Below are 57671 nucleotides of genomic sequence, written 5' to 3'. Positions count from 1 at the left end.
GTTTGAACTCCCACTGAATTAAAGGTATATTTGGCATTCGCCCCACCTATTGAAGTGGACGAATTCTGCTGAAGCAAGTTAAAATATATCAACGTTTGTTGGTAGTGCGTTTGTGCATTAGTTGAAGCACGTGCGCGGTTTTATTATTACTAAAAAAGAAACCGATTGCATAAAAAGATAGAGTGCAACGGAAGTTTTCGAGTATTTACTAAGGAGTGGGAATTATGTCAAACGAAAAACAGTACCCTATGACAAACGAGGGGAAACAAAAACTAGAAGCAGAATTAGAAAGCTTAAAAACAGTAAAACGTCCTGAAGTAGTAGAGCGCATTAAAGTAGCTCGTAGCTTTGGGGACTTATCGGAAAACTCAGAGTATGATTCAGCGAAAGAAGAGCAAGGATTTGTTGAAGGTCGTATTTCTGCAATCGAGCATATGTTACGCAACGCTGTTATCATTACCGAAGATGGGACGAGCAATGCGGTTTCATTAGGAAAAACGGTTACTTTTGATGAGTTAATTAAAGGTAAGCGTGCAAACTTTGAGGAAAGCTATATCATCGTTGGTTCAGCGGAAGCAGATCCAATCGAAGGTAAGATTTCAAATGACTCACCGATTGCGAAAGCATTAATGGGTCACAAAGTGGACGATGTAGTAAAACTAGTAACACCAGGTGGCGAAATGGAAGTAGTTATTTTAGAAATTAAATAATTATTAGGCAGTTAGCAATCTTGGCTAACTGCCTTTAATTTGCTTCAGCAGAAGTCCTCCTTTTCTATAAGTGGGGTAAATGCCAAGAATGCCCTTCATTTAGTTAGGGTTTAACCCAAGCTGAATCAAATTAAGCCCCCGGCGGATGTCACAGATTTTTTATAGGAGTTTTTCGAGCATGCTCGAAAAAAATCTGGACGCAATTCCACCAAGGTGAAATTGATTTATGATAAAATAATGAAACAAATATTGGAGGTGATTGGGTGGAACGAAAAAGACGGTTTCAAACACGAGCACAATATACCGAAGAAAAATCAAAAACATCCAAATTTTACAAAATGGATAAAATGTTAAATTATTTAATCGTAGTCGTAGCGGTTTTAATTGTTGTGACGCTAGGTTGGATTATTTCACGAGATGGAGAGCCCAATGACCAAGCAGGAGAGCAACAACAGGCAGACAAGCCATTAATAGATGAAGAAGGTCAAGGTGGGGATGGTAAGGAGCAGCCAACGAAACCAACTGACGGACAATCTGAAGAGGATGAAGAGCAAGTAGCAGATCACGAGCAAGATGATGAACTTTCGAATTCGATAGTGACATCTTCCGCAGATCCAAATGTAAAGGAAGTACACACGAATGCAAGTTGGCAAGCCTATCCGACTGCGCAAACTGGTGATCATGTTTCAATTTTTGAAAAAGGGCATATTGATTACGAAGAAAAATTAAAGGCCATTTTTAGTATCCTTGATATCGAACAAGAAAATAGTTTTGTATGGAGTGTTCGAAATAACGGCAATGCGCAATCGGCTATTGCAGTCGTCTATTCGAAAGATAAAGAGAAAATATACCGTGTTAGTATTGAATGGATGGACAATGAAGGCTGGAAACCAATACAGTATGAAGTGTTAAATACGTTAGAAGGATTATAGTAATATAATTGAGCAGGAGTTAGATTTTTATCTGATATTAACGCGAAGTTTCAATAGACAAGTCTAAATAAAAATCCGCCGCCTCCCACTGGTAGCGGCGCACCACATTCATAAAGCGGTAGAATTACACACTTTAATAGAGGAACTCAGGTTAAAGTCGCCACGTCCTGTGGCAAGGTCTAACTTAGCCACACCGCATAAGAATTCTTGTTAGGATTGCTAAATGAGCGGAAGTTTTTTATGGAAATTACTTAAAGAGGAAACACTCTGTAAAAAGATAGTTTCATAGCTTTACCTTGACGAAGTATCGAGAGTTTATTATTTTAAGAATACTGCTAGAAAAACTGGAGGAATGAAATTTATGAAAATTGCTGTAATCGGTGCTATGGAACAAGAAGTAGAATTATTACGTGGTGCATTGCAAAATACCGAAACGATCTCAATTGCAAATAGTGAGTATACAACGGGTACTTATGAAGGCAAGGACGTTGTATTATTAAAAAGCGGGATTGGTAAAGTAAATGCCGCCATGTCTACAACGATTTTATTACAACAATTCAAACCAGATGTCGTGATCAACACAGGTTCTGCTGGTGGTTTTGATACTGCATTAGAAGTCGGTGCCATCGTTATTTCAGATGAAGTTCGCCATCATGATGTGGACGTTACAGTGTTCGGCTATGAAATTGGACAAATGGCGGGGATGCCAGCTGCTTATAAATCAGATGCCAAGCTAATGGAAATCGCTAAGCAAGCCGTTACAGAGCTAAGTGAACATCAATACGGGGTGGGCTTAATTTGCTCTGGCGACGTATTTATGAGCAATCCAGATCGTGTCGAGGCTGCCCGCAAAGATTTCCCAACAATGAAGGCTGTAGAAATGGAAGCAGCTGCGGTTGCACAAGTATGCCATCAGTTTAATACACCTTTCGTTGTCATTCGTGCGTTATCGGATATTGCGGGTAAAGAATCAAACATTAGCTTTGATGAATTTTTACCTGTAGCCGCAAAACATTCGACTGAAATTGTATTAAATGCCATCACAAAGCTATAACTTGTTTCAGCAAAACCCGGCTGAATCAAGTTAAGCCCCGGCGGATGTCACAGATTTTTTGGGGGAGTTTTTCGTGCGAGCTCGAAAAAATCTGGACGCAATTACGCCGAGGCGTAATTGATTTCAAGATATTTTCATTAATTGGATGGATAACTGTTAAAAAATTCACAGTAAGTTTTTTTATAAAATGTTAGGGTACAATGAGAGTACATACTTTCGTTTTTAAGGAGGCAAATCAGATGGTTTTTTTAATGTCAATCGCGGTAGGTATTACAACAATTGCAGGTTTAATTATGTTTGCTGAAACAAGTGAAGAAACAGATTAGTCTGTAGTTATTCATTCTAACTCATAATAATCCAATAGCTTTAACGAAAAAGGTTGCCATTCAAGAGGCAACCTTTTTTGTTGGCGTGTTATGTTTTTCTAATGCTCCATCCGCTCATTATGCTTAAACTGTTGATACAGTTTGATGAGCGCCCTTTTTTCAATGCGCGAAACATAGCTTCTTGAAATATTCAAATGTTTTGCGATTTCCTTTTGCGTAAGCGGATCAAAATTTTGTAACCCGTAACGATATGATATAATCTCTAATTCGCGCGGTTCCAATGTATTTAAATATTGGTAAAGCTGTGCAAAATGTTCTTTTTGTTCAATATGATCAATGGCAGAAGGTTCTTCAAGCTGAAGTAAATCACGAATTTGGAGTGATTGCCCATCTTTATCGGTGCCAATTGGTTCAAATAGAGAAACGTCTTTTTGCACTTTTTTTTGCGCGCGCAAATGCATTAATATTTCGTTTTCAATACAGCGTGCTGCATACGTAGCAAGGCGTGTTTTTTTATCCGGTGTATAGCTACTTACCGCTTTCATTAAACCTATTGTACCAATTGAAATATAGTCATCAAGGAGCTCGTGGGATGGATGGAATTTTTTCACGACATGGGCAACTAATCGCATGTTACGTTCGATTAATTCAATTCGTGCTTGGTCATCGCCTTCAATAAAGCGGGCAATTGTTGTGGCCTCTTCTTCACGTGAGAGTGGCTTATAAAATGCCTGCCCTTTTAAATAGCCAAGCAGTGCAGGGATCTCAAGCCAAAGCTGAAGGAAAGAAGTAACTAGAGCGCTCAAGCGATACATCCTTTCGTCTTTTCGACAGTATATGACGAAATTCGAGGAGAAATGAAAAAAAGTGTAAGAAGCAATTTGCTCTTACACTTTTTTTAACGTAAATGTGCTGACCATAAATACGGCTAGAACAGGGAATAAAATCAGATAAAACATTGCTGAAAATATATCTGTAAAAAAATAAGAAAATGTCAACAATGTACCTGCTGCTGTAATTGGTAGTCCTACAAAGTACCCTGTTGAATCCATGACATTAAAGCGTGCTAAGCGCAATGCTCCTGCCGCGATATACATAACAGCCATCATCATACCTGTAACACCATAATCTGTTAATGCCATCTCATACATTAATAATGCGGGTGCCACACCAAATGAAATAATATCCGCCATAGAATCAAGCTGTTTGCCAAGCTCGGATTCTTGATTGAATTTGCGTGCGACCTTGCCATCATAACGATCTAAAAATGCAGCGATAAAAATTAATAGTACACTATAACTATAGGATTCATTTAGTGTAGCCATAATCGCAGCGCCACCAAATGACATATTTGTAATCGTAATAATATTGGCAGCATTTGCCTTCATCTTTTTAACTGTTGAATCGACTTTTTGAAGTAGAAACATCGGAACACTCCTTTGCTCAGTAACTATTTTTCTATTATACTTGGAAATCTCGAAAAAGGTAAGAGTCTAAATATATAGACACTTTCCAATAACGTCTATACATTATATAATTTAACTTTATACCGCTTATCTTCGTGCAGAGAGCGTTTAAACACTCTCTGCACGAAGATAATGCCTCTGGCGGATGTCACAGATTTTGATGAGAGTTAATTTTAGGATGTTAGCCTAAGTTCGTCGCATCCATGCGACAACGGCTAACTCACCTGCATCACGCAGGCCTAGGCACAATTCAAAATCTGGACGCAATTACGCCGAGGCGTAATTGATAATACAACATTGGAGGTCTATGGATGAAAGAAAAATTATATCAAAGTTTAATAGAACTTTCTAATGGTAAAACATCTTCGAAAATTTTACAATTAGCAGTTCAGTCTGTTGCGAGTAAAAAATTAATTCGAAGTTATAGTAATCTATACGAGATTAATCTAGAAGAAGTTTCAAAATCTAGCGAACAATTTTTAAGTTTGCATGATTTTTTTACGCGCCACCTAAAAGAAGATGCGCGACCGCTTGATCAACAGTCGAACATTTTTACTAGTCCGGTCGATGCAAAAATTGAAGCATTCGGTAAAATCGTGGATGGAATGACGTTTACCGTTAAAAATAAACCGTATTCACTAATGGACTTGTTAGGAAATGAAACACAGGCAAAGCGTTACGAAAACGGTCAATATATTGTATTTTATTTAAGTCCAGCTGATTATCATCGTATACATAGCCCGATTGATGGGCATGTAAAGCGACAATACGTACTCGGACGAAAATCGTATCCAGTCAATCAAATGGGTTTAACATTCGGAAAGAAACCTCTTAGTCATAATTATCGTATGATAAGCGAAATCGAATATAACGGCGAGCAGACGACCGCTTTTATAAAAGTAGGGGCAACATTTGTTAATTCAATTGAATTAACGAATGTGACAACGACTTGGAAAAAAGGGGAAGAAGTAGGTTATTTTACATTTGGTTCAACAGTTGTCATGCTATTTGAAGAAAATGCCGTGCAATTCAATGAACGCGTTGTACAAGGGACAATGATTAAAATGGGAGAAGCCTTTGCAACTATGCTATAATCAATTACGCATATACGTAATTGCGTCCAGATTTTGAATTTTATTTTGTCTTGTTTTATGCAAGGCTAAGTAAAATGAATTTGCTTCAAAATCTGTGACATCCGCCAGGGGCTAGCTTTTGCTTCGTTCAGTGTATATTTGCATTCACTGAACGAAGGGAATGCAATAAATTTTAGTAAGGAGTCACGACTTTGTATAATTTTTTATTACCAGATGAATATGTAAATAGTGTATTAGATATTACGCCAGAAAAATTACTGCAACAAGGTATTCGTGGGATTATTACGGATTTAGATAATACGTTAGTGGAATGGGACCGTGCCGATGCAACGGATGAATTAGTAAATTGGTTTGAATCAATGCGTGAGGCAGGTATTAGCATTATTATTGCATCGAATAATAACGAAGAGCGCGTAAGACATTTTGCAGAGCCACATGGGATTCCATTTATCCACCGTGCAAAAAAACCACTAGGCGGGGCATATTATGCGGCGCTTGTCCAGTTACGTCTTCGTCGACATGAAGTCGTAATGATTGGAGACCAGCTCTTAACGGATGTAATGGGTGCAAAACGCCAAAAGTTATATACTTTTTTAGTGCGCCCAGTAGCACAATCAGATGGTCTCGTTACGAAATTTAATCGTTTTGTAGAACGACGCGTCTTCAATGATTTAAAACGAAAAGGAATGAAAACTTGGTAAATCCATAAGGAAAAGCCAAGGTTTGCATAGTCTCTTATATTTGGAGCAATGCATGATTTTAAGGAGGAACAAGTTAATGAATGAAATGCCACAATGTATTGGCTGTGGAACAGTTATTCAAACAGAGGACACAAATGCGCTAGGTTATGCGCCACCCTCTTCATTAGAAAAAGAAATGGTAATTTGTCAGCGCTGTTTCCGTCTAAAGAATTACAATGAAATCCAACCGGTGAGTTTAACAGACGATGATTTTTTACGAATTTTAAATGGTCTTGGACAACAGCAAGGTCTAATTGTAAAAATCGTTGACATTTTTGACTTTAATGGCAGCTGGTTACCTGGATTACACCGTTTCGTAGGGAACAATCCGGTATTATTAGTAGCAAATAAGGCAGACTTATTGCCGAAATCCGTAAAGGAAAAGAAAGTAATCAATTGGTTAAAGCGTGAAGCAAAAGCATTAGGTTTACAACCGATTGATGTGAAACTCGTATCTGCTCACAAAGGGCAAGGAATGGCAGAAGTTGTTGAAGCGATTGAAGAATATCGTTGCGGTAAAGATGTGTATGTCGTGGGTTGTACGAACGTTGGGAAATCGACGTTTATTAATCGTATCATTAAGCAAGCAACGGGTGAGGGAGAAATTATTACAACATCCCATTTCCCAGGTACGACGCTTGATATGATTGGAATTCCTTTAGACGATGGTGCGTCACTTTATGATACACCAGGAATTATTAATCATCACCAAATGGCCCATCATATCGACTCAAGTGAATTAAAATACATTATGCCGAAAAAAGAAATTAAGCCAAAAGTGTATCAGCAAAATGCTGGACAAACATTATTTATAGGTGCATTAGCACGCTTTGATTTTATTCAAGGCGAGCGCGCGGCATTCACAGTGCATGTAGCAAATGATTTACCAATTCACCGAACGAAGCTTGACCGTGCAGATTCATTATACGCTGAACATAAAGGTGAACTACTGGCACCACCAACTGCTGCACATATTGACAAGTTACCGGAGCTTGTACGTCACGAGTTTTCGATTAAAGAAGCGAAAACAGATGTCGTGATCTCTGGCTTAGGCTGGATTACTGTGCAGCATGCGAATGTTGTTATAGCTGCCTATGCACCTAGAGGGGTAGAAGTATTTATTCGTCCTTCATTAATCTAAGTTCTATATTGTTATGTTATGTGAAAAGGATGCGTTGTTATGAAAAAATGGTTTGCAGTTATAGGGGATCCGATTGCTCAATCCAAATCTCCAGAAATGCATAACGCATGGTATGAAGAAGCGAATGTGGATGCCACGTATATTCCTGTACACGTCAAGCCTGAAAGTTTAGCACAAGCCGTAGCGTCGCTCAAATTATTAGGTGCGAGTGGCTGGAATGTGACAATTCCACATAAGCAAACAATTATTCCGTTTTTAGATGAATTAGATGAGCTTGCTCAAAAAATGGGTGCGGTCAATACCGTTGTCAGAACACCCGAAGGCAAGCTCAAAGGCTATAATACTGACGGTCCTGGTTTCGTTCGATCATTGGAAGAAGTAATTGGTGAACAGCAGAGGAAAGAGCCCATTTTGTTAATTGGTGCAGGAGGTGCAGCACGCGGCATCGCCTTTGCCTTACAAATGGCTGGCTACCGTCATATTTCTATTGCAAATCGCACAGTTGAAAAAGCACAGCTCATTATTGACGAACTTGGAACTGGTCAAGCGTTGGCGATGAAAGAAGCAGAAGCGCAACTTGATTCGTTTAAAATATTTATTCAAACGACTCCAGCGGGTATGTCAACGGGTGATTTTGATTTGCCTTTTTCACTAGAAAAATTCCCAAAAGGCGCAATTGCAGCAGATATTGTGTATAATCCATTAATGACGCCATTTTTGCACGCGGCAAAAGCAAAAGAGGCGACGATTGTGAACGGTTTAGGAATGTTCGTTCATCAAGGTGCGATTGCTTATCAACATTGGTTGCAATCCTACCCAAATACAAATGTAATGATTGCTCGTTTAACGAAGCAATTAGGAGGAAATTAAATTTTATGTTAACTGGTAAACAAAAACGTTTTTTACGTGCTGAGGCACATCATTTATCCCCGATTTTCCAAGTAGGGAAAGGTGGCGTAAATGATGCGATGATTAAGCAATTACGCGAAGTTTTAGAGGCACGTGAATTAATTAAAGTACGAATTTTAGATAATTGTGAAGAGGACAAAAATGATGTAGCAACGGCACTTGCAGCAGGTACTCGTGCAGAATTAGTACAACTAATTGGCTTAACGATCGTTTTATATAAAGAATCTCGTAATAACAAAAAAATCGTATTACCAAAAGTTGTAACGAAGTAAGGTGAATGGGATGAAGAAAGTCGGTATTTTTGGTGGCACATTTAATCCGCCACATATCGGTCATTTAATCATGGCAAATGAGGTTTATGCGGCACTTGAGCTCGATGAAATCCGTTTTATGCCCAATGCACAAGCCCCACATAAAGAAGTTTCTAGTTCAGCGTCCAATGCGCAGCGACTTAAAATGGTGGAGCTTGCAATTCAAGGAATTCCGTATTTTAATGTAGAACACTTTGAAATGGTGCGAGGTGGTGTTTCGTACACGTATGAAACGATGAAAGCGATTAGCAAACGTGAGCCGGATACTGAATTTTACTTTATTATTGGTGGCGATATGATTGATTCTTTACACAGCTGGTACCATATTGATGATTTAATGGAACTTGTACACTTTGTCGGTGTAAAGCGTCCAGGATCGAGTGCGAAAACCGACTACAAGGTCATTATGGTAGAAGTGCCAGAAATCAATCTTTCTTCAACATTTATACGAAATCGATTACAGCACAAAGGTCCTTTGCATTTTTTATTGCAACCTGATGTGGAAGCTTTTATTCGAAAGGAAGGTCTTTATGGAGCGACAACAATTGTTAGCGGCCATTAAAGGGCGCATGACGGAAAAGCGATATATTCATACGATTGGTGTAATGGAAACGGCTATTCAACTGGCACAGCAATATGGCGAGAATCCAAAAATGGCAGAAACAGCAGCGATTTTACATGATATTGCGAAATTTGCTGATGTTGCTTGGATGAAGGACGTTGTAAAGAATCAAAAACTGGATGAGCGTTTGCTTGATTGGGATGCTGAAATATTACATGGTCCAGTTGGGGCTTGGATAGCGCATACAGAGTTTGGTATTCAACACGAAGAAATATTAAATGCCATTCGTTATCACACGACGGGGCGTGTCCATATGACCCCATTTGAGAAAATAATTTATGTAGCAGATATGATTGAACCGAATCGCAAATTTGATGGCGTCGACCGTTTGCGCCACCTTGCGAAATTGGATTTACAGGAAGCATTTATTGCATGTGTAACGCATACTTTAAACTTTTTAGTGGAGTCGAGACAGGCAATCTATCCGTTATCAATCGAATGCTACAATAGCATAGTGAGAGAGGAACAACAAAAATGAATGAAACATTATTAAGTATCACGTACAAGGCAATTGATGATAAACGCGGGGAGGATATCGTCGCTTTAAATTTGCAAGGAATTTCTTTATTAGCGGATTATTTTGTCATTGCAGAAGGTAGCTCAGAGCGCCAAGTGCAAGCAATTGCTCGTGAGATAAAAGATAAGGCTGAAGAACAAGGCTTCATCGTTAAAAAAATGGAAGGCTTCGACAGCGGACGTTGGATTTTAGTAGATATTGGCGATGTTGTAGCACATATTTTCCATAAGGATGAGCGTGCTTACTACAACTTAGAGCGTTTATGGGGAGATGCACCTCAACTGGATGCACCGAATCTAGAAAATGACTAATCATTATGGACGTTTTGCACATGTATACGATGAATTAATGACAGATATTCAGTATAGTGAATATGTGAAATGGATTTTACAGTATGCTCCTGTGGAAAAATTTCAACGAGTTTTAGATATCGGTTGCGGAACAGGTGCGATGGCATTATTGCTAAAGGATGCTGGCTATGAAGTGTCAGGAATTGACCTGTCAGAAGAAATGCTAGCAATTGCAGCTGCCCGTATTGAAATGGCTAGCTCTTCCATCCCACTTTTTGCGATGTCGATGGACGAGCTTGAAGGATTTGAAAATTTAGACGTTGCCATCATTCCGATTGATTCGATTAATTATGTGACGGACGAAGAAAAAGTTGTCGAAACACTTAAACGCGTTTTTGAGAGCCTGCGAGAAGGTGGACAATTATTTTTTGATGTCCATTCTTTGTTTAAAATGGATGAAATCTTTTTAGACGGACCGTTCACATATGATGATGGGGATATTACTTATGTTTGGCACACTGAACCTGGACAATTTGTGCATTCTGTTTACCATCAAATGACGTTTTTTGTACGGTCTGAAAACGACTGTTTCGAGCGTTTTGATGAAGAGCATTTTCAGCGTACCTTTGCAGTAGAAACGTATAAAAATTGGCTCGAGGAAATTGGTTTTTCGCAAATCGAAATAACTGCCGATTGGAACGCGGAAGCACCGACAGAACAATCGGAAAGAATTTTCATCCGTGCCGTAAAATAAAAAAGAAATCCCTTCGCATAAATTTACGAGGGGATTTCTTTATATATAAATTGAACTAAATAATCCCTCTTTTAAAAATTCATCAATAAAGAAGGGAGTTGATTTCTATTTCGGTCCGGACGCTTTCCTTGGGCACGGCTCCAACTAACTTGTTTCGAGATGCATCACGAAACAATTGGATTCTCGGGTCATCCCGGCGTTGGCCCGGACTTGCACAAGGCACAAAGATGAGTCGGACAGATTTGTGCTAACCGAAAACTTACATAACAAGGATAGAACTTTTTGTTTAATTTATATAGCCAAAAAAGAACTTTGAGCGTGTTTGGATAATTTATCTTTTCAATGGGAGCAGGTCTTTGTATAGTGGAAGTAAGTTCTATATAAAAACCTGTTAGAAAGGGTGTTTTCTCGATGCAGCCATTTCTAGAAAAGTATGCTAAACAATGGCTCATTCCGTGCGTACTCCTCGTCGGATGTGTTCTTTATTTTTTATTTTTCCAACCATCTCAATCTGCTTCCATTGAGCAAATTTCTCCATTTACAAGCGAGCCACAGCAATCCCCATTAACACAACCTGAAGTAAGTACTCCCGAAAATAATGTTTCCACCCCTATCATCCAGTCTTTCATCATTGATGTGAAAGGCGCAGTTACCTATCCTGGTGTTTACACCTTATCAGAGGGTGAGCGCATTATCGACGCAATTGAAGCAGCGGGTGGCTATACGGAGCATGCGAACCCAGCACTCATTAACCACGCGCAAAAGCTGCAAGATGAAATGGTTATTTATATCCCAAAATTGGGCGAGGAAATAAATGAATCCATTGGACAGCTTATACAAACGCATCAGCCGAGTTCTAATGGCGCAACGGCCTCGATAAAAAGTCCGGGAAAGGTAAATCTTAATCAGGCAACTGAAAGCGAACTGACGACTTTGCCGGGGATAGGACCGTCCAAAGCAACGGCCATTATTCAACACCGCACAGAAATCGGATACTTTCAAACGATAGAGGATTTAAAAAATGTATCTGGAATCGGCGCAAAAACGTACGAACAGTTAAAAGACTTAATTGATATTAATTAATCCAAAACATCTAACATTGCGTCGAGACGGTTCAACGTTTAAACTTATGGAGAAGTGAAAATTTTGGAGGTTTTTATATGGAGCGTATTACATGGGATCAATTTTTTATGGCGCAAAGTCATTTACTCGCTATGAGAAGTACTTGTACAAGATTAGCTGTCGGGGCGACGATTGTACGAGAAAAACGTATCATTGCAGGGGGCTATAATGGGTCGATTTCAGGGGACGAGCACTGTACTGAAAATGGGTGTTATGTTGTGGACAGCCACTGTGTGCGTACAGTACATGCCGAAACTAATGCATTATTACAATGCGCGAAGTACGGAACACCTGCAAACGGAGCGGACCTTTATGTAACGCATTTTCCATGTTTACCTTGTACGAAAACGATTATACAAGCAGGGATAAAAAATGTGTATTATGCGAAGGATTACAAAAATAACCCTTATGCAATGGAGCTTTTCCAAAAAGCAAATGTACAGGTTGCTCATATTCCATTTGATGAAGCAAAAATTGATTTTCTTCAAGATGAGAAATATGCCTTAACATTTGAACTGTTTAAAAAGCTACGTGAACTCGGTGCTAGTCAAGAGGAATTGATCCCTCTTGAGGAGAAGATGCATGAATTATTTGGGAAGCTTGTTCAGTCATAATTTGATTTTTTACGCCTTATCGATTTGTATTAGTGCGCTTGCTGCATTTGATTCGGTAAGGCTTTTATTATTATTGGTGGTTTTAGTTGCATTTGCAAGTTATAAAAAACTGCAAAAAATGCATCTCCTATTGCTCGTAGGCGTAGGATTTGTATCTTATAGTTATTTTAGTTTTGAAACGCAAAAATTAGAAAACCCCGTTACATTGCCGGCTGTCATGACATGGACGGATGAATACAAAATCAATGGGATGATGCTCCGCGGGTTTATGAAGAACGAGCAGCGTGAGAAAGTTTATGTCACCTATAAAATTAAGAGTTCGCCTGAAAAAGATAGATTAGCTGAGCAATCACTAGCCGGTATGCAATTTTTAGTCGTAGGAGAGCAAGTGGAGCCTTCGTTACCAGCGCATAAATACGGTTTTTCAATGAATCGTTATTTGCAAAGTAAAAATGCACGAGGCATTGTTGAAATTTCCTCATTCAAGTATGTCGGAGAGACCCGCCATTTCCTTCAGCCGATATACGAGCAACGCTTCCGAGTAAAGGAGCATATAAGTCTTCATTTTCCGGAATCCCTTGTAGCAGAAGCGCAGGCCTTAATAATTGGCTTACAAGAAAATGTAGATGAGGAGTTAACGCGTGCCTATCAAAAGTTAGGGATTACTCATTTATTTGCTATTTCTGGCTTGCATGTGGGACTCGTTTCTTGGCTGTTTTTTCAAATGCTGCTGCGCTTTCGTATACGTAGAGAAATGGCAAGCATTATTTTACTCCTCATCCTCCCGCTCTATGCGATGATGGCAGGGGGGGCACCTTCTGTATGGCGAGCGGTCAACGTTGTGGAACTTGTCATGCTTGCTCATTTTTTACGCGTGAGAATTCCAATTGATGATGCGCTATCCATGAGTATGATCGCGTTTTTATGTATCGAACCAGGAGCCATTTTCCAAGTTGGTTTCCAGTTATCTTATTTAGCAACGTATAGCCTCATTTACTCCAGTCGAATTTTATCGCGTTATTCGAGCTGGTTGATGCAATCCTTTTTAATTACGTTTGTTTGCCAATTACTCGTATACCCCCTCTTATTATTACAATTTTTTGAAATTAGTTTATCCTCCTTTTTTGTCAATATTATTTTTGTCCCGCTATTTTCATTTGTCATCTTACCTGCCAATTTGTTGTTACTCGTGTTAACTTTCCTACCTCTTCCCATTTCAACAGTTGTTTTTTCACTTTATGAACCGTTGCGAATTGGATTGACTGAACTGATTTTTATTTTTCAGCAGCCGATTATGCAAATGTGGAATCCTGGAAAACCGTCGCTATTTTGGTTCATTTTATTGTATTGTAGTGTCCTTTCTGCCTTCTATTTGCTCGATTGCCGCGCGAAATTTATAAAAATCGCAGGCGTAATTCTCATTCCAGCAATTCTTTTTCATTCCCAACTCTATCTTCATCCGGATTTGAAAATTGCCTTTGTAAATGTTGGGCAAGGGGATTGCATCGTCATTGAGTTACCGTATCGAAAACAGGTAATTGTCATTGATTCGGGAGGGGTACTGCGCTTTGATCAAGAGGCGTGGCAAATGCGTCAGCAACCTTTTGAGGTGGGGCGCCAAGTGGTCGTACCTTATTTAAAGGGGCGTGGGATTCAAAAAATAGATACGTTTATATTAACGCATGCCGATGCAGATCATGTCGAAGGGGCGGAGGAAATATTGAGCGAAATTATTATGAAGGAAGTTCATGTGACACCCAATTCGATTGCAAAACCGGTAATGAATGATTTTATTGAAGAATTGATGCCAAAAAATATGGTTTTAAAAGAACAAATAGCCGGGTACTTTTGGGAAGAAGCAGGCGTTCATTTTCGCTATTTATGGCCACAGGAAACGGAGTATGAAGGCAATAATGATTCACTTGTATTACTTGTGCAAAAAGGGGATTTTCGTGCGTTATTCACAGGGGATTTAGAAAAAGAGGGAGAGCAAGCATTAGTGAAGCACTATCCACAAATACTTCAAAATATTACGTTGTTAAAGGCAGGGCATCACGGTAGTAAAACGTCGAGTATAGAAGAATTTGTCCAGCTAACAAACCCACAGCTTACCATTTTTATGGCTGGGGAAAATAACCGATACCGCCATCCGCATCCAGAAGTGGTTGAACGTTTTGAAGCACAAGGAATACCGTTTTTCACTACAGGTTATGATGGTACAGTAGAAATCGTCGTTAAACAGGCTGAAATCACCGTAGAAACGTCAAACGCATTGTTTAGGTAAGTTAGCGCACTAAAAAACGGAACGACTCCTGTCCACTTTACTGGTGGTTTTAGGAATGGCTCCGTTTTTTGTGGAAATGCACGAAATCCACAAAAGGTTGACAGCACTTCGTACAAAGAAGCACGACATATGTCACGTTAGAAAATTATCGAATAAAGAATTCGACAAGCATCGCAATAACGAATATTGTGATGAAGAAACCGCCGCCGATTGCGAAACCATAACCAGCATCTGGGAAGTCGTTACCTTGCATTGCGCGGCCACGCCCCTCAAATGGGTTTTCAGTTACGTAATTTGGATCTTGATGTCCTGCCATAAGTAATCCCTCCTAATCACCCATAATTATAAGACAATCCCTTTTAAAAAGCTATATGAAATCCTAATAATTCCATTCTTGTCATTCAACTGAAAGACTTAAAATATTCACATTCGCACTGTACGAAAAAATGTGTATACTAGAGTTTACAAAAAAGTAAAAGGAGGATTCCAAATGTTTACAAAGATTTGGCAAGGTTTTGAAAAAGGGAATTTTGCTCCTGTCTATTTACTTGTTGGGGAAGAATCCTATTTCGTTGACGAAACGATTAAACGATTAAAAGCAGCGCTCAGTAAAGAAGAGGAAACAGAAGTGATGACATTCGATTTAAATGAGCAGCCGATTGATTATGTCATTGATGAAGCAGATACGATTCCGTTTTTCACTGAACGTAAGCTTATTATTGCCAAAAATACATCCTTTTTAAAAGCGACAGAAAAAGGGAAAGAAAAAATAGAGCATGATTTAAAGCGTCTTGAAAATTGGCTAGCGAATCCGTCCGATACAACGGTAACAATTTTTATTGCCCCATATGAAAAACTGGATGAGCGTAAAAAGGTAACGAAGCTCATGAAAGAAAAAAGTGTGCTGTTACTAGCAGAAACGCCGCAAAATAATGATTTAAATGCTTGGATTCGTAGTGAAGTTGCAAAAAACGGGAAGGCGATTACCGAAGCGGCGATTCAAAAATTAATCGAAATGGTCGGTCCAAATATGTTACAGCATCAAATGGAAATCGAAAAGATGGCCTTATATTTAGGAGGAGAGCCTGAGATTTCGGTGGAACTTGTCGAGGATTTAGTTGCAAAAACATTAGAGCAAGATGCGTTTAAAATGTTGAATGCGTACTTAAATAATAAGCAAGAGGAAGCATTAATCATCTATCATGATTTACTGCGTCAAAAAGAAGAGCCAATTAAATTAGTCGGATTGCTTGCAAACAATATTCGAACAATGATTCATGTGTATTATTTGCAGAAAAAAGGCTATCACCAACAACAAATTGCGAAACAATTAAAAGTGCATCCATACCGTGTTCAAATGGTTATAAATCAGCGAAATCGCCCAACGGATCAACGGTTATTACAAGCACTGTACACACTCGCAAATGTCGATTTACAATTAAAGACAACCGGTGGCAATCGTGAACGTCATTTAGAATTATTTTTAATGAAGCAGCTATAAAATGACTGAAGCATGGAAACCCTTTTAAGGTAAAGAGGTTTTCATGTTTTTTTGTAGTGTAAAAAATGGCTCAACACCAAAATTTGATTTTGTAATATTTTTGATCATGTCAAATATGCCGCTTAAATGTATCGAATACGCGAGGTATCATTTGCCCACTTTTGCAGCATGTTCAAAACACGCTGATTAAAAAATGGGCATGTTGCTTAATATTTTTGAATGAAAATCTAACTGACGAAACCGCCGCCGGTAGCGCCGCAATAAATGCTAAAGCTTAGAAGTCGAAACTTTCAAAAGGTTTGCCTTGCACAAAGCACAATGATGAGTCGTACAGTTTTGTGACAACAAAGCTGTGTTGCTCATGTGCTTAGCCAGCCCGCGAGCCCACACTTTAATAGAATCCAAAATGGAAAACTTACATCAACAGAAGATTATTTCACTTTATGTAGTCAAGCGCGTATCTAAAAACAACGAAAAAAGCCAACCGTTCTATACAGAACAGTTGACCTTAATTAATAAAAATTAAGCTTTTTTCGCTAGACGAGACTTCTTACGAGAAGCAGCGTTTTTGTGAATAAGACCTTTAGTAGCAGCTTTATCTAATGCTTTAGAAGCAGCTAAAACTAATTCTTGTGCGTTATCAGCACCAGTAGCTAATGCTACCTCAGCTTTTTTCACTGTAGAGCGCATTACTGATTTAGCGTGCGTGTTTGCAAGGTTTGCTTTTTCGTTAACTTTTACACGTTTAATAGCAGACTTAATGTTTGGCATATCTTTCACCTCCTAAATTGTAGGTATAAGATTGAGTATCTTCTCACTTTTTATGTGTCAATACAACAAAAATCATTCTACCAAAGGATTGAAGGAATTGCAATACATAAATGCAAAGAATATTTACTTGACAGTTTGAACACACTTCAATATGGAGGTGCTTTAATGAAAAATATCGAATGGAATCGAACGGATTTAATTGATGAGTCAGAAGAAGTCGTTTTACATCAAACCGCACAACAAAAAGAAACACTTGAGCAAAGTCGCGGAATTGAAATTGAAGAATGGCAAGAAAAGCGCGTTAAAATCACGAAAGTCAATGTCAACGCACTAGGAGAAGAACAAATTGGGAAAAAGAAAGGAACGTACATTACCCTTTCAATCCCAACATTATCGACGGAGGATAAAGATGGTTTTTCACAAATGAAGGAAACATTGCTTCACTCGTTAGAGGAGTTGCATAAAAAAATTCCGCTAACCGAGGATTCGAAAGTTTTAGTAATCGGACTTGGAAATAAGACCATTACACCAGACGCGATTGGACCGTATACGATTGATTCCATGCATGAAAAACAATCGGAATTGCAAAATCCAGCATTTATTTTGTATGCACCAGGAGTAACGGGACAAACGGGATTTGAGACAAGTGATTATGTAAAGGCATTGACGGAACAAATTAAGCCATCATTAGTAATTGTCATTGATGCTCTAGCGACGAGCGGAAGTGCAAGGTTATGCAGAACGATTCAACTTACAAATACAGGGATCCATCCAGGGGCAGGCGTCGGCAATCAACGTAAGGAAATTTCAGAGGAAGAATTAGGAGTTCCTGTAACGGCAATTGGAATTCCAACGGTTGTAGAGGCACCAATATTAATAGCAGACGCAATAGATGTGGTATTTCGTTCGATTGCTGCAAAAATCTCTGAAAAGGGAAAACCGTCTAGTAAATTATCTGTAACAAACTGGACACCATCGAATGAAGAAGTAGATTTAAAAGTGATTGAGCCTATTTTTGGCGAGTGGGCATCTTGGACAACAGAAGACCGCCGACAGCTTTTCGAGGAAGTGTTTATGACGCATCCTGAACGGTTAGTTGTTACACCAAAAGAGGTCGATTATTGGTTAATTCAATACGCCAATTTATTATGTGAAAGCTTGTTTGAATGGATTTCCAAGGTGCAAGGCGGACAAAACTAGCTTGTATTACATTCCTTTCATAGCGACTAAAAAATAATAGAGAAATGTTCTAATTTTCACCCTATCTCCATATCGTATTGGAGAAAGGGTGTTGTACATGGAAAAAATGAAACGCTTAAGCTTTTTATTATTATTTTTATTTGTACTGCCAATTGCAATCGGGCAGCTACCTTTTCCAAATAACAAAGTTGCAACAGCACCAGAGGAACAGAAATATATGGTTTATGCAGCGACACCAAACATTTCGGAAGAGGAACTTGTCAATGAAAATCCAGAGACAGACCCAGAATCAGAACCAAAACCAAAACCAAAACCAGACCTAGAAAAGACGCCAATACAACAGCTACAACCTAGTACTCCATTCAATGTACTTCTGTTGTATACGCACTCCCATGAGTCTTATAAGCCGATCGTAGAGCAAACAAAAGGCTTACAGGCAACGTACGATCACTACGACGACCAAACAAATATTTTTTCAATGCAAGAAATGATGAAACAATACTTACAATTAAATGGCATTACACCAAGTGTACTGGATTTTGATGCGATGGGTAATGGTGCAAAGTTAAATCAAACTTATAAAATTGTGCGACCTGTTTTAGCTGAACAATTGACGAAACAAAAGTACGATTTAGTTCTAGATTTGCATCGTGATTCTGTGCCTGCCGAGGCGACAACTTTAGTGCGAGATGGGGAAAGTTATGCGAAAGTTGCTTTTGTTGTTGGCGCAGAGCATAGCGGTTATAAAGCGAATTTAGCTTATGCAACAGCGCTAAGTGAGCAATTAAATCTAATGGTACCTGGCATATCCCGCGGCATTCTTAAACAACAAGGGAAAGATGTTAATGGGATATATAATCAAGATTTATCGCCCGTTATGCTGTTAATTGAGTTCGGCGGCATCGAAAATAATGAAGAAGAATTAGAGCGAACGATGGCGGTACTTGCACAGGCCATTGCGAAAGCTTTCGTTGAAACGGAGATTTAAGCATTTTTAGGGATATAAAAGCACGTTGATATGCTACTTCAGAAAATTTGATTTTGTTGGATTGTTGTTGACTGTTGTAGTTTCACGTCGGTTCATAGTATAATTTAAATGACAAATAGCCTCTAGCGTTCAATTGTACAGTTGTGCATAGAGCTAGAGGCTGTATTTTAGTGGAAAAGGTAAGTAGTTATTCATCTACATACGTAATGACACCGTCTCGAATGTAAATGGAGAATAGGTGTTTTTTCTAATTAGGAGAGGACAAATACATGAACCGAGAAGAACGTTTAAAACGCCAAGAGAATATTCGAAATTTCTCGATTATCGCACATATTGACCATGGGAAGTCTACATTAGCAGACCGCCTTTTAGAGTCAACGAAATCCGTAACGCAACGTGAAATGAAGTCTCAATTACTAGACTCAATGGACTTAGAGCGTGAACGCGGGATTACGATTAAATTAAATGCCGTACAGTTGAAATATAATGCGAAAGATGGAGAAACGTATACATTTCACTTAATCGATACACCAGGACACGTCGATTTTACGTATGAAGTGTCACGTTCATTAGCTGCATGTGAAGGGGCTATTCTAGTTGTAGATGCTGCGCAAGGTATCGAAGCCCAAACATTAGCAAACGTTTATTTAGCATTAGACAATGACCTTGAAATTTTACCGGTTATTAATAAAATCGACTTGCCAGCCGCAGATCCAGAGCGTGTCCGTCAAGAAGTAGAAGATGTTATCGGGTTAGATGCATCGGAAGCAGTACTGGCATCAGCTAAAGCAGGTATTGGGATTGAAGATATTTTAGAGCAAATTGTTGAAAAAGTACCGGCTCCAACTGGCGATCCAGATGCACCATTACAAGCGCTTATTTTTGATTCAGTTTATGATGCTTACCGTGGCGTAATCATTTCGATTCGTATCGTTAATGGTACAGTTAAAGCGGGCGATAAGATTAAAATGATGGCGACTGGTGCTGAATTTGAAGTAATAGAAGTAGGTATCCACACACCAAAAGCAGTGCCACAACAAGAGTTAACAGTTGGAGATGTAGGTTATTTAACGGCCTCTATCAAAAACGTACAAGATACGCGAGTAGGGGATACTGTAACATTTGCTGGTAGTCGTGCAGCTGCTACGCCGTTAGCGGGATACCGAAAATTAAACCCAATGGTATATTGCGGTCTTTACCCAATCGATACAGCTAAATATAACGATTTACGTGATGCATTAGAGAAGCTAGAGTTAAATGACTCTGCCTTACAATATGAAGCAGAAACATCTCAAGCGTTAGGTTTTGGTTTCCGTTGTGGTTTCTTAGGTTTATTACACATGGAAATTATTCAAGAGCGTATCGAGCGAGAATTTAATATTGATTTAATTACAACAGCGCCGTCTGTAATTTATGAGGTACATTTAACAGATGGTTCGACGTTAAAAGTAGATAACCCATCAATGATGCCGGATCCGCAAAAAACGGATCGTATTGAAGAGCCGTACGTGAAGGCAACGATAATGGTGCCAAATGATTACGTAGGTGCTGTTATGGAACTTTGCCAATTAAAACGTGGTAACTTCATTGGTATGGATTATATTGATACGACACGTGTTTCGATTCAATATGAAATGCCATTAGCAGAAATTGTATACGACTTCTTTGATTATTTGAAATCAAATACGAAGGGCTATGCATCATTTGACTATGAATTAATCGGCTATAAACCATCGAAATTAAGTAAAATGGATATTTTATTAAACGGTGAACAAGTCGATGCATTAAGCTTTATCGTTCACAAAGACTTTGCTTATGAGCGCGGAAAAGTCATCGTAGAAAAATTAAAAGAATTAATTCCTCGTCAACAATTTGAGGTGCCAGTTCAAGCGGCCATTGGTCAAAAAATTATCGCGCGTTCAACGATTAAATCAATGGGTAAAAACGTACTTGCAAAATGTTACGGTGGTGATATTTCACGTAAACGTAAATTACTTGATAAGCAAAAAGCAGGTAAAAAACGTATGAAGCAAGTAGGTTCAGTAGAAGTTCCTCAGGAAGCGTTCATGGCAGTTCTGAAAATGGATGATACGAAATAATTTAAAAATCCAGTAATGCCAATCGTTTGGCGGTTTATGGTGTGGAATGTTTTATCATTCCACACCATATTTAAATCGTATTAGTAAGCTTTCCCCGCGTTTACATATGCCAATTTCGTATTATTGAGTACTTTTTTACATAAAAATATGAAGTGAATGAACAAAACTTTCCTTGTAATTAACATTTGGTATTAAAAACAACAATTAGTTAATTCTTCTTTAATCAGTTCATAAAATGCATTCAATTTTTTAACCTCGCTTTCTTCTATGAGTAAAGTACAATTCCCATTTAGCAACATAATGTAGGCGGAGGTAAAAATATGAAAAAGCAAAATTTAATTAGGACGGTTACTATTTTTTATACAGTTCTAACCTTATATTTTATGTTTTTAGGCTTTAATCGACTAGAACATAGAGATGACTATATGGAAGCTGGCTATGAATTTTTGCTCATTCCATCAAGTGTCCCTTTGAAATTCCCTAGTTTAAGCTTTTCTTGGCTGTACGATTTTGGAAATATAGCGGCATTTATCCCATTTGGCATCCTATTTCCTTTATTAACACAAGTACATTTTAAGAAATTTATAGGGTGGTTTATTTTCGTCATTCTTGGTTTGGAGACGATTCAACCTTTATTGTATCTTGGAACTTTTGATGTAGATGATGTTATATCAAATACGCTAGGTGCGACGATAGGATATATTGTATATAAAGTGGGCTTCACTTCAACATGGACTTTGAGAAAATTCATTGCTTCTTCCTTGACGGCCCTTTTATTGTTCGTTTGTGTGATGATTGTTTCGGAAGCTATGGAGAAACGGATAAGCTCTGAGCACCCTTTATATGCTATCAAAGAAATTGCAGGAGCAAAGCCAATAACAAATAATTTCCCGTACTTCACTATAGATGGTAATAAAATAGAACCCCAATTCAACCTATATAGTAGTGAGGGAAATGATAGCAAAACCTATACATATATCATAGAGGGCAAAGAGGATTTAATCCTGTATTTAAACCTTGGTATCCCTGATAATGAAGAGTTCAAAGGAGAGGTGACCATCCTTGCGGATGGAAATGTAAGGTTCCAAACGAATGGAGAGAATTTGATGGAATCCGAATTAATCGAAATACCCTTGGAAATTCCGCTCTATTATACATACAAAAAAATGACCATTACGATCACAGGTAATATAAAGCTTTGGGATGTAAGCTACACAGAACTTAAGCACTGGTGGGAATAGAAAGAAAATATTACCTAGTTATAGGATGTTTATTTTTGGGAGTGGCATGGTGTGGATTGATATAAAATAAACTATTCCACACCAAATTACCACAAAAATCAGAATGTCCACTTTAACATACATATTAGTTTTCGGACATACTCGAAAAAATCTAGACAAAAGTAAAACAAAATGTAATTAGGTTTTACATATCCCACACTAAAAATGAGGGATGCGTATCATTTTTATCTGTAAGAATTTTAATAATCTCTCCAACCTCTAATTTATAAATCTCACCAGGACCCATCGACCAATTCCAATCTGGGTCTACAATCCCAACTAAAATATCAGCTAAAGCAGATTTTCTGTCATTAATTTTAAACGTAATTCCCCTCTTTTTCATTCATACTCTCTCCTTTATTTATGCTATAGTTCCTCAATTTATATAATTTCAAGATTCCCGTATACTACACCCTATAATAATCCTTATTAGCAAAACTAAATAAGAGCAATCTGTTTTTAGATGGAAATTAATATAACCGAACTTGTCCATTAAAAATAATAATAAACTAAAAATAATGCTCATCGCCAAATTCCGGGGATAACAAATCACTTTGGAAATGCAAGTTGATTGGAATGAAGGAAGGCGAGTGTAGCTGACGGCTAACGCCTTTCGCTACAGAGTAAAGCTTCTTGCGGGAATAGTAGCAAATGAACACAGGCTAAAAGCGTCATGACCTGTGGCAATGCCTTTGTGACCAATATCGTGTTGGCCTGATAATCCACTTGTTTTAAGATACATCTAGAAACAAATTAGTTAGACCGTGCCCGCGGAAAGTGCCCGTACCGGAATGGAAATCAAGCCCTAGTTAATGGGAAGAACTAAAATAAGTAAATCTCATTAAGAGTATGTATGGCGCAAGGAATGATAATTAAACGTTATGCCTAATTTATTACTAATGGTTTGCTTTTGAGCCCTCAACGCTACCTTTAATATGCATGGCTTGTACGTTTTGATTTCCCTAAAGCACCTGGAGCTGACTTATCCAAAGGACAAATATTTTTAGCTAAAAGTAAGGTTAAAGGATGGTTTGTTTGGTTTCGCTACCATTAAACTGCTATTCCTTATTGAACTAGGGCTTTAGTTGAAGAAGGATTAATCTAATCATAGTAAAACATATATATTTATTAGAGAATTAGTAAGTGGGGAGCTCAAAGGAGAAACGATGTTTACACAATGTTACTTTCAAGCATGGGGCATTGACTTTTCAATTTGGGGTGAGCCATTACTATCAAAATTACTATATTTAAATGATTAGGTTTACAGTAATTATAAGTTAATAAATTTTAATACCCTTCCAAATGAATGGAAGGGTATTTTTTCATGATGAGCTATACAAACTATCTGTCTACTTGAAAGAGATAAGTTCAAGAGAAATACTTAAGGGTTTAATTTAGATCCTACCTTCTGCAATCCAAGGCATGAAACCGTCTAAAAATCTTTCAGTAGCTGGCATGAAATAAGCTCCAAAATGATAATCTGGATCTAATGTAGTAACGATTAATGTCCCCTTCGTGCTGACTTTATCTACATACATAACTGCGCCACCATCTTCGGTTGTTATTAACTTTTCAGCGCCCTTTGGTGGCCAGAAAACACCGTGCTGATGCCAAGTAGCATCAGTTAATGTCAGATAATTAAACAAGTCATAGTGAGGAGCAGCTAAGACAAGACCACTTTTTGCTCCTTTTTCAAGCCACCACCAGAAGTTTGTTTCACGGTCTTCCCATTTTTGGTTTGGAAGCCATTTCCAAGGCTGTGGACCAAATGCTATTACAATTCCACCGTTATCAGCAAAGGTACGAACTTTGTCTGCTGCACGTATTAATAATTTTTCGTTTAGCTGAGAAGGGAATAAGAGTACGTCAAATCCGTCTAATACTGTTTGCTCGAAATCTGGGAAATAGATGTGTTGGGTTATATATTTTTTAAATTTAGGTTCATTAAAAGTTCGGTTATGAGGGGCATTACCGCTCATGATCACTGCTATTTTTCTCATATGTTTTTACTCCCTTGGTGTAAATCCTGAATTTCTGAATGAATCCATTGTAATAATTGTTCGCTAATGCGATCTGTTGTTTTGTTTTGCTTGTAATACCATATGAGGTCATTACCTGCATGTGCTAAAATAGTGCCTTTTGTTGTATTGCGGTCAATATATGTGACAGGTTCATTGTTTGGCAACGTAACTAGTACTTCGGCATTCGCTGGTACCGGATGATATCCACGGGCAAAGAAGCCAGAAACTCCTTTGTTATATGTCATATCATCAGGGTTAACTCCTGCAAATATCCCTTGATCCTTTATGATAGTAAGAGCGTAGTCAGTATGGTGATTAATAATTTTCGGGATAAAAAGACTAGCCCCAGGTAACCAATCAATATATATGTGTCCACAAAAAACAATTAATTTTTGATCATTTAAAAATTGCTCGATTAATTCTTTGTGTAAAGCCAGGTACCGTTGGTCAACGAATTCAGGAATAATCAGTGCTTGAATAAAAGATAAATCTGTATTAACTAATTCATATTGATCAATTAATGTCATATTGTCATTGATAAATGGGTTAGTTCTGCGTTCAAGTCCAAATGCATTGCCTGGATCTAAAATTAAAATTTCTTTTTTAGTAGTCATAATAATCCTCCAAAAAGCTTGTGATGGTAATTCTGTCTATAATTAATGTAATCTTATCACTATTGATAATCATTATCAAATAGAATTTTGGTAATGATTTGATATAAAAAGGAATATTTAAGAAAAAAAGAATAAACATTGACAAAATCTATGTGTTGTAATTTGTCGGAAAATTTTGCGTTTAGGGAGTTGGAAATTTCCATTATCAGTATTAGCCATTTCTGCAATGTTAGTAGGTTGTAGTCAGAAGGAAAATGCAAGTAAATCACTATCAAAAGAAATATCAGAAACGAAAGAGGAAAAGATCATAAAGGACGAATTAAATAGAGAAGTAAAAATCCCAACAAATCCTGGTCGCGTTGTGGTAGGTGGTATTCTACCTTATTTTTCTACTTGGTATGCATCCAAACTCAATTAATGCAGCTTCTCATTCAATCTTAAAAGATATTTCACCGGACATCTTAAAAGCAGATACAAATTTTATTAAAAATGGTGAAGTAAATATTGAGGAATTAATAAAAGTTAACCCTGAAGTTTATTGTGAAATTGCAACAGATGAAAAATCTATAAATAAATTAGAAGAAGCAGGTATTCCTACTGTTGCATTACAAGCAACTGCGAATTCTGATGACCCATTAGAAATATTAAATCGATGGTTAACATTAACAGGTAAAGTCACAGGAACAACAGAACGACCAGAAAATCGAAGAAGGTAAAAAGAATCAAAAAGAAATAAATGATTAGCTTGCAAATATCCAAAAAGAAAACAAGCCAAAGGTAATGATTCTTCAATATCATAGCGATAAAGAAATATCAGTAGCAGGTTCTAATATGCACATGGAAATGGGCGCTATTATGGCTATTGCCGATAATATTTGGTTTCTTGTCACTTAGAATCGGGCGCTATCAAGTAGATTTACTAGTTCAGTTTAAGATTTTATTATCTCATGTGTTTGAAGTTGAGCAAACGTGGTCCCAGATGGAAGAAACAGTTGTAATGAATATTCGTTTGCCACGTATTCTACTTGCAATGCTAATTGGTTGCTATATTACTTAGAAAAACAGGCGGTGGTTGGCAATGAACATAGCCGTAAAAGATGGGAATTTTTATTATAGTAGAGGGAAACAGCATGACAAAACAACTTTTTTGTATCATAATCCAATCAATTTTGAGTTAAGCCAGGAGAGATTTTATCGATTTTGGGTCCTAATGGTTCAGGGAAAACAACAATGTTGAAATGCATTATCAGATTACAGCCTTGGAAACAAGGGGCATACAGTTGAATAAGGCTCATTGAAATAATCAAACTTTTATATAAGAAACGCATCATACTGAAAATAAAATGATTATTAATATTTATAATTTATTAACAGTAAGCCCGACATAAAAAATATTCCCATCTTATCAGTACATGCTTTATTAATTTTAACAATACAAGTTATCCCCATCAATTCCCCACCATTCAGCTAATTATAAGTAGATATTTTACGATACGTAGTAATACCAATCGCTAAGAAGCGTTCATGGCGGTTCTGAAGATGGATGATTCGAAATAACGGATCGATTGGTACTTGAAGCGTCTAGCATAAATACCAAAAGTGATATATCCTACTAAAAACTTGCCTATCAGCAGTAATTGATCAGCAAGTTTTTTCTTTTTCATTCACAACTTTAGTTGCTTGTTTACTTAGAAAGATGATTATCATTCACCCTAATATTTCCATTTTCTTATCAATAGATAAAAGTAATATAAGGCTATTCGTAATGGGACGGTCTTATTTTGCATTGATGCAATTAAAGGGGGACACTCCATAAAAGTTACGTAAAAATGAGTAAATCTAATTAAAATTAAACATAAATTCAATATTTCTAATAAAAATTAGGTGTAATAATCAAAAAAATACCGTAACAGTTATTCCACGATAAAAATTATGGCCATTTTGTGACGTTCGGAGTCAGATAATTCAGAAATTTAAAGTGTACGATTTCACTATATGAAATATAATCCATTATATACAAATGTAATATTGCTATTATGCTAATAACTTAATTGAAAGAGAGGATTGTTTTGATGGATATAAAACTTCTTCGTCAAACGTTTGGCAAATTTGCAACGGGTGTGACGGTCGTTACTTGGTTTGATGGTGATGATATTAATGGAATTACTGTGAATTCCTTTACATCGGTGTCATTAGAACCAGCACTCGTACTCGTTTCGATTGATAAGAAAGCAAACTCTTTAACTCAAATGCAAAATAAAGCGTTTACAATTAATATTTTGGCGGATGATCAAGAAAAAATCGCTTGGCAGTTTGCAGGTCGAGAACAGCAAGGATTAAAAATTGAATGGGAAAAAGGTGGCATCGCTCCAATACTTTCAAATGCGGCAGCCTTTATCGAATGTAAACCATGGAAGCAAGTGGATGCAGGAGATCATGTCCTATTTATTGGGGAAATTGAAAACTTTGGGCGTACGGAAAAACATGCGTTAACTTTTTATGAAGGAAAAATGGGATCGACTGAAAAAATTTGTCAAATAGAAACTTCATACTAAGGGGGACTGAAAAAAATGGGAATTCGAACAGGTCAACAATATATTGATGCACTGAAATCAAGAAAACCAGAAGTATGGTTAAACGGAAAAATCGTAGAAAGTATTTATGATGAGCCGTATTTCCAGCAGCCAATTCAAGAAATCGCCAAATTATATGATTTACAATCAGACCCAAATTATCAAGATGAATTAACACATATTTGCGAAGAAACTGGTGAACGTGTTGCCAATTCGTTTTTATTCGCAAAATCTTATGAAGATATTATGAAGCGAAGCGGTGCGTTCGAAATTGTGGCAAGACAAACATTTGGCTTGATGGGCAGAACGCCAGATTTCTTAAATACGGTGGTTACATCACTTGCGCAAAACTCATGGTTCTTAGCTAAATACAATCAAGATTGGGCAAAAAACATTGAAAATTATTACCGCCATTTACGCGATAATGATCTGTTCTTAACGCATGCCATTGTGAACCCTCAAAATGATCGTAGTAAAACATCACATGAACAGGCGGATCAGTTTACTCACTTAGGTGTTGTCGAAGAAACGACTCAAGGGATAATTGTGCGTGGGGCAAAAATGCTTGCGACATTAGCAGCAGTGACAGATGAAGTAATTATTTATTCGTTCCCAGGCTTTGCACCAGGAGATGAGCGTTATGCATTAGCATTTGCTGTCCCTGTTGATGTGGAAGGATTAAAAATCATATGTCGTGAACCACTTCAAGACGGTACTCGTTCAACGTTTGATCATCCTTTAGCATCCCGTTATGAAGAAATGGACGCGTTACTTATTTTTGAAGATGTCCTTGTACCTTGGGATAAAGTATTCCTTTATAACAATGTAGAAGCAGCAAATTTACTGTATCCAATGACAGGAATTGCCGAGCAACCAGCGCATCAATCCGGTGTACGTGGCTATGTAAAGCTTGCCTTTGCTGTTGAAGTTGCGTGTAAAGTGGCCGACTCAATCGGTGTCGATCAATATTTAAATGTACAACGTGATTTAGGTGAACTTGTTCAATCAGTTGAAGTTATCCGCGCATTATTACGTACTGCAGAGCATGAATTTACGATTACACCACAGGGTGAGGCTCGTTTAAATCCAGAGGCACTCGAAACAATTCGTGGCATGATGCCGGAAATGTATCCACGTGCAATTGAAGTGATGCAAACGATTGGCGCAGGTGGATTATTAATGATGCCAACAGAAGCTGATTTTGAAAATCCTGAATTACGTCCAAGTATTGATAGTCATTATGGTGGGCGTGCTGGAGTAGATGCAGAGGAACGCATTAAGATCTTCAAACTTGCATGGGATTTATGCGGTGAAGCGTTTGGCATGCGTGCACTTCAATATGAGCGATATTACACAGGTGACCCAATCCGTAAAAGAGCAATTTACTATAACAAGTTCAAAAAACAACATAAGTTTGAATTAGTAGGGTCCATTTTATCGAAAGAAAATAACAAAGCAGTTAAACAATCCACATAATTTATTTTAGCAGTAGTCTCCCATCTATCTTGGTATTGGGATGAATGCGGATTTTAAGCTACTATTCAAAGGATGTTCAATCAAATGCTGAAATAGTGGAACTCTGGCTATGAACGCCGAATCCAGACGCAATCATAATTGATAATATTATAGGGGTGGTGAAGCGATTGATAGAGTCTGTTGCAAAGTTAGCGACGATTATTGAGTTGTTTACAGATGGAGAGCCTTCATTGAGCAACAAGGAAATTGCAGATAAATTAAATTCACCACCGAGCTCCACACATCATTTTTTAAAAGCGATGTGCCAACAAAGAATTCTTATTCAAGGGAGTGATCGGCGTTACCGCTTGGGGTGGAAAATTTTGGAGTGGAGCAACAAAGTTATGTATTTTCAAGACATTAATGCAGAAGCGGGTCCCATTATTAGTCAATTGTTAACCCGTTTTAAAGGAACTTCTCATATTGGTATGTTTGATGATGGTAAAGTCCGTTTTGTGTTTAAAGCGATGTCACCTCATGTGGATGTTGTGCCAACCTTCATTGGAAGAACCCGATTTCCTGCGCATGCAACGAGCATAGGCAAAGTTCTGCTGGCATACAATAAATCGTTTATGGAGCCAATGATGGCAGGGGGTATGCTAAAAACCACACCAAACACGATTAGTTGTATTAAAACATTGGAGGATGAATTAGCGCTTATCCGTGAACGAGGTTATGCGATTAGTGACGCTGAAAATGAAACAAAGACTTATGGTATTGCAGCACCGATTAAGTCGTATAACGGACAAGTGGTTGCTGCCTTAAACTTAGTCGGTGAAAAAGCCTATATGGAAAAGGAAAAGAGTCTCATTACGCATGAGGTCGTGCGTGCGGCTAGCTTAATTTCAAGGCAAATAGGCTATATGACAATCAATTACTAACAATTATAAGGGGGATTTTTTTATGTCTAAGGAAACAGTGAGCAAATTACAGGCGAGATCATTAAATTTATGGAAAATTATTGAGGAGAATAAAGATTTACTAAAACCTCCTGTAAATAATAAGGCGCTATGGGAAGATTCGGAATTTCTAATTATGTTAATTGGTGGCCCAAATGCACGCCGTGAGTTCCATGTAGATCCTTCTGATGAAATCTTTTACCAAATTAAAGGCTCATGCTATATAGAAGTAATTAATGATGAAAACAAGCGTGAAGTAATAGAAGTGAAAGAAGGGGAAATGTTTACGCTTCCTGCAAATGTTCCGCATTCACCACATCGAGTTGCAGACACTTACGGAATTGTTGTAGAACGTAAGCGCAAAGAGGGAGAGTTAGAGGATTTAGTTTGGCTATGCAGCGAATGTGATCATCAGCTATATAATGCGCGCATACAAATGGCGGATATCGGTCGTCAAATTGCAGAGGGTATTTCATTCTTTAATGCGTCAGAAGAGCTGCGTACATGTACGAACTGTGGCCATGTAATGCCTGAAACAGTGAGTGAATGGCAATGCGAATAGATTTTCATACGCATATTTATCCAGAAGATTTACCAGATTTAGCGAAAAAATACGGCAACGATCGCTGGCCGGTACTAGAAAATAAATGTTCTTGTGGGGCAGATATTATGGTGTCGGGAAAGGTTTTCCGCGCAGTAGATGCACAAGTTTGGGACGCGAAAAAACGCATTGAAGACATGGATAGAGAGCGTGTGGATATGCAAGTTTTATCACCTGTTCCCGTGACATTTTCTTACTGGGCACCTGCCCTACAAGCACTGGAGTTAGCCGTTTATCAAAATGATTTTATCGCACAGACAGTAAAGCAATATCCAGATCGTTTTATCGGGTTAGGAACAGTGCCGTTGCAAGATTCGGAAATTTCTGTTAAAGAATTAATCCGTTGTAAGGAAATCGGTCTGGCTGGTATTGAAATTGGTACAAATGTAAATGGTCAAAATTTAGATAGCGAGTATTTACTTCCATTTTTCAAGGCTGCTGAAGAGTACGACATGCCGTTGTTCGTACACCCATGGGAAACGATGGCAAAGGATCGCACACCACAACATAATTTCATGTACACAGTAGGTATGCCAAGTGAAACGGCATTAGCCGCAGCGAGCTTACTGTGGAGCGGTGTGATGGAAAAATGCCCAAATCTAAAAGTCTGTTTTGCACATGGTGGTGGGTCTTTCCCTTATATTTTACCGCGCCTTGATCAAGGGTGGAAAGTATGGCCAGACATACGTAAGACAGAGCATCCGCCAAGTTATTACACAAAAAACTTTTACTTTGATTCATTAGTATATGAACCACAAAATCTCCAATATTTAATTGACCGGTACGGAGTGGACAAAGTCATTATGGGATCAGATTACCCGTTCTTACTTAGAGAAATTGACCCAGGAAAAGTTGTGGATGAATATGGCGCGTTGTCAGATGAGGACCGTGCTGCCATCCTTGGCGGAAATGTCCTATCCTTTTTAAACATTGAAAGGAGCAAAATCTATGGTAAATCAGTTGAAAACGCCTGAAGACCGCTTGCAAGAATTGGGGATTGAGTTAGGACTACCCCGCTCAGCAGTTGGAAACTACGTAAGCTGTGTACGCACAGGAAATTTAATCTTTACATCCGGGCAAGGTGTCGATCAATTTCACGGCAAATTAGGTGTTGAGCTTTCAGTTGAAGATGGGTACGAAGCATGTAGGCAATCGATGATCAATCTAATTACTGTTTTAAAGAACGAGTTAGGTGAGCTGTCGAAAGTGAAACGTATTGTCAAAATATTAGGCATGGTAAATTCGGCACCTGATTTTACACAGCAACCGAAAGTAATGAACGGTGCATCCGATTTACTCGTGCAAGTTTTTGGAGAAAAAGGGAAGCATGCGCGTTCAGCAGTAGGAATGGCACAGCTTCCAAATAATACAGCAATTGAAATTGAAATGATTGTAGAAATAGAAGAGTAGTGCAGGGACGGCTTTAAGGAAATCGTACACGAGACGGTATTTTCTTAAAGTCGTTCTCACTATCACGGAAGGAGTGACCTGTAAAATGCAACCGATGAAAATTGGAACGAAAAGTATCAATTGCCGAAATTATATTAATGGTCAATTTATTGATGTCCAGGATGAAATGAAATTTGAAAATATTAATCCAGCGACAGAAGAAGTGGTCGGATGGATTGCCGAGGCAACGAAAGACCAGGTAGACGATGCTGTTGCTGCTGCAAAGGCGGCATTAAAAGGACCGTGGAAAGAGTTCACAACAAAAGAGCGTTCTCAAATCCTTCGCCGTATAGGGGATTTAATTTTGGAAAACGTAGAAGAGCTCGCGGTATTAGAGGCGACGGATACTGGTAAGCCCTATTTATTAGCATTAGAAATGGATATTAAGCGTTCTGCTCATAATTTCCATTTCTTTGCGGATTATTTAACATCTTTAGGCAATGAGTCGTATAACCAAGATAATATCGCCCTGCATTATTCAGTTACACGTCCAGTAGGGGTTGTTGCCATGATCAATCCATGGAATTTACCTCTATTGCTATTGACTTGGAAATTAGCACCGTGCTTAGCTGCGGGTAGTACAGCAGTTATGAAGCCGGCAGAGTTAACGCCAATGACAGCAACGCGCTTAGTTGAACTATGTAAAGAGGCGGGTGTGCCAGACGGGGTAGTCAATCTTGTGCACGGTTTTGGTGGAAATTCAACAGGTGCCTTTTTATCGGAGCATCCAGATGTTGACGCCATTACATTTACAGGTGAAACACGAACAGGTACGACGATTATGAAAGCAGCTGCACCAACGCTAAAAAAGGTTTCGTTTGAGCTTGGTGGAAAAAATCCTAACATCATATTCGCAGATTCTGATTTAGATGAAGTCATTGAAACAACATTAAAATCAAGCTTTATGAACCAGGGACAAGTGTGTTTATGTGGTTCGCGTATTTATGTTGAACGTCCGATTTTTGATGCCTTTATCGAAAGGTTTGTCGCGAGAACAAACGAGCTTAAAATAGGTGATCCATTTGAAGATAGTACAAATATCGGTTCGGTTGTCGGTAAAGAGCATTACGAAAAAGTGATGGGTTATATCGATATTGCACGTGAAGAAGGCGGCCAAATCTTAACGGGTGGTGGACGTCCAGCTGGTATAGAGAAAGGTTATTTTATCGAACCAACTATTATTGTCGGTCTGACACAAAATTCGCGTTGTGTAAAAGAGGAAATCTTCGGTCCGGTAGTTGCGGTTTTACCATTTGACACAGAAGAGGAAGTACTAGACTACGCAAATGATACGAATTACGGCTTAGGGGCGACAATTTGGACAAATGATCTGCGTCGTGCACATCGTGTTGCCGGTCAGATTGAATCAGGTATTGTCTGGGTGAATACATGGTATTTACGCGATTTACGAACGCCATTTGGTGGCATGAAGCATAGTGGTATTGGACGAGAAGGCGGAGCACATAGCTTCGAATTTTATTGTGAAGTATCCAATATTACAATCAAATTGTAAAGGGAGTGGAATGATGGTTGTTAATTTAATCGAGTGGTCACATAAATTGTTAACGGCAGAACAAAATCAAAATGGAATTCAGCCACTTACGCAATCACTAGAAAATTTAACAGTGAAAGATGCGTATTTAATTCAATTAGAAACAATAAACGAAAAAGTAGCACAAGGGCATCGTATAACGGGCAAAAAAATCGGCCTTACTTCTAAAGCGATGCAAGAATTATTGAACGTAGATGAGCCGGATTATGGGCATTTACTTTCGAATATGGAAATTAAAGATAGTACGACTTTACGTAGTGATTATTTAAAACCACGCGTAGAGGCAGAAGTTGCCTTTTTTTTAAAAGCGCCCTTAAAAGGACCTAATGTAACTGTAGCGCAAGTAATTGAAGCGACGGATTACATAGTTGGCAGTCTTGAAATTGTGGATAGTCGTATTGAAAATTGGAAGATTAAGCTATTAGATACGATTGCAGATAATGCATCTTCGGCGAAATATGTTTTAGGGGATGTAAAGCGCGATGCTGCACAAGTAGATTTACCAGAGATTGAAATGGACTTTTATAAAAATGGTACGAAGGTGAATACAGGGAAAGGCGAGGATGTATTAGGAAATCCCGCAGCCTGTGTTGCTTGGCTGGTAAATCGCCTTGCTGACTTTAATATCGGTATGGAAGCAGGGGAAGTGATTTTATCAGGCGCATTATCAGCGGCACTCGATGCAGAAGTTGGCGATGTTTTTGTAGCTGATTTTGGAGAATTATTAGGCAAGGTAGAAGTTGAATTTAAATAAAGGGTGGTACCAAAATGGAAAAAATTAAAGTGGGCATTATCGGTTCAGGGAACATTGGAACAGATTTAATGATGAAAATCCAACGATCACCGTATTTAGAAATGTCAGTTTTAATTGGAATTGACCCGCAATCTGAAGGGTTGAAACTTGCAAAGGATGCAGGAGTTGTAACCATTTCAAATGGAATTGAAGGTTTTCTTGAGAAGCCAGAACTCGCAAAAATTTTGTTTGATGCAACATCAGCAAAAGCGCATCAACACCATGTAGACGCTGTTAAAGGATTGAATATCCGTATTGTGGATCTAACCCCAGCGGCAATAGGTCCATTCGTTGCGCCGACGGTTAATTTAACGGAACATCTCGAAAAAGATGTCGTAAATATGATTACTTGTGGTGGACAAGCAACTATTCCAATCGTCCATGCGATTCATTCGGTTCAGCCAGTAAATTATGCAGAAATCATTGCCACAATTGCATCCAAAAGTGCTGGCCCTGGGACGCGCGCCAATATTGATGAATTTACACAAACAACAGCGCGTGCGATTGAGCAAGTAGGTGGTGCAAAAAAAGGGAAGGCGATTATTATTTTGAATCCAGCCGAGCCGCAACTACTGATGCGCGATACAGTGATGTGTTTATTAAATGAGGATGGGGATGCAGAAGCCATTTCAGCCGCTGTCATAGACATGGTGAGCAAGGTGAATGACTTTGTACCAGGCTACCGTTTGAAAATTGACCCGCTCATTGAAGGCAAAAAAGTAACGGTTTTCCTTGAAGTAGAAGGGCTTGGCGATTATTTACCAATTTACGCAGGAAATTTAGACATCATGACCGCCTCTGCATTAAAAGTAGCTGAAGAGATTGCGAAGTCGATGTTGGAAAGGGCTGAAGTTCAATGAAACCAATTTACATTACAGAAGTAGCAATGCGTGATGGAAGTCATGTTGTTGGGCATCAATTTACTTTCGAACAAGTGCGCAAACTAACACAAGGGCTTAGCGAGGCAAAAGTACCCTACATCGAAGTAACGCATGGCGATGGCTTAGGCGGATCGTCGTTACAATACGGCTTTTCAAAGGAGTACGACATTGAATTAATCAAAGCGGCAGTGGAAGTAGCTGGGGATTCGATTGTTACGGTGCTATTAATTCCTGGCATTGGGACGATTGAAGATTTAAAACTTGCTTTTGATGCGGGTGCACGCGCAGTTCGAGTAGCTACACATGTCACAGAGGCAGATGTCTCAAAACAGCATATCGAAACAGCGAAAAGATTAGGGATGGAAGTGTTTGGATTTCTTATGATGGCCCATTCAGCACCCCCTGAAATTGTATTACAACAAGCATTATTAATGGAATCTTACGGTGCAGATGGTGTGTACGTAACAGATTCTGCAGGTGCGATGTTGCCATCAGATGTACGTGATCGTATTCGTTTATTAAGCGAAAATTTACAAGTTGAAATTGGTTTCCATGCCCATAATAACTTGAGTTTAGCGGTTGCGAATACGCTCGTGGCCATTGAGGAAGGTGCGACGCGTATTGACGGTAGTATTTGCTGCTTAGGTGCAGGTGCTGGCAATACGCAAACAGAGGTACTGGTCGCTGTGTTGCAACGAATGGGGATTGAAACGGGAATTGAATTATATCAAATGCTCGATTTAGCCGATTATGTACGCAACGAAATTTTACCGCAACCACAAGATATTACGTCGGGCAGCTTAGTTATGGGCTATGCCGGTGTGTATTCGAGCTTTTTACGTCACGCAAATCTCGCGGCGGAAAAAGTAGGAATTGATGCACGTGATATTTTAGTAGAGCTTGGAAAATTAAACGTTGTTGGTGGTCAGGAAGATACGATCATTGAAGTAGCACAAAAACTAGTGAGAGACAAGGTTGGTGGCAAGCGATGACTTTATTTAACTACGCTTCACAAGTTGCGACAGCGCAAGCGACGAAGCAGGCAATTGAAAAAATTACCGTTTCGAAGCCCGATTTAACGGTCGAGCAAGCATACGAAATTCAAAAGATTAGTATCGAACAAACATTAACGGCAGCCAACCGTTTTATTGGGTGGAAAATGGGCTTAACAAGTGTAGCAAAGCAGCAACAAGTCGGTGTAGACTCACCTATTTATGGCCGCTTAACATCTTCTATGAATTTAATAACGAATGAACTAACGGCTGCCGAATATATTCATCCACGCGTAGAGGCAGAGGTCGCATTTGTCTTCAAAAAGGCGTTATTTGGTGCGAACTTAACACCGCTTGATGTATGGGATGCAGTAGAAAGTGTGTATTTAGCACTTGAAGTAATCGATAGCCGTTATCAAAACTTCTCATTTACTTTGCCAGATGTCATTGCGGATAATGCTTCATCGACGAAAATCTTATTAAGTGCACAAGCATTTTCACCGTATGCATTGGATTGGTCCGCGGTTGAAGTTACGTTAAAGCTGAATGGTGAAGATAAGTTATTCGGACAAGGTGCAGCCGTACTTGGTCATCCAATCTATTCGGTCATTGAATTATTAACGATGTTAGAGCGAGAAGGACGTGGTATTACACCTGGTCAACTCGTTCTAACGGGTGGGATTACTGATGCGATTGCCGTGGAAGCGGGCGACGTCATTGAGGCGGATTACGGCGCGTTAGGCAAGCTGACGCTAAATGTGAAATAGAGGTAGGTGTAAATATACGATGCCTATTGTACAAATTCAACTACTTGAAGGGCGTACAGATGAACAAAAGGAAAACATCATTGCACAAGTAACCGAAGCTCTTGTAGAAGCCGCGGAAGTGTCAGCAGAACAAGTCCGAGTCATCATTACAGAATTTCCAGCAAAGCATTGGGGTATTGCAGGGAAGTCTAAACATAATGTAAAAAAATGAAATAAGAGGAGATTGCATTTATGAATAAAATATCGAAGTTTCTTCAATTCGGATTATTCTTTTTAATGGTATTGGCATTAGCTGCATGTAACTCAGATGAGTCAGATTCAACAACGGCAAAACCGGATGCAGACGCAGGAAAGAAGGTCGAAACGTCGGTAGCAGGTGATGCAAGTGCGGAATTGGATTTACCAACGAAGACATTTAAGCTTGCACATATTACAGCGACAGATCATATGTGGCATTTAGCAGCAGAAAAATTCAATGAAGAATTAAAAGCTCGCTCAGGCGGTAAAATGCAAGTGGAAATTTATCCGGCAAGTCAGTTAGGAACGGAAGCGGATATGGTACAGCAAGTAGAAGCAGGGTCGATTGACTTTGCGTTAATTACAGCTGCGTACTTAAGTGCTCGTACACCAGACTTAGCGGCATGGTTTACACCTTATGCATTTGATTCATTACAAGATGCGTATGAAATGAGCCAAGGAGAACTTGGTAAAGAAATGTTAAAGCAAATTGAAGGTACGGGATTAAAACCATTAGATTATTTATTTGCAGGACAGCGTGTCATGATTACGAAAGACAAAGAAGTTAAAAAACCGAGCGATTTAAAAGGCTTAAAAATGCGCGTAACACCGTCTCCACCGCTGACATTCTTCTATCAATCAACAGGTGCAGCACCTGAGGCATTACCGCTACCAGAAGTATACTCAGCATTACAAACTGGTGTAATTGACGGAATGGATATGGACTTAGATGCGACGATTACAAATAAATATTCTGAGGTAGCAAAATACGCGACGGTAACGAACCATATGGTATGGCCATCAATCATTTTGACGAACGATAAAGCCTTTAATGATTTGTCTGCTGATGCGCAAAAAATCATTACAGAGTCATTAGTTGTCGCTTCAAAATATGCAGTAGATACACGTTCGGCACAAGAGGAAGATTTTAAAGCGAAATTGGCAGACCAGGGCATGACAGTTACTGAATTAGGTGCTGAAGTATACGCAGAAGAAATCAAATTATTCGATAATGAATATAGTGCAAAATCAGATCTAATGAAACGCTTTATCGAAGCTGCACGTAACTAGTCTCTAGGGGGGATTTTGAGTGGTACAATTATTGACTAAATTCAGTGATTTCCTAACAAAGCTGGAAGAATTGATTATGGCGGTTTTGATGGGTGCGTTAGCAATATTGATGATTGCTGCAGTTTGTTATCGTTACTTCCTAAAAGATCCAATCCCTTGGGCTGGTGAAGTCTCCATTTTCTTATTGATTTGGACATCCTTTATTGGTGGAAGCTGGGGCCTGAAATATGGCACCCAAGCTTCTGTTACATTTCTGTATGATGCGATTTCAGACAGCAAGAAAAGGTGGCTACGCAGTGCACAGGATTTAACGATGATTGTATTTTTAGGAGTCTTAATTTTTTATTCGATGAAGTGGATTATGCTGCCATCGATGCTTATTCAAAAATCAAGTGCGCTACAAATTCCGATGTGGATTCCATATAGTGCTGTTCCAATAGGACTGGTGTTTGCTTTTATTCATATTTTGACTCGTTTTTTGAATAATATTGTGAACGGTGAACCTGAAGTAGTAGAAAATGTAGAAGGGGGCGTGAGTTAGTATGACATTTTTAACGATCGCCATTTTCTTTTTGTTATTAATAATGGGCATTCCTATTGCAATGGTTTTAGGTATTATTACGATTATTTATTTCCTTTTAAATGGACAAATCATGTTACTTGATTCTACTCCACTACGTATGTATTCGAGTCTCGAAAATTTTGGATTACTCGCAATTCCGCTATTCATGTTAATGGGCGAAATTATGAATGAAGGTGGGATTACGGCGCGTCTCGTACAATTTGCCCGAGTACTGATTGGTCACTATAAAGGTGGACTTGCCTATGTAACGGTAGTGGCGAATATGTTCCTGGCGTCTATTTTAGGTTCTGCCAATGCACAAGCTGCGATGATGAGCAAAGTGATGGTGCCGCAAATGGAAAAAGAGGGGTATAAACGCGAATTTGCAGCGTCTATTACATTAGCTTCTTCCATTATTGCTCCGATTATTCCACCAAGTATGATTTTTATCATCTATGGAACGCTTTCGAGTACGTCCATTGGGGCACTGTTTATGGCGGGAATTGTGCCTGGTATTATTTATGGTCTTGTATTTATCGGGGTTATTTCATTTATGGGGTATAAGCAAAACTTTCCAAAAAGTGAGCGAGCGTCATTAAAGCTAATTTTGAAAAGTACAATTCAAGTACTTCCAGCATTATTAATTCCTATAACGGTTGTTGTCGGGATTTTAATGGGGATTTTTACAGCGACAGAGTCAGCGGCCGTTGCCTGTTTAATTGCCATTATTGTAGGACTATTTTTCTATCGCGAATTAGATTTGAAGAAAATACCGAAGATGTTAATTAGTACAGTAACAAATACTGCAACCGTTACGTATTTAATTATTATGGCAAATATTTTTGGTTGGATGATTGCATTTGAAAGAATCCCGCAATTATTAGTGGATAGCATGTTAAGTATTACAGAAAGTCCTTGGGTATTTTTATTACTTGTAAATCTTGCATTACTTGTCGTCGGCATGTTACTCGACGGAATTGCGGCACTGATTATTTTAGTACCTGTTTTGATGCCGCTTGTGGTGGCATTAAACATTGATCCCGTGCATTTTGGGGTAATTATTTGTATTAATTTAACACTTGGATTATTAACGCCACCAGTTGGGACAGGGTTATTTATCGTGTCTTCAATGGCAGATGTGAAGTTTGAGACACTTGTAAAAAGTGTATTCCCGTTCATCGTCATCTCGTTCATTGTTTTATTATTCCTTACATATATACCAGACCTAGTGCTTTTTGTTCCGAAAATGTTAGGAATGTAGAAAGAGGTGTTTCTATGAAAAAGTTGCTGCAACAGGGCCAAATTATGGTTCTACTCATACTGGTAGGTCAGTTTTTTACCGCGTTTGTTGGCAGAAGCTTAAGCCCTTTCATGGTATATATTGGAGATGACTTAGCGTTAACAAAAATGCAGTTGGGCTTGTTTCCAACTGCACTTTTTATTGGGCAATTTTTGGCGACGATGCCGATTGGCTATTATTCGGATCGTGTGAATACAAGAAAGTTGATACTTGTGTTAATGAGCGTAGTTGCAGGAAGCTTTTTAGTTTTTGCGTGGATGGATAATTTTTACCTAGCCTTTTTTTGTATTTTAGTTGCTGGGCTCGGTTATGGTGGGATGCATCCTGTAACAAATAAACTACTTGTATATGAATTTCCGGTATCCAAATTAACATTGCCGATGGGCGTGAAACAAATGTCGATTACGCTTGCTTCTGCAGCCATCAGTATTTTACTTCTACCGTTAGCGATGTTTATTGGGTGGAGATGGACGGTCACATTGGCGGTGCTTGTACTCGTTATTGTCTGTTTCATTAGTAGTTATTTTTTTAGCCGCTTACCGTGGATAGAGAAGCCAGTCCAATCTAAAGAACCGCTTTGGTCACAGGTAAAATTATTAAATCGATCCAAAATGCTGTTTTTTACAAATAGTTCGGCCTTTATTTTAATGGGTGTTCAAATGACATTTAATACTTTTTTAATATTGTTTTTAGTCGAAACGAAAGACTGGACAATTTATGTAGCGGGTCTTTGTCTCGCATTATCAGAATTATGTGGAGCTGCTGGTAGGGTATTATGGGGAGTCATTAGTGATCGTCTATTTGCGGGCAATCGATGGCTTGTCCTGCTAGGTATTACAATCATTAGCTCAGTAAGTTTGATGGGCCTTTATTTAACTCAATCGGTTGTATTAATTGTCATATTCATCGCATTCATTGGATTTGCGTTGTCAGGTTTTAATGGTATTTGGATGATGCTCGCAGTGGAAAGTGTTGACCGCTCATTAAGTGGTTTCGCGAGCGGCTATAGTGTAACTGTTGCCTCGATTGGTGTCTTTTTAATTCCCCCACTTTTTGGTTATTTCATCGAGCAAGGTGGCTACGGATTAGCAGGTCTCTTTATGACGAGCTTATTTTTCCTTTGTGCACTTCTAATGATTTACGCGATGCGGCACTTTAAGGGAGTATAGGAGAGGACGAGGGAGTTTTTCAATGTATTCCAGCGCAAACTTTGTTACAGTAGTCAGTGTACAAGTCATAGCAAAATGGGGAAATGCAATGTCTAATATTATTAATTTTCTTCAATATAAAAATGAACAGCTTGAAATACAGCTAGAAGAATTATTCCAACGTAGGAATTCACCACATGATAAACTGGATTCATTATTACAAAACAAGAACTTACAGTTAGAGGATCATAAGTTATTTTTGGCGTTTCTTGCTTATTTAGAAGAACAGCAACTGGATGCGCAACTTGTTTTTAAAGATGTATTAAAACTACCAAAACATCAATTTGAGGCGAAATACGCAATGAATTGGTCACAAGTAATAAAGTTAAGTGTCACATTTCTTACAATTTTGCGTACAAATGACCCACAAAGCTATAAACAATTAGTTGACTAAGCTTGTCGGAACATAGGGACATTCGCTATAATGATGAAATGAGTGAACAAGAAAGAAAGGGGCTAATTGTCGATGAACGAAGAACAACGACTAGCCAGTCAACAAGTAAAGCAACCACAACAAGAAAAAGACTATAGTAAATATTTTGAGAAAGTGTTTACTGCTCCTTCATTAAAAGATGCGAAAAAACGTGGGAAAGAAGAAGTGAAGTACCACAAAGATTTTGATATTGAAGAGAAGTTTTTACATATGGGGGAAGGGCGTAAATTTTACATCCGAACATATGGCTGTCAAATGAATGAACATGATACAGAAGTAATGGCGGGTATTTTCATGCAGCTTGGCTACACATCTACTGAGCAGATCGAGGAAGCGGATGTTGTGCTATTAAACACATGTGCGATTCGTGAAGGTGCGGAAAATAAAGTATTTGGTGAGCTCGGCTTCTTGCTTAAATATAAACGACAAAATCCAGAAATGTTAATCGGTGTTTGTGGATGTATGTCACAAGAAGAATCTGTTGTCAATCGTATTTTAAAACAGTACCAACATGTCGACATGGTTTTCGGTACGCATAATATTCACCGTTTACCACATATTTTAAACGAAGCGTACATGTCTAAAGAAATAGTCGTAGAAGTTTGGTCAAAAGAAGGCGATGTGATTGAAAACCTTCCGAAAAAACGTCTCGGTTCGATTAAAGCTTGGGTGAACATCATGTACGGCTGTGATAAATTTTGTACATACTGCATTGTACCGTATACGCGTGGAAAGGAACGTTCTCGTCGACCAGAAGAGATTATTCAAGAAGTGCGAGAACTCGCAGCGCAAGGTTACAAAGAAATTATGCTACTTGGACAAAACGTCAATGCATACGGAAAAGATTTTGAAGATGTAGAATACCGTTTAGGCGATTTGATGGAAGCGATACGAAAAATTGATATTCCACGTATTCGTTTTACGACGAGTCATCCGCGCGACTTTGATGATCATTTAATCGAAGTGCTAGCAAAAGGCGGCAATTTGGTTGAACATATCCATTTACCAGTTCAATCGGGCTCTAATGAAATTTTAAAAATTATGGCGCGCAAATATACGCGTGAGCATTTCCTACAATTAGTAGAGAAAATTAAAACAGCAATACCGAATGTAACATTGACGACAGATATTATCGTTGGTTACCCAAATGAAACAGAAGAGCAATTCCAAGAAACGCTCGATTTGTATCGTGAAGTAGGTTTTGAAATGGCGTTTACGTATATTTATTCGCCTCGTGAAGGAACACCCGCTGCTAAAATGACGGATAATGTGCCGGATGAAGTGAAAAAGGAGCGATTACACCGTCTAAATAATGTCGTCGCTGAATTTTCTGCAAAGGCATTAAAAGAATTAGAAGGACAAATTGTTGAAGTGCTTGTAGAAGGTAGCAGTAAAAGACGTGATGATGTGCTTGCAGGATATACGCGCAAAAATCGACTTGTTAACTTCAAGGCAGATCCGAAATATATCGGACAACGCGTGCTTGTGAAAGTAACAGAAGCAAAAAGTCATTCATTATTAGGTGAATTTGTGGAAGAAGTAAAAGAAGAGGTGGGATTAGCAAAATGACAAAATTATATTCTAAAGATGAAATCGTAGAAAAAGCCAGAGAAATCGCCCATATGATTGCCAACACAGAAGAAGTAGAATTTTTCAAAAAGGCTGAGGAGCAAATTAACGAAAACCAATTTGTTCGTGAAAAAATCGCTTCATTAAAAACGCTTCAAAAACAAGCAGTTAACTTCCAGCACTTAGGGAAGGAAAAAGCATTAAAAATGATTGAAGGAAAAATTACAGGAATTGAAGAGGAAATTGATTCACTTCCGGTTGTCCAACAATTTAAACAATCACAAACAGATGTGAATGAATTATTGCAACTTGTTTCGAATGCCATTGCAAACAACGTAACTACTGAAGTCATTGAAAATACAGGTGGCGACGTTTTAAAAGGCGAAACAGGCTCAAAAGTAAGAAACAGCGTACCAGGATCTTGTTCATAATAAACTGTTATATAAAAGCAGCTCTCAATGGAGGGCTGTTTTTATTTTTTCTTTCACCGAAAAGACGTCGAGTAGCAGAATTTTAGCTGAAAATGCCGCGCCTTTAACCAATTATACCGAGGTATAATTGATTTGAAGTATGTTTTTTATTTGTTAAATTATAAAGTAAATTTGACTAGAAATTTGAAAAAAATGTTATAAAACAGTGAAAAATGTATATTGTTCTATCGTAATTAATAGATAATTTTGCTATAATTCATAAAAAATGGATTCTACTAGGAAGGACTAATGGAAATGTACAAATATTACAATCAAAACTTCGACAAGGATGACATGTATTTTTGGTTGTGTCAGATGGCTAGGCAATTTGATTCGGCTGTTGTAGTAATCAATCCAGCAAAAGACAATGTTATAGATTTTGTGAATCATGTCTTCACGCGCATGACTGAATACAGTGATTTAGAATTAATTGGTAGAAAATTAAATATTTTACATGGTCCATTAACAGATGTCCTAAATGAAGAAGCCATTCAAGAATGTATAGAAAATGGTCTATCGTTTAAAACATCTTCGTTCCATTACCGGAAAAATGGTTCTGTATTTTGGAATGAAGTGACGATTTTACCTCTAAAGGATCTAAATGGCGTACTTCAATATTGTCTTTTAATGATGAATGACGTGACCGATACTATGAATGTGGAAACACTAGTAGAGCTAGAAAAAGCAGTTTTTTTCAGTTTAGAAAAAGGGGATTCCATCGACTATGTTTTAGGTGAGATTTGCAACCATGTAAAAGAGACATTTAGAAAACAATGTTACTGTACCATCCTTTTGTTAAATGAAAATAGAAAAGTAAAAAATATTCATGGTGATTTATCAAAAATATTAAAAGAATCCGATTATCAAGCTTTCTTTATTGGCAGCGAGAATCGGGATTATGCGTCAAGTTTTGATAAACATGCCACTTTTATTAAAAATATAAAAACAACGAAATATTATGAGGAATTTAAGAGTTTAATTGATGAAAAAAATATTGTGTCATATTGGAGTCAACCGATTTTTAATAAAGAAGAGGAAATTATCGGTTTATTTATGATTTATTCGGATCAAGAAATGGACCCTCAAGCGACTGATTATAAATTGATAAATAATATTGCTCCCATTATTACGTTAGCGGTCAATTATTATAAGCAAAAAAACGCGATTCATTCGCTTGCCTTTTTTGATTCTGCAACGGGTCTGAGCAATTTTGAAGGCTTTAAAACGAAGATGATGAATCAATGGGACGCGAACCGTGACGACGGTTATGTGTATATTGTTGAGCCTGGAGAATATCAAAAAATTGTTGATTTATATGGCCGAAAAGGTGGCGACGAAATATTAAAAAAGATAGCCACCCGATTACAAAGTGTTCTTTCATCGCATGAAATACACGTAGCGCGTTATACAAACTCGGCGATTATAATTGCTTCTAAACTTAAAATTAGAGAATTGCAATTTAAACAATCCGAATTGGATCAGCTAATATTTGAGCCCTACTGCATTGATAAAAAAGAGGTGTTCGTCACATTGAAAGTGGGTACCTCTAAGTTTTGCCAAGAGACATCGATTCATCAGGCAATTCGCCAAGCTGATACGGCCCTGTCAAACGCGTTAAAAAGTGTCGGCACGGTCATTAAGAAGTTTGAAGTGGAACAAGTGGAAACCGTAGCGAAGGAAATGAATGTACTAGCAAATATTGCAATGGGTTTAAGGAAAAATGAGTTTGTGCCAATGCTTCAGCCAAAAGTGGATATACAAACAGGTGAAATTGATAGCTTTGAAGCTTTGGCTCGCTGGATTTCTCCTAAACTTGGTTTTGTATCTCCTGCATTATTTATCCCAGTGGCAGAAAATACAGGGAATATTACTAAAATAGACCGTGCTATTTTTAAAAAAGTTTTAGAATGGCAAAAACGCAGAAAAGATGCCGACTTAACTATGTACCAAGTATCGGTGAATATTTCACCAAGTCATTTCTATCACCCGACATTTGTGGAAAATTCTATTGAGATAATTGAAAAGTATGGGATTGATCCGAAGTATATTAAATTTGAAATTACCGAAAGTATTGAATTGGATAATGTGAGGCGTGCGAAGAAGATCATTAATGATCTGAAGGAGTATGGCATCGCAACGTCTATTGATGACTTCGGTGTCGGGTATTCATCATTGAGCTACTTGCGGGAACTCCCATTTGAAGAAATTAAAATCGATAAAAGCTTTGTCGATAATTTAGCCGACCCGCGTATGAATGCGGTTATTAGAACGATTATTCATCTTTCCAGAAACTTAAATATGCGTTGTGTTGCAGAAGGCATTGAAACCGAGGAGCAGCATAAAGAGCTCCAGCAACTCGGCTGTAACAGCGGGCAAGGCTATTATTATTACAAGCCAATGCCGCTTCAAGAAGTCGACGAATTATTACAAAGAAATCCAGCTGTCCATTAAAGGGTGGGTTTTTTTCGCCAAAAAGGGAGTTCCCTCTATATAGAAGTCAACTGCGAGAAGGCGGTTGTTTATGATTTTGCTATTCCATTAGGATTATTTCACCCTTTAGGCAACAGCCGCATACACTATTTCGAGTAGTTAAAGAAAGGGGAGATTTTCGGTGAAGCGTTTACGTCAAATTGTGACGAGAGCCGTGATTGCCAAAGGAAAAAAGCGTACGGAATGTTGCGAAACGCTCTGTCCACCGAATGCGCCGACGAGTATTCTCGGCTGTTGGGTAATTAATCATCACTATCAAGCAAAACGAATTGGGAAGTATGTTGAGGTTTCAGGGAAGTTTGATGTCAATGTATGGTATGCGTATCATAATCATTCTAAAACGGCGGTATTTACTGAAACAGTTTCATATAAAGACCGTATTAAGCTAACATTCCGAGACGATGATTGTAAAGATTCAGATGATGTGAAAGTTTGTGTATTGCAACAACCAAACTGTATTGAAGCGGTTATTACAAAGCATGGGGATAAAATTAACGTCAAAATTGAACGAGAATTTTTAGTGGAGATTATTGGGGAAACGACGGTTGTTGTGAGCGTGCACCCAATCGATTGCGAAGATGACTGGAAGTTTGACGAAAGTTCGACACAATCATGTTCTTCAAGCTCATCATCGTCCTCATGTTCATCTAGTTCGCCGGATTATCCATGCGAATCCTCATCGTCCTGTTAAAAGGATTTGGCAAAATTTAATTAGCGCGAACACCTTGCTCAAAGCTTATTATCAGCTTGAGCTTTTTTTATCTTTATTCAGTGTGCGTTAAACGCCCACTGAATAAAGATAAAGCCCCTGACGCAATTACGCCGAGGCGTAATTGATTGCGCAAGGAAGGAAAATTATTTCACAAGTGGTATAATAGCAGATACAAGTTTATCTTCATTCAGAGCATATTCTTATTAAGAATGCGCGCATTGTCACAACATCTGAATGATCAACATCCTAATGGCCCAAGCCTTTAGCAGATGTCACAGATTTTGAAGTGAGGGAAATTAAGAATGACAACATATACACCAATGATGCTCCAATATTTAGATGTAAAAAAAGATTATCAAGATGCCTTCGTATTTTACCGATTAGGCGATTTTTATGAATTATTTTTTGAAGATGCGGTAAAAGCATCGCAGCTTTTAGAAATTACATTAACTGCACGCGCTGGTAATACCGACAACCCGATTCCCATGTGCGGCGTGCCGCATCATGCTGCGCAAGGTTATATTGAAACGCTTGTAGCAAAAGGATTTAAAGTAGCGATTTGCGAGCAGACGGAAGATCCTAAACAGGCAAAAGGTGTTGTGAAACGAGAAGTTGTACAGCTTGTGACGCCAGGTACAATTATGGAAGGAAAAGCACTTGATGGAAAAACGAATCACTTTATCGCAGCCGCTGAAAGTTTATCCGAAAATGAGATGGCATTTGCTTATTTAGATATTTCAACGGGTGAAGCGAATGTGTCATTAATTGAAGGGCATGTGAAAGAATTAATTCAGCAACTTCAAGCCTATGCAATAAAAGAAGTCATTGTCACAGAGCAATTGCAGCTAGAAATTGCGGATTATGCCATGAATGCTGGTATTGTTGTATCGCTGGAAGAGATGGAAATGGATGAGGAACGTGCTGTACAATATGTTCAAAATATCCCAAACTCGTTACAAGCGGTTGCAAAGCGATTACTCCAATATGCGGAAAGAACTCAAATGCGTTCTTTGTACCATATTCAAGCATTTACTTATTTAGAAGAAAAAACGACATTAAAAATTGATACGAATTCAAAACGCAATTTAGAGCTCATTCAATCGATTCGTGGTGGCGATTCAAAAGGGACACTTTTATGGCTATTAGATGAAACGGTAACAGCAATGGGCGGACGTAAATTAAAGCAATGGTTGCACCAGCCGCTTGCCAAAAAAGCAGCTATTGAAGCAAGACAGGAAGTTGTGACGGAATTACTGGAAGAGTTTTTTGTTCGTGAAGAGTTACAGCAACTTCTAAAAAATGTGTATGATTTAGAACGTTTAGCTGGGCGAGTTGCATTTGGTTCGGTAGGCGGTCGTGATTTGGCGCAGCTGAGAGAATCGTTACGCCAAGTGCCAGCGATTCAAGAAAAACTCGTGCAAAGTGGTCGATCGCAATTAGTTCAATTGGGCGAAAATTTCGATTTATGTCAGGATGTAGAAAAATTGCTGACGGATGCGATTACAGACCATCCGCCGATTTCGATTAAAGAAGGGGATGTTATGCGAGATGGCTTTAATGAACAGCTCGATCAATACCGTGACGCCTCTCGAAACGGCAAAGACTGGATTGCTCAATTAGAGCAAAAAGAGCGTGAATTAACTGGCATTAAAAATTTAAAAATCGGCTATAACCGTGTTTTTGGCTACTATATTGAAATTACGAAATCGCATTTAAGCAATACCGATTTATCACGCTTTGAACGAAAACAAACTTTAGCTAATGCTGAGCGATTTATTACAGAAGAGTTAAAAGAAAAAGAGGCGCTTATTTTAAATGCAGAGGAGCAAAGCTTAGCGTTAGAATATGATTTATTCGTCACTTTACGTGAACAGTTAAAAATGTACATTCCGCGTGTACAAGCTTTGGCTGCACAAATTAGTGAGCTTGATGTGTACATGAGTTTTGCGAACGTAACTGATAAATATCGTTTTACGAAGCCGGTATTTCATGAAGGCCGCGCACTGAAAATTATCGAAGGGCGTCACCCTGTTGTAGAAAAAATGCTCAATAAGCAAAGCTATGTACCGAATGACTGTTTATTATCAGAACAAAAAAATATGATGCTCATTACGGGACCGAATATGTCGGGTAAAAGTACGTATATGCGACAAGTAGCACTCATTGTCGTGCTCGCACAAATGGGCTGTTACGTACCGGCACAAGAGGCGGTATTACCGATTACTGATCAAATCTTTACACGAATTGGCGCAGCGGATGATTTAGCTGCGGGTCAATCTACGTTTATGGTCGAAATGATTGAATCACAACATGCCATTACCCATGCAACGAAAAATAGTTTAATGCTGTTCGATGAAATTGGGCGCGGCACATCGACTTATGACGGGATGAGTTTGGCGCAAGCGATGATGGAATATATTCATACTGAAATTGGCGCGAATACGTTATTTTCAACGCATTATCATGAGTTAACGGATTTAGAAACGCAATTAGACCGTTTGCAAAATGTTCATGTAAGTGCGACGGAGCAAGATGGTCGTGTTGTATTTTTACACAAAGTAAAGAACGGTGCAGCAGATAAAAGTTACGGCGTACACGTGGCAGAACTGGCCGAAATGCCCCAGCCGATTTTACAGCGAGCAAGAGCATTATTAGCGGAATTTGAGGCGAAGGATGCGCGACAAGCAACTGTAAAAATTGAGGAACAGCCTGCGTTCGCGCAAACGGTTCAAGAGCCTGTGGAGCAACTAACATTATTTCAAATGGCAGATGCCCCAGCTATATCGGAAGCGGAACAACAAGTGCTCGAAGCCATTTCGAAATTAAATGTAATGGGCACAACACCGATGCAAGCCATGACCGTTTTATATGAATGGCAACAAAAGCTTTTAGACAATAAATAAGGAGGGATGCCGGATGGGGAAAATTCATATTATGGATGAATGGTTATCCAATAAAATTGCTGCCGGGGAAGTAGTAGAACGTCCTTCATCGGTCGTTAAAGAGCTGGTCGAAAATGCGATTGATGCACATAGTACGTCGATTGAAATTTTCCTCGAAGAAGCAGGATTAAGCTCCATTCAAGTCGTGGATAATGGCAGCGGGATGGATGAAGAAGATGCGCTCAAATCCTTTTCCCGTCATGCAACTTCCAAAATTGAAAAGGAACAAGATTTATTCCGAATTCGTACACTTGGCTTCCGCGGGGAGGCATTAGCATCGATTGCATCCGTTTCGAAATTTACGCTGCGTACTTCGGATGGTGAAGGGGGTGTCCACCTTTATTTAGAAGGGGGACACTTGAAGGAGCATCAACCGACATCATTAAGAAAAGGGACGGATATTACGGTGGCGCAACTGTTTTTTAATACGCCTGCGCGCTTAAAATATTTAAAAACGATTCAAACGGAACTGGGACATACAATTGATTTTGTTAATCGTATTGCGCTTGGGTATCCTACGGTGGCGATTAAACTTGTTCACAATGGGCAAACGTTACTACAAACAAATGGGCGCGGACAAGTGCAGCAAGTGTTAGCCGCGATATACGGGACGCACAACGCAAAAAAGATGATTGCCTTTGAAGGAACCAATCAAGATTATAAAATTCATGGTTTTGCTTCCTTGCCAGAGGTGACACGCGCATCGAAAAATTATATGTCGTTATTTGTGAACGGTCGTTGGGTGAAGCATTACGTCATTCAAAAGGCGATTACCGATGCCTACCATACATTTTTACCAATTGAACGCTTTCCAATCGTGTTACTTTATGTGGAAGGGGACCCGCAATTAACGGATGTGAATGTGCACCCAGCCAAGCATCAAGTACGGTTAAGTAAAGAACCAGAGCTGCTAAAATTAATTGAAGATACGCTACGTCAAACGATTCGCGACGTCATTCGTGTGCCGCTCGCTGAAAAGATAGAAAAACCTGTGCGAGTACCAGGCGAGCAAATGAACTTATGGAATCCTTCGAAAACCTCAGCCGCAACATTGGATGAAACGAAGATGGATGAACTTGTTGAGCGTTTAACAAATGAGCAACAATCTGTCGTGAAGGAACCATTTGCCCCAGCCCCATACTATGAGCAGGTAGAACGACCAAAATCTTCTGAAACAGTTGGATCGCCCTACATGACACAGGTGAAGCCGATTCCAAATGAACCGTTCCAACATGAAATCATCGAAGAACAGCTAGCCGAAACACCTAAGCAACCATTCCCGCAGTTAGAAATTGTTGGTCAAATCCACGGGACATATATCGTAGCGCAAATGGAGGATGGCTTTTATTTAATCGATCAGCATGCTGCGCAGGAACGGATTAAATATGAATATTTCAAAGAGAAGGTTGGAGAGGTGAACGCAAATGAGCGACAAGCGTTACTCATGCCGCTAACTTTCCATTATGCTGCGGACGAGGCACTCATCTTAAAAGAGTCTATGAGTGCGCTTGAAGAAGTAGGTGTGTTTTTAGAAGAGTTTGGGCATGCCTCGTTTGTCATTCGCGAATATCCAACGTGGTTTCCAAAAGGTGAGGAACAAGAAGTCATTGAAGAACTCATTGAACAAGTGTTAAAAACGAGGAAAACGGATATTAAGAAATTACGAGAGGCCGCGGCCATTATGATGAGCTGTAAAAAATCAATTAAAGCCAATCATTTTCTTGATAAAGAACAAATGGAGCGCTTACTAACGGATTTACGAGCAGCGGAAAACCCATTTACTTGTCCACATGGGCGACCGGTATTAGTTCATTTCACAACATATGAAGTGGAAAAAATGTTTAAACGTGTGATGTAAGCAAAAAGGAAAGGGTGAAAAATGTTGGATAAAAAAACATGTTATTTACAAATGAGTGATGGGCACGAAGTATTTGTCACAACGTATATACCTTCTGAGAAAGCGATCGGACATATGCATATTTTGCACGGGATGGCAGAGCATTCAGCACGTTATGAACATTTTGCTGAATTTTTATGTGACGAAGGCTATTCCGTGTCGATGCACGATCATCGCGGACATGGTGCAACAGCGGAACAAAATGGTCAATTTGGTTTTTTCGCCGAGGAGGATGGATTTGAGCGTGTTGTAAGGGATGTTTTTGAAGTGATTGAATCGCTACGACAACAGCTGGACATAAAATCGCTCACGTTATTTGGACATAGCATGGGCTCGTTTATTGCACGCCGCTTTATCCAACAATATAGTTATTTGCTCGACAACGTCATTTTAAGTGGGACAGGTGCAGTCAAACCGCTTCATTTAGCAGGGAATGTTTTAGCAAAGCAGCTTGTAAAAGTAAAAGGCGCGACTGTGGAAAGTCCCTTATTAGATAAATTAAGTTTTGGCAATTTCAATAACAAAATTGAAAACGCAAAAACGTCATTTGATTGGCTTTCAACTGATGAGGAACAAGTACAAAAATATATTCAAGATGAAAAATGTGGATTTATTGCAACGACACAATTTTTCGCAGATTTAACAGATGGCTTATTAATGCTCAATAAAGTCAGTGAAAATTCAAGAATCCGCCCATCCTTACCGATTCTTTTAGTGAGCGGAAGTGAGGATCCAGTAGGGGATGCAGGAAAAGGTGTCGTTCAAGTGGGGCAACAGCTTCAAGAGGCAGGATTAGAAAAAGTTAAGGTGTATCTCTTTGAAGGGAAGCGCCATGAAATTTTAAATGAGCGCAACAAAAAATATTCTTATGAAATGATCGTACGGTGGTTAAAAGATGGAAAATAAGTTAGACGTAGTGGCAATTATTGGCCCTACCGCATCAGGAAAGACAGCACTAAGCATCCGTTTAGCTAAGGAAATGAATGGTGAAGTAATTAACGGCGATTCAATGCAAATTTATAAACGAATGGACATTGGAACAGCTAAAATTACGGAGCAGGAAATGGACGGAATACCGCACCATTTATTAAGTTTTAAAGATCCAACTGATAGCTTTTCGGTGGCGGATTATCAGCAACTTGTTCGAGAAAAAATGGCAGAAATTCAAGCACGTGGGAAACTGCCAATCATAGTTGGGGGAACGGGATTATATGTCCAGTCTGTGATCTATGATTTTCAGTTTACGAAGCAAGAGGTGAATGAGGAAGCGCGCAGTAAATATTACGAAGAATTAGAACAGCTTGGCCCGGAAGTAATGCATCAAAAATTAGTACAAATCGATGCAGCTGCGGCAGCGCAAATTCACCCGAATAATACAAGAAGAGTCATTCGCGCCCTTGAAATGGCGGAATTAGCAGGTGTTTCTCGAGCGGAAGACCAGTTTAATCGTGGGGATGTGGCCTTATACAATCATTTAATTATCGGGATGGACATGGACCGTGAAAAGCTGTATGAACGCATTAATTTACGAGTGGGTCTCATGCTCGAAGCGGGCTTAGTGGATGAAGTACGCGCGCTTTACGACGATGAAATTCGCGATGTCCAATCGATTAAGGCGATAGGTTATAAGGAAATGTATGCTTATTTTGATGGTTTACTGACGTTAGAAGAAGCGACCGAACAAATTAAGCAAAACTCACGACGCTATGCAAAAAGACAATTGACGTATTTTAGAAATAAAATGGATGTTCAATGGATTGGCAATGATTGGGATAAGGTGCAAAGTTTTTTCTAATTCATGAAGGAAAGTACACTACGCTTGCCGAATGTTTATTATGTAATGAATAAATATAGAAGAGGGGAGTACTTTCATGAAAACGATTAATTTACAAGATACATTTTTAAATAGTTTACGAAAAAATAATATTTTTGTAACCGTCTTTTTATTGAATGGTTTCCAATTAAAAGGCATCATAAAGTCTTACGATAATTTTACCGTTTTATTAGATTCAGAAGGAAAGCAACAATTGATTTATAAGCATGCTATCTCAACATTTATCCCTGCAAAACCAGTAACGCTCGGAGCTGACGAAGAATAAAAGTTCGCAGTTTGTCGTTGTATCACTTATAATGACAATTGAAACTGAAGTATGGGGGTATTTTATAAAATGAAAACATTAACAACAGATGAGTTATTAAACTTACTAGATGCCAATGAAGATTTACATGTCATTGATGTACGCGAAGATTTTGAAGTGGAAGAAGGCATGATTCCAGGGGCAGTACATATTCCATTAGGCTCGATTCCGGAAAGTACAGCACAATTAGATGCGTCAAAACCATATATTGTCGTATGCAAAGGTGGCGTGCGTAGTGCCAATGCATGTGAATATTTAGCGGCTCAAGGATTCGATGTAACGAATTTGGAAGGCGGAATGCTTGCATATGATGGCGAGCTAGAATTTAAATAATCTTTCAAGAAAAAAGCACAATGGCGAGTGTGAAATGAATCGCTATTGTGCTTTTTTGCGTACAAATAAATTCAAGGATTCCGTATGGATTGAATTTTTCGGCGCGGTAAATGCCAACCATATGTATAGGATAAAATGCGCAATATTGTAATGATGATAAAAAGTGCGAATAAAAAGAGGTCCCCGGTCAATAATTCAAGCCCAATAATCAGTCCCGCACTCGCCGCCCAAACGCCGTATATTTCATGATGAAGAACAATTGGTTTTCTTCCAGCGAGTAAATCTCGAACAATCCCTCCGCCAGCACCGGTTAAGACAGCTGCAACAATGACCGCACCTATAGGCAAATCGAGTGAAACGGCATGCATAGCCCCTTGAATGGCAAAAGCCGATAATCCAATGGCATCGGTAAAATTCCCCCAACGGTTCCAATGTTTAATTAAACGATTGGGAATAATGAAGAAAATCGTAATGGCAGCTAGCGCAATTTGGAACATCATTTCCTGACTCCATAACGTAGAAACGGGTAGCCCAATTAATATATTTCGAATCGCGCCTCCACCAAATGCCGTAACAATTCCTAAAATATAAACACCAAAAAGGTCATATTCTTCCTCCATTGCGACGATTGCCCCCGAAATAGCGAATGCAACGGTACCAATGACACTAAAAACCTCCCAAGCCATTGTGATCCCCCTATCATCTAATAATCATGAGAATAGCAGTTTTTCAACATTCCGTCAAAATACATACGCATTCATGTATAATGGGAAGGATATAAAAAGTTAAGAATGGAGATAGTTACAATGGCATTTCAAACAAAATTAACAGATGAAACACTTGCTCTTGCTACACGCATGGAGGAAAAAGTGTTTGGTTATCATAAAAAAGTGGATGAACGGGCATTTTTCAATCAGCAAAAGGTATTGGCTGCATTTCGCAATAATCAAGTAAGTGATTTTCACCTGCATCCTTCAACTGGCTATGGCTATGATGACGAAGGACGCGATAATTTAGAGCGTGTGTATGCCGAAGTATTCGGAGCAGAAGCCGCAATTGTCCGCCCGCAAATTATTTCAGGAACACATGCGATTACATTAAGTTTATTCGGTGTATTACGTCCTGGAGATGAGCTCGTTTACATTACTGGAAAGCCTTATGATACGTTGCAATCTATTGTTGATGGTGGCGAGAAGGATACAGGCTCACTAAAAGACTATAAAATCGGCTATTCACATGTGGATTTAATTGATAATAAAGAAATTGATTGGCATGGTGTTCGTCAAGCGATCAACGACAACACAAAAATGGTCGCCATTCAACGTTCAAAAGGATATGCAAGCCGCCCTTCATTTACAATAGAAGACATTCGCGAAATGGTTAAAAAAATTCGCGAAATCACACCGCAAGCAATTATTTTTGTGGACAACTGTTATGGGGAATTTGTTGAAACATTGGAACCAACAGAAATAGGTGCCGATTTAATGGCGGGTTCTTTAATTAAAAATCCGGGTGGTGGTTTAGCTAAAATTGGTGGCTATATTGCCGGACGCGCGGATTTAGTAGAAAAATGTGCGTATCGCATGACGTCTCCAGGCATTGGGGCAGAGGCAGGCGCAACATTAAATACGTTAGCTGATTTTTATCAAGGTTTCTTCATGGCGCCTCATATTGTTGCGCAAAGTTTAAAAGGGGCGATCTTTACAGCGGCAATGCTTGAAGAGTTAGGAATGACAACTGCGCCTCATTTTAGTGAACAGCGTACCGATTTGATTCAGTCCGTGTCATTCCAAACAGCGGAGCAAATGGTGGCGTTTTGTCGAGAAATTCAAGCTGCTTCGCCAATTAATGCCCATTTCGCACCGGAACCAGCGTATATGCCAGGTTATGAGGATGATGTCATTATGGCAGCCGGAACGTTTGTCCAAGGGTCGAGTATTGAGTTAACAGCAGATGGCCCAATCCGCCCACCGTACACAGCGTTTATTCAAGGCGGCTTAACGTATGAGCATGTAAAATATGCGATTTGTTTAGCTGTTCAAACGTTGAAATAATCTCATGAAAAAAAGACCAACTTTTGCTACTATTTACATGGATTTTCTACTTAGAAAAAACTCATGTTAGCTTTCCTTACACAAAATTGACAATGGAATTTACATGTTTTATTATAAATCGTAAGTAAGGAGGATGAATTCATGTGAGTAGTGAAATCCGGCGCACGATGCCGTTATTGTCGATGAGTATTGTTATGCAATTAACTGATTTAACAGCAAGGCAAATTCGCTACTATGAAGAACATAATTTAATTCAGCCTCACAGAACAGCAGGAAATCGACGCATGTTTTCATTAAACGACGTAGATATTTTATTGGAAGTAAAAGACATTCTAGAGCAAGGCGTGAACATGGCAGAAGTCAAAAGGGTGTTCGCAAAGAAAAATGAATCCGCAACAAAAGCTGCCAATAAAGAAATATCGGATTCAGAGCTTCGTGAAATAATGCGTGAAGAGAGGCGTCAAGCTAATCGCATGCAAAAAACGTCCATTCGTCAAGGGGATTTATCACGTTTTAACAGAAATGTGTAAATTATAGAGCCACCGAATTTTCGGTAAAGAAACCATTTTAGGAGTGTGGAACACAGTGGGAAAATATACAAAAGACGATATTAAACGTCTCGTACAAGAAGAAGAAGTGAAATTTATTCGTTTACAATTTACGGATATTTTAGGAACAATCAAAAATGTTGAAATTCCAGTTAGTCAATTAGATAAAGCATTAGATAATAAAATGATGTTTGATGGTTCTTCAATTGAAGGTTTCGTTCGTATCGAAGAGTCTGATATGTATTTATACCCTGATTATGATTCATTTATGATATTCCCTTGGACAGCTGAAAAAGGCAAAGTAGCACGTTTCATTTGTGATATT

At 38.7% G+C, this 57671-nt stretch carries 63 protein-coding genes (1 of these 63 running past the window's edge); 55 read left to right on the top strand and 8 right to left on the bottom strand.

Annotated features, from left to right (window positions below; genetic code table 11):
- The first annotated feature begins 224 nt into the window (after positions 1-224).
- From greA to CSE16_RS22080, 4 genes are all read left to right on the top strand, one after another.
- On the top strand, positions 225-710 hold the full coding sequence (gene greA, locus CSE16_RS14890) for a transcription elongation factor GreA (RefSeq protein WP_099424633.1): 486 nt from the start codon (positions 225-227) through the stop codon (positions 708-710).
- A 263-nt stretch (positions 711-973) separates the two neighbouring features.
- Positions 974-1642 carry a YrrS family protein gene (locus CSE16_RS14885; RefSeq protein WP_099424632.1) on the top strand — a complete coding sequence of 223 codons (669 nt, stop codon included), beginning with the start codon at positions 974-976 and terminating at the stop codon, positions 1640-1642.
- 361 nt (positions 1643-2003) lie between these two features.
- The gene (mtnN, locus tag CSE16_RS14880; protein WP_099424631.1) at positions 2004-2696 is read left to right on the top strand and encodes a 5'-methylthioadenosine/S-adenosylhomocysteine nucleosidase; all 693 of its coding nucleotides are present in this window, start codon (positions 2004-2006) and stop codon (positions 2694-2696) included.
- 200 nt (positions 2697-2896) lie between these two features.
- Positions 2897-3022, top strand: a complete 126-nt coding sequence (locus tag CSE16_RS22080) for a hypothetical protein (protein WP_256376297.1) — start codon at positions 2897-2899, stop codon at positions 3020-3022.
- Positions 3023-3120: 98 nt separating this feature from the next.
- Here CSE16_RS22080 and sigK read toward each other — a convergent pair whose 3' ends face one another.
- Together sigK and pssA are read right to left on the bottom strand one after the other, a co-directional pair.
- Positions 3121-3828 carry an RNA polymerase sporulation sigma factor SigK gene (gene sigK, locus CSE16_RS14875; protein WP_099424630.1) on the bottom strand — a complete coding sequence of 236 codons (708 nt, stop codon included), beginning with the start codon at positions 3826-3828 and terminating at the stop codon, positions 3121-3123.
- An 81-nt stretch (positions 3829-3909) separates the two neighbouring features.
- On the bottom strand, positions 3910-4449 hold the full coding sequence (pssA, locus tag CSE16_RS14870; RefSeq protein WP_099424629.1) for a CDP-diacylglycerol--serine O-phosphatidyltransferase: 540 nt from the start codon (positions 4447-4449) through the stop codon (positions 3910-3912).
- Positions 4450-4799: 350 nt separating this feature from the next.
- Between pssA and CSE16_RS14865 the strand changes: the two genes are divergently transcribed.
- From CSE16_RS14865 to CSE16_RS14810, 12 genes are all read left to right on the top strand, one after another.
- A complete protein-coding gene (locus CSE16_RS14865) occupies positions 4800-5582 on the top strand; it encodes a phosphatidylserine decarboxylase (protein ID WP_099424628.1) in 783 nt (260 codons plus the stop codon).
- Between the two features lie 191 nt (positions 5583-5773).
- Positions 5774-6283 carry a YqeG family HAD IIIA-type phosphatase gene (locus CSE16_RS14860; protein WP_099424627.1) on the top strand — a complete coding sequence of 170 codons (510 nt, stop codon included), beginning with the start codon at positions 5774-5776 and terminating at the stop codon, positions 6281-6283.
- Positions 6284-6359: 76 nt separating this feature from the next.
- Positions 6360-7463 (top strand): ribosome biogenesis GTPase YqeH, encoded by a 1104-nt coding sequence (gene yqeH / locus CSE16_RS14855; RefSeq protein ID WP_099424626.1) that lies wholly within the window; start codon positions 6360-6362, stop codon positions 7461-7463.
- Between the two features lie 39 nt (positions 7464-7502).
- Complete coding sequence (aroE, locus tag CSE16_RS14850; protein WP_099424625.1) at positions 7503-8333, top strand: shikimate dehydrogenase; 831 nt, start codon at positions 7503-7505, stop codon at positions 8331-8333.
- A gap of 5 nt (positions 8334-8338) precedes the next feature.
- A complete protein-coding gene (gene yhbY, locus CSE16_RS14845; RefSeq protein ID WP_099424624.1) occupies positions 8339-8644 on the top strand; it encodes a ribosome assembly RNA-binding protein YhbY in 306 nt (101 codons plus the stop codon).
- Between the two features lie 10 nt (positions 8645-8654).
- Positions 8655-9245 (top strand): nicotinate-nucleotide adenylyltransferase, encoded by a 591-nt coding sequence (locus CSE16_RS14840; RefSeq protein WP_099424623.1) that lies wholly within the window; start codon positions 8655-8657, stop codon positions 9243-9245.
- Positions 9214-9783, top strand: coding sequence for a bis(5'-nucleosyl)-tetraphosphatase (symmetrical) YqeK (gene yqeK, locus CSE16_RS14835; RefSeq protein WP_099424622.1), 570 nt, complete (start codon positions 9214-9216; stop codon positions 9781-9783). Before CSE16_RS14840 ends, yqeK begins: the two co-directional genes overlap by 32 nt.
- The gene (rsfS, locus tag CSE16_RS14830) at positions 9780-10133 is read left to right on the top strand and encodes a ribosome silencing factor (protein WP_099424621.1); all 354 of its coding nucleotides are present in this window, start codon (positions 9780-9782) and stop codon (positions 10131-10133) included. The genes yqeK and rsfS overlap by 4 nt, the downstream gene beginning before the upstream one ends.
- Positions 10126-10866: a class I SAM-dependent DNA methyltransferase gene (locus tag CSE16_RS14825; RefSeq protein ID WP_099424620.1), complete on the top strand. Its 741-nt coding sequence runs from the start codon at positions 10126-10128 to the stop codon at positions 10864-10866. Before rsfS ends, CSE16_RS14825 begins: the two co-directional genes overlap by 8 nt.
- A 411-nt stretch (positions 10867-11277) precedes the next feature.
- Positions 11278-11949 (top strand): helix-hairpin-helix domain-containing protein, encoded by a 672-nt coding sequence (locus CSE16_RS14820; protein ID WP_099424619.1) that lies wholly within the window; start codon positions 11278-11280, stop codon positions 11947-11949.
- Between the two features lie 77 nt (positions 11950-12026).
- A complete protein-coding gene (locus CSE16_RS14815) occupies positions 12027-12602 on the top strand; it encodes a ComE operon protein 2 (RefSeq protein WP_099424618.1) in 576 nt (191 codons plus the stop codon).
- Positions 12571-14886 carry a DNA internalization-related competence protein ComEC/Rec2 gene (locus tag CSE16_RS14810; RefSeq protein ID WP_099424617.1) on the top strand — a complete coding sequence of 772 codons (2316 nt, stop codon included), beginning with the start codon at positions 12571-12573 and terminating at the stop codon, positions 14884-14886. Before CSE16_RS14815 ends, CSE16_RS14810 begins: the two co-directional genes overlap by 32 nt.
- Positions 14887-15031: 145 nt before the next feature.
- Here the strand turns inward: CSE16_RS14810 and CSE16_RS14805 are convergent, their stop codons facing one another.
- A complete protein-coding gene (locus tag CSE16_RS14805) occupies positions 15032-15202 on the bottom strand; it encodes a YqzM family protein (protein WP_099424616.1) in 171 nt (56 codons plus the stop codon).
- A gap of 174 nt (positions 15203-15376) precedes the next feature.
- Here CSE16_RS14805 and holA point away from each other — a divergent pair, with 174 nt between their 5' ends.
- Positions 15377-16387 carry a DNA polymerase III subunit delta gene (gene holA, locus CSE16_RS14800; protein ID WP_099424615.1) on the top strand — a complete coding sequence of 337 codons (1011 nt, stop codon included), beginning with the start codon at positions 15377-15379 and terminating at the stop codon, positions 16385-16387.
- Positions 16388-16909: 522 nt separating this feature from the next.
- Here holA and rpsT read toward each other — a convergent pair.
- Complete coding sequence (gene rpsT, locus CSE16_RS14795; protein ID WP_099424614.1) at positions 16910-17158, bottom strand: 30S ribosomal protein S20; 249 nt, start codon at positions 17156-17158, stop codon at positions 16910-16912.
- A 165-nt stretch (positions 17159-17323) separates the two neighbouring features.
- On the opposite strand from rpsT, the gene gpr reads away from it, so the two are divergent.
- From gpr to CSE16_RS14775, 4 genes are all read left to right on the top strand, one after another.
- Positions 17324-18358 carry a GPR endopeptidase gene (gene gpr, locus CSE16_RS14790; RefSeq protein ID WP_099424613.1) on the top strand — a complete coding sequence of 345 codons (1035 nt, stop codon included), beginning with the start codon at positions 17324-17326 and terminating at the stop codon, positions 18356-18358.
- 97 nt (positions 18359-18455) lie between these two features.
- A complete protein-coding gene (spoIIP, locus tag CSE16_RS14785; protein ID WP_253896098.1) occupies positions 18456-19346 on the top strand; it encodes a stage II sporulation protein P in 891 nt (296 codons plus the stop codon).
- Between the two features lie 269 nt (positions 19347-19615).
- Positions 19616-21445, top strand: coding sequence for a translation elongation factor 4 (lepA, locus tag CSE16_RS14780; RefSeq protein WP_099424611.1), 1830 nt, complete (start codon positions 19616-19618; stop codon positions 21443-21445).
- Between the two features lie 320 nt (positions 21446-21765).
- Positions 21766-22686 carry a VanZ family protein gene (locus CSE16_RS14775; RefSeq protein ID WP_099424610.1) on the top strand — a complete coding sequence of 307 codons (921 nt, stop codon included), beginning with the start codon at positions 21766-21768 and terminating at the stop codon, positions 22684-22686.
- Between the two features lie 184 nt (positions 22687-22870).
- On the opposite strand, the gene CSE16_RS14770 is transcribed toward CSE16_RS14775, so the two are convergent.
- The 3 genes from CSE16_RS14770 to CSE16_RS14755 all read right to left on the bottom strand — a co-directional run bounded on the left by CSE16_RS14770 (position 22871) and on the right by CSE16_RS14755 (position 25360).
- Positions 22871-23068 carry a hypothetical protein gene (locus CSE16_RS14770; RefSeq protein WP_099424609.1) on the bottom strand — a complete coding sequence of 66 codons (198 nt, stop codon included), beginning with the start codon at positions 23066-23068 and terminating at the stop codon, positions 22871-22873.
- A 1051-nt stretch (positions 23069-24119) separates the two neighbouring features.
- A complete protein-coding gene (locus CSE16_RS14760; protein ID WP_099424608.1) occupies positions 24120-24725 on the bottom strand; it encodes a hypothetical protein in 606 nt (201 codons plus the stop codon).
- On the bottom strand, positions 24722-25360 hold the full coding sequence (locus tag CSE16_RS14755) for a phosphate starvation-inducible protein PhoH (protein WP_099424607.1): 639 nt from the start codon (positions 25358-25360) through the stop codon (positions 24722-24724). The genes CSE16_RS14760 and CSE16_RS14755 overlap by 4 nt, the downstream gene beginning before the upstream one ends.
- Before the next feature lie 175 nt (positions 25361-25535).
- On the opposite strand from CSE16_RS14755, the gene CSE16_RS21950 reads away from it, so the two are divergent.
- The 31 genes from CSE16_RS21950 to CSE16_RS14610 all read left to right on the top strand — a co-directional run bounded on the left by CSE16_RS21950 (position 25536) and on the right by CSE16_RS14610 (position 54744).
- Positions 25536-25778 carry an ABC transporter substrate-binding protein gene (locus CSE16_RS21950; protein WP_099424606.1) on the top strand — a complete coding sequence of 81 codons (243 nt, stop codon included), beginning with the start codon at positions 25536-25538 and terminating at the stop codon, positions 25776-25778.
- A complete protein-coding gene (locus CSE16_RS21945; protein WP_253896097.1) occupies positions 25729-26076 on the top strand; it encodes a substrate-binding domain-containing protein in 348 nt (115 codons plus the stop codon). The genes CSE16_RS21950 and CSE16_RS21945 overlap by 50 nt, the downstream gene beginning before the upstream one ends.
- 146 nt (positions 26077-26222) lie before the next feature.
- The gene (locus tag CSE16_RS21450; RefSeq protein ID WP_256376295.1) at positions 26223-26417 is read left to right on the top strand and encodes an iron chelate uptake ABC transporter family permease subunit; all 195 of its coding nucleotides are present in this window, start codon (positions 26223-26225) and stop codon (positions 26415-26417) included.
- Between the two features lie 143 nt (positions 26418-26560).
- Entirely contained in the window at positions 26561-26644 is an 84-nt protein-coding gene (locus tag CSE16_RS22120) for an ATP-binding cassette domain-containing protein (RefSeq protein WP_305849728.1), read from the top strand.
- A 788-nt stretch (positions 26645-27432) separates the two neighbouring features.
- A complete protein-coding gene (locus CSE16_RS21445) occupies positions 27433-27915 on the top strand; it encodes a flavin reductase family protein (protein ID WP_157764839.1) in 483 nt (160 codons plus the stop codon).
- Positions 27916-27930: 15 nt separating this feature from the next.
- Positions 27931-29409, top strand: a complete 1479-nt coding sequence (locus CSE16_RS14735; protein WP_157764837.1) for a 4-hydroxyphenylacetate 3-hydroxylase family protein — start codon at positions 27931-27933, stop codon at positions 29407-29409.
- Between the two features lie 167 nt (positions 29410-29576).
- The gene (locus tag CSE16_RS14730) at positions 29577-30329 is read left to right on the top strand and encodes an IclR family transcriptional regulator (protein ID WP_099424604.1); all 753 of its coding nucleotides are present in this window, start codon (positions 29577-29579) and stop codon (positions 30327-30329) included.
- Between the two features lie 22 nt (positions 30330-30351).
- Positions 30352-30909 (top strand): 3-hydroxyanthranilate 3,4-dioxygenase, encoded by a 558-nt coding sequence (locus CSE16_RS14725; RefSeq protein ID WP_099424603.1) that lies wholly within the window; start codon positions 30352-30354, stop codon positions 30907-30909.
- The gene (locus tag CSE16_RS14720) at positions 30894-31922 is read left to right on the top strand and encodes an amidohydrolase family protein (RefSeq protein WP_099424602.1); all 1029 of its coding nucleotides are present in this window, start codon (positions 30894-30896) and stop codon (positions 31920-31922) included. The genes CSE16_RS14725 and CSE16_RS14720 overlap by 16 nt, the downstream gene beginning before the upstream one ends.
- Positions 31897-32358, top strand: a complete 462-nt coding sequence (locus CSE16_RS14715; RefSeq protein WP_099424601.1) for a RidA family protein — start codon at positions 31897-31899, stop codon at positions 32356-32358. Before CSE16_RS14720 ends, CSE16_RS14715 begins: the two co-directional genes overlap by 26 nt.
- A gap of 85 nt (positions 32359-32443) precedes the next feature.
- On the top strand, positions 32444-33910 hold the full coding sequence (locus tag CSE16_RS14710) for an aldehyde dehydrogenase (RefSeq protein ID WP_371514489.1): 1467 nt from the start codon (positions 32444-32446) through the stop codon (positions 33908-33910).
- Positions 33911-33923: 13 nt separating this feature from the next.
- Positions 33924-34703 carry a 2-keto-4-pentenoate hydratase gene (locus CSE16_RS14705; protein WP_099424600.1) on the top strand — a complete coding sequence of 260 codons (780 nt, stop codon included), beginning with the start codon at positions 33924-33926 and terminating at the stop codon, positions 34701-34703.
- A 14-nt stretch (positions 34704-34717) separates the two neighbouring features.
- A complete protein-coding gene (locus CSE16_RS14700) occupies positions 34718-35602 on the top strand; it encodes an acetaldehyde dehydrogenase (acetylating) (protein ID WP_099424599.1) in 885 nt (294 codons plus the stop codon).
- Positions 35599-36615, top strand: coding sequence for a 4-hydroxy-2-oxovalerate aldolase (dmpG, locus tag CSE16_RS14695; protein ID WP_099424598.1), 1017 nt, complete (start codon positions 35599-35601; stop codon positions 36613-36615). Before CSE16_RS14700 ends, dmpG begins: the two co-directional genes overlap by 4 nt.
- The gene (locus CSE16_RS14690) at positions 36612-37382 is read left to right on the top strand and encodes a 2-keto-4-pentenoate hydratase (protein WP_099424597.1); all 771 of its coding nucleotides are present in this window, start codon (positions 36612-36614) and stop codon (positions 37380-37382) included. The genes dmpG and CSE16_RS14690 overlap by 4 nt, the downstream gene beginning before the upstream one ends.
- Before the next feature lie 19 nt (positions 37383-37401).
- Positions 37402-37593 carry a 4-oxalocrotonate tautomerase gene (locus CSE16_RS14685; protein ID WP_099424596.1) on the top strand — a complete coding sequence of 64 codons (192 nt, stop codon included), beginning with the start codon at positions 37402-37404 and terminating at the stop codon, positions 37591-37593.
- Positions 37594-37613: 20 nt separating this feature from the next.
- The gene (locus CSE16_RS14680) at positions 37614-38690 is read left to right on the top strand and encodes a TRAP transporter substrate-binding protein (RefSeq protein WP_253896096.1); all 1077 of its coding nucleotides are present in this window, start codon (positions 37614-37616) and stop codon (positions 38688-38690) included.
- Positions 38691-38709: 19 nt separating this feature from the next.
- Positions 38710-39231, top strand: coding sequence for a TRAP transporter small permease (locus tag CSE16_RS14675; RefSeq protein WP_099424595.1), 522 nt, complete (start codon positions 38710-38712; stop codon positions 39229-39231).
- 1 nt (position 39232) lies between these two features.
- The gene (locus CSE16_RS14670; protein ID WP_099424594.1) at positions 39233-40513 is read left to right on the top strand and encodes a TRAP transporter large permease; all 1281 of its coding nucleotides are present in this window, start codon (positions 39233-39235) and stop codon (positions 40511-40513) included.
- A gap of 14 nt (positions 40514-40527) precedes the next feature.
- Positions 40528-41721: an MFS transporter gene (locus CSE16_RS14665; RefSeq protein ID WP_099424593.1), complete on the top strand. Its 1194-nt coding sequence runs from the start codon at positions 40528-40530 to the stop codon at positions 41719-41721.
- Between the two features lie 88 nt (positions 41722-41809).
- Entirely contained in the window at positions 41810-42154 is a 345-nt protein-coding gene (locus CSE16_RS14660; RefSeq protein WP_099425849.1) for a hypothetical protein, read from the top strand.
- A 72-nt stretch (positions 42155-42226) separates the two neighbouring features.
- A complete protein-coding gene (gene miaB / locus CSE16_RS14655; protein WP_099424592.1) occupies positions 42227-43762 on the top strand; it encodes a tRNA (N6-isopentenyl adenosine(37)-C2)-methylthiotransferase MiaB in 1536 nt (511 codons plus the stop codon).
- On the top strand, positions 43759-44193 hold the full coding sequence (locus tag CSE16_RS14650; protein WP_099424591.1) for a YlbF/YmcA family competence regulator: 435 nt from the start codon (positions 43759-43761) through the stop codon (positions 44191-44193). The genes miaB and CSE16_RS14650 overlap by 4 nt, the downstream gene beginning before the upstream one ends.
- Positions 44194-44481: 288 nt before the next feature.
- Positions 44482-46683, top strand: a complete 2202-nt coding sequence (locus tag CSE16_RS14645; protein ID WP_253896095.1) for an EAL domain-containing protein — start codon at positions 44482-44484, stop codon at positions 46681-46683.
- A gap of 160 nt (positions 46684-46843) precedes the next feature.
- Positions 46844-47413 carry an outer spore coat protein CotE gene (gene cotE / locus CSE16_RS14640; RefSeq protein ID WP_099424590.1) on the top strand — a complete coding sequence of 190 codons (570 nt, stop codon included), beginning with the start codon at positions 46844-46846 and terminating at the stop codon, positions 47411-47413.
- 323 nt (positions 47414-47736) lie between these two features.
- Positions 47737-50337 carry a DNA mismatch repair protein MutS gene (mutS, locus tag CSE16_RS14635; protein ID WP_099424589.1) on the top strand — a complete coding sequence of 867 codons (2601 nt, stop codon included), beginning with the start codon at positions 47737-47739 and terminating at the stop codon, positions 50335-50337.
- Positions 50338-50350: 13 nt separating this feature from the next.
- Positions 50351-52234: a DNA mismatch repair endonuclease MutL gene (mutL, locus tag CSE16_RS14630; RefSeq protein ID WP_099424588.1), complete on the top strand. Its 1884-nt coding sequence runs from the start codon at positions 50351-50353 to the stop codon at positions 52232-52234.
- A 24-nt stretch (positions 52235-52258) separates the two neighbouring features.
- Positions 52259-53179 (top strand): alpha/beta fold hydrolase, encoded by a 921-nt coding sequence (locus CSE16_RS14625; protein ID WP_099425847.1) that lies wholly within the window; start codon positions 52259-52261, stop codon positions 53177-53179.
- Entirely contained in the window at positions 53169-54068 is a 900-nt protein-coding gene (miaA, locus tag CSE16_RS14620; protein ID WP_099424587.1) for a tRNA (adenosine(37)-N6)-dimethylallyltransferase MiaA, read from the top strand. The genes CSE16_RS14625 and miaA overlap by 11 nt, the downstream gene beginning before the upstream one ends.
- Before the next feature lie 76 nt (positions 54069-54144).
- Positions 54145-54372 (top strand): RNA chaperone Hfq, encoded by a 228-nt coding sequence (gene hfq / locus CSE16_RS14615; RefSeq protein ID WP_099424586.1) that lies wholly within the window; start codon positions 54145-54147, stop codon positions 54370-54372.
- Between the two features lie 69 nt (positions 54373-54441).
- Positions 54442-54744 carry a rhodanese-like domain-containing protein gene (locus CSE16_RS14610; protein ID WP_099424585.1) on the top strand — a complete coding sequence of 101 codons (303 nt, stop codon included), beginning with the start codon at positions 54442-54444 and terminating at the stop codon, positions 54742-54744.
- A 71-nt stretch (positions 54745-54815) separates the two neighbouring features.
- On the opposite strand, the gene CSE16_RS14605 is transcribed toward CSE16_RS14610, so the two are convergent.
- Positions 54816-55430, bottom strand: a complete 615-nt coding sequence (locus CSE16_RS14605; protein ID WP_099424584.1) for a trimeric intracellular cation channel family protein — start codon at positions 55428-55430, stop codon at positions 54816-54818.
- 120 nt (positions 55431-55550) lie between these two features.
- Here CSE16_RS14605 and CSE16_RS14600 point away from each other — a divergent pair, with 120 nt between their 5' ends.
- From CSE16_RS14600 to glnA, 3 genes are all read left to right on the top strand, one after another.
- The gene (locus CSE16_RS14600) at positions 55551-56798 is read left to right on the top strand and encodes a methionine gamma-lyase family protein (protein ID WP_099424583.1); all 1248 of its coding nucleotides are present in this window, start codon (positions 55551-55553) and stop codon (positions 56796-56798) included.
- Between the two features lie 143 nt (positions 56799-56941).
- Positions 56942-57328: a MerR family transcriptional regulator gene (locus CSE16_RS14595; protein WP_099424582.1), complete on the top strand. Its 387-nt coding sequence runs from the start codon at positions 56942-56944 to the stop codon at positions 57326-57328.
- Positions 57329-57383: 55 nt separating this feature from the next.
- Positions 57384-57671, top strand: the beginning of a protein-coding gene (gene glnA, locus CSE16_RS14590; RefSeq protein WP_099424581.1) for a type I glutamate--ammonia ligase. Its footprint extends 1047 nt past the window's final position; only the first 288 of its 1335 coding nucleotides appear in the window; its start codon is at positions 57384-57386; the stop codon falls past the right edge of the window.

It is taken from the genome of Solibacillus sp. R5-41, from assembly GCF_002736105.1.
Lineage (GTDB): Bacteria > Bacillota > Bacilli > Bacillales_A > Planococcaceae > Solibacillus.
This window is presented reverse-complemented; position numbering and strand designations above follow the sequence as displayed.

Excerpts from the sequence above, each read along its gene's own strand:
- greA (WP_099424633.1), top strand. The coding sequence starts at position 225 with ATGTCAAACGAAAAACAGTACCCTATGACAAACGAGGGGAAACAAAAA.
- mtnN (WP_099424631.1), top strand. The coding sequence starts at position 2,004 with ATGAAAATTGCTGTAATCGGTGCTATGGAACAAGAAGTAGAATTATTA.
- CSE16_RS22080 (WP_256376297.1), top strand. The coding sequence starts at position 2,897 with ATGAGAGTACATACTTTCGTTTTTAAGGAGGCAAATCAGATGGTTTTT.
- pssA (WP_099424629.1), bottom strand. The coding sequence starts at position 4,449 with ATGTTTCTACTTCAAAAAGTCGATTCAACAGTTAAAAAGATGAAGGCA.
- CSE16_RS14865 (WP_099424628.1), top strand. The coding sequence starts at position 4,800 with ATGAAAGAAAAATTATATCAAAGTTTAATAGAACTTTCTAATGGTAAA.
- yqeH (WP_099424626.1), top strand. The coding sequence starts at position 6,360 with ATGAATGAAATGCCACAATGTATTGGCTGTGGAACAGTTATTCAAACA.
- aroE (WP_099424625.1), top strand. The coding sequence starts at position 7,503 with ATGAAAAAATGGTTTGCAGTTATAGGGGATCCGATTGCTCAATCCAAA.
- yhbY (WP_099424624.1), top strand. The coding sequence starts at position 8,339 with ATGTTAACTGGTAAACAAAAACGTTTTTTACGTGCTGAGGCACATCAT.
- CSE16_RS14840 (WP_099424623.1), top strand. The coding sequence starts at position 8,655 with ATGAAGAAAGTCGGTATTTTTGGTGGCACATTTAATCCGCCACATATC.
- yqeK (WP_099424622.1), top strand. The coding sequence starts at position 9,214 with ATGGAGCGACAACAATTGTTAGCGGCCATTAAAGGGCGCATGACGGAA.
- rsfS (WP_099424621.1), top strand. The coding sequence starts at position 9,780 with ATGAATGAAACATTATTAAGTATCACGTACAAGGCAATTGATGATAAA.
- CSE16_RS14825 (WP_099424620.1), top strand. The coding sequence starts at position 10,126 with ATGACTAATCATTATGGACGTTTTGCACATGTATACGATGAATTAATG.
- CSE16_RS14820 (WP_099424619.1), top strand. The coding sequence starts at position 11,278 with ATGCAGCCATTTCTAGAAAAGTATGCTAAACAATGGCTCATTCCGTGC.
- CSE16_RS14815 (WP_099424618.1), top strand. The coding sequence starts at position 12,027 with ATGGAGCGTATTACATGGGATCAATTTTTTATGGCGCAAAGTCATTTA.
- CSE16_RS14810 (WP_099424617.1), top strand. The coding sequence starts at position 12,571 with ATGAATTATTTGGGAAGCTTGTTCAGTCATAATTTGATTTTTTACGCC.
- CSE16_RS14805 (WP_099424616.1), bottom strand. The coding sequence starts at position 15,202 with ATGGCAGGACATCAAGATCCAAATTACGTAACTGAAAACCCATTTGAG.
- holA (WP_099424615.1), top strand. The coding sequence starts at position 15,377 with ATGTTTACAAAGATTTGGCAAGGTTTTGAAAAAGGGAATTTTGCTCCT.
- rpsT (WP_099424614.1), bottom strand. The coding sequence starts at position 17,158 with ATGCCAAACATTAAGTCTGCTATTAAACGTGTAAAAGTTAACGAAAAA.
- gpr (WP_099424613.1), top strand. The coding sequence starts at position 17,324 with ATGAAAAATATCGAATGGAATCGAACGGATTTAATTGATGAGTCAGAA.
- spoIIP (WP_253896098.1), top strand. The coding sequence starts at position 18,456 with ATGGAAAAAATGAAACGCTTAAGCTTTTTATTATTATTTTTATTTGTA.
- lepA (WP_099424611.1), top strand. The coding sequence starts at position 19,616 with ATGAACCGAGAAGAACGTTTAAAACGCCAAGAGAATATTCGAAATTTC.
- CSE16_RS14775 (WP_099424610.1), top strand. The coding sequence starts at position 21,766 with ATGAAAAAGCAAAATTTAATTAGGACGGTTACTATTTTTTATACAGTT.
- CSE16_RS14770 (WP_099424609.1), bottom strand. The coding sequence starts at position 23,068 with ATGAAAAAGAGGGGAATTACGTTTAAAATTAATGACAGAAAATCTGCT.
- CSE16_RS14760 (WP_099424608.1), bottom strand. The coding sequence starts at position 24,725 with ATGAGAAAAATAGCAGTGATCATGAGCGGTAATGCCCCTCATAACCGA.
- CSE16_RS14755 (WP_099424607.1), bottom strand. The coding sequence starts at position 25,360 with ATGACTACTAAAAAAGAAATTTTAATTTTAGATCCAGGCAATGCATTT.
- CSE16_RS21445 (WP_157764839.1), top strand. The coding sequence starts at position 27,433 with ATGGATATAAAACTTCTTCGTCAAACGTTTGGCAAATTTGCAACGGGT.
- CSE16_RS14735 (WP_157764837.1), top strand. The coding sequence starts at position 27,931 with ATGGGAATTCGAACAGGTCAACAATATATTGATGCACTGAAATCAAGA.
- CSE16_RS14725 (WP_099424603.1), top strand. The coding sequence starts at position 30,352 with ATGTCTAAGGAAACAGTGAGCAAATTACAGGCGAGATCATTAAATTTA.
- CSE16_RS14720 (WP_099424602.1), top strand. The coding sequence starts at position 30,894 with ATGGCAATGCGAATAGATTTTCATACGCATATTTATCCAGAAGATTTA.
- CSE16_RS14715 (WP_099424601.1), top strand. The coding sequence starts at position 31,897 with ATGGTAAATCAGTTGAAAACGCCTGAAGACCGCTTGCAAGAATTGGGG.
- CSE16_RS14710 (WP_371514489.1), top strand. The coding sequence starts at position 32,444 with ATGCAACCGATGAAAATTGGAACGAAAAGTATCAATTGCCGAAATTAT.
- CSE16_RS14705 (WP_099424600.1), top strand. The coding sequence starts at position 33,924 with ATGGTTGTTAATTTAATCGAGTGGTCACATAAATTGTTAACGGCAGAA.
- CSE16_RS14700 (WP_099424599.1), top strand. The coding sequence starts at position 34,718 with ATGGAAAAAATTAAAGTGGGCATTATCGGTTCAGGGAACATTGGAACA.
- dmpG (WP_099424598.1), top strand. The coding sequence starts at position 35,599 with ATGAAACCAATTTACATTACAGAAGTAGCAATGCGTGATGGAAGTCAT.
- CSE16_RS14690 (WP_099424597.1), top strand. The coding sequence starts at position 36,612 with ATGACTTTATTTAACTACGCTTCACAAGTTGCGACAGCGCAAGCGACG.
- CSE16_RS14685 (WP_099424596.1), top strand. The coding sequence starts at position 37,402 with ATGCCTATTGTACAAATTCAACTACTTGAAGGGCGTACAGATGAACAA.
- CSE16_RS14680 (WP_253896096.1), top strand. The coding sequence starts at position 37,614 with ATGAATAAAATATCGAAGTTTCTTCAATTCGGATTATTCTTTTTAATG.
- CSE16_RS14670 (WP_099424594.1), top strand. The coding sequence starts at position 39,233 with ATGACATTTTTAACGATCGCCATTTTCTTTTTGTTATTAATAATGGGC.
- CSE16_RS14665 (WP_099424593.1), top strand. The coding sequence starts at position 40,528 with ATGAAAAAGTTGCTGCAACAGGGCCAAATTATGGTTCTACTCATACTG.
- CSE16_RS14660 (WP_099425849.1), top strand. The coding sequence starts at position 41,810 with ATGTCTAATATTATTAATTTTCTTCAATATAAAAATGAACAGCTTGAA.
- miaB (WP_099424592.1), top strand. The coding sequence starts at position 42,227 with ATGAACGAAGAACAACGACTAGCCAGTCAACAAGTAAAGCAACCACAA.
- CSE16_RS14650 (WP_099424591.1), top strand. The coding sequence starts at position 43,759 with ATGACAAAATTATATTCTAAAGATGAAATCGTAGAAAAAGCCAGAGAA.
- CSE16_RS14645 (WP_253896095.1), top strand. The coding sequence starts at position 44,482 with ATGGAAATGTACAAATATTACAATCAAAACTTCGACAAGGATGACATG.
- mutS (WP_099424589.1), top strand. The coding sequence starts at position 47,737 with ATGACAACATATACACCAATGATGCTCCAATATTTAGATGTAAAAAAA.
- mutL (WP_099424588.1), top strand. The coding sequence starts at position 50,351 with ATGGGGAAAATTCATATTATGGATGAATGGTTATCCAATAAAATTGCT.
- miaA (WP_099424587.1), top strand. The coding sequence starts at position 53,169 with ATGGAAAATAAGTTAGACGTAGTGGCAATTATTGGCCCTACCGCATCA.
- hfq (WP_099424586.1), top strand. The coding sequence starts at position 54,145 with ATGAAAACGATTAATTTACAAGATACATTTTTAAATAGTTTACGAAAA.
- CSE16_RS14610 (WP_099424585.1), top strand. The coding sequence starts at position 54,442 with ATGAAAACATTAACAACAGATGAGTTATTAAACTTACTAGATGCCAAT.
- CSE16_RS14605 (WP_099424584.1), bottom strand. The coding sequence starts at position 55,430 with ATGGCTTGGGAGGTTTTTAGTGTCATTGGTACCGTTGCATTCGCTATT.
- CSE16_RS14600 (WP_099424583.1), top strand. The coding sequence starts at position 55,551 with ATGGCATTTCAAACAAAATTAACAGATGAAACACTTGCTCTTGCTACA.